Below are 55,629 nucleotides of genomic sequence, written 5' to 3'. Positions count from 1 at the left end.
GTCGATGCACTCGACGCTGCCGCTGCTGGACCAGCTCGGGCTCGAGGACGGGTACGCGGTCTGCTCGAACGGCGCGGTGGTGGTCGACGTGGCCGAGCGGGCGCCGATCGACATCGAGACGTTCGACATCACCGACACCGTCCGCTACTTCACCGAGCAGATCCCCGACGCCGTCCTGGCGGTCGAGGAGTTGGGCCGCGGCCACCGGGTGACGGGCGAGTTCCCGGCCGGCGACCTCGACGGCGACGTCACCGTCGTCCACCACGACGAGCTGGTCGCCCAGCCGGTGACGCGGCTGGTGGTGCGCTGGCCCAACGGCGACCGCGAGCGGCTGCGGGCCATCGCCCGCGACTCCGGCCTGCCCAGCGTCGACTACGCCATCGGCTTCACGGCGTGGCTGGACATCATGCCGGTCGGCGTCTCGAAGGCGTCCGGGCTGGCCAAGGTGGCCGCCCGCCTCGGTGTGACGGCGGACGGCGCCCTCGCCGCCGGCGACGGTCACAACGACCTCGAGATGCTGCGCTGGGCCGCTGTCGGCGTGGCGATGGGCCAGGCCCCTGACGACGTCAAGGCCGTGGCCGACACCATCTGCGGGGACGTCGAGTCCAACGGCCTCGCCGCCCTCCTCACCACCTACTTCCCAGACGTCCCCGAGTAGTAGCGCAGCACACTCCGCCTCCGCTCGCCGCGAAGCGGAGCCAGCGCAGCACCCCGCCGCAGCCCCGCCACTCAGACCACTCTGATCCCACCAGGACACACGCGCATCAAACCGGACAAATACCACTCTTCGCCGCACCGATCTTCGTGTTCTACAGTGGCGGAGCACGTCCGTCACACCTGATCAAATTCGATAATGAGGGGCACTTCCCACATGGCTGACACACTCCGCGAGATCCTTCTCGACCCGGCCCGCCGGCCCGCCGTCGTCAAGGACCTCCACCAGCTCGTCGACGCCGAGGTCTCCGACAAGAGCGGCGTCTCGGGGATGGCCGTCAAGGGCGGCTACGCGGTCCTGAAGAAGATCAACTCCGGGTTCGTACCGGAGACCATCGACAACATGCTCGACTCGTTCGTCGAGCAGGCCGAGCCGTTCTACGCCGACTTCCAGGCCACGGGTGGCGGCTCGCTCGCCGACTACTTCGAGGGCCGCCGCACCGAGGTGGCCGACGCCCTGCTCGGGGTGTCCGACGCACGCGCCGCGGCGTCGCAGCGCGACAGCGTCAAGAAGGTCTACGGCAAGCTGCGCCCGCAGGCACAGAAGCACGTCGAAGAGGCGCTGCCGCGACTCGCCGGCGTCATCGAGAGCCACGCCCGCACCGCCGCCTGACGGGCTGACTCACCCGCGTGGCCGAGCTGGATCGACGTCGTCGAGCCGCTCGGCCAGGCGGGCCGGCCCGAGTCGTCCGGCGGCAGGATCGTCAGAGGTACATCCCGCTGCCGCGCTGATCGCCCTCGTCGGGCGCCGGCGGCTGACCCGGCATCGCCTGACCGGGCGCCAGCTGCACGCCCGGGGGCAGCGCCCGGCGCATCTGCTCGAGCTGCGCCCGCGCCGCCATCTGCTGCGCGAACAGCGTGGTCTGGATGCCGTGGAACAGCCCCTCCAGCCAGCCGACCAGCTGGGCCTGCGCGACCCGCAGCTCGGCGTCGGTGGGCACGTTGTCGTCGTCGAACGGGAGCGCGAGCCGCTCGAGCTCGTCGACCAGTTCCGGCGCCAGGCCGTCCTCGAGCTCGTCGATGGAGGCCCGGTGGATCTCGCCCAGCCGGCGGCGGCTCGCTTCGTCGAGCGGCGCGGCCTTCACCTCGTCGAGCAACTGCTTGATCATGCTGCCGATGCGCATGACCTTGGCCGGCTGTTCGACGAGGTCGGTGAGCGAGCGCTGCTCCTCCTGGCCCCCTGGCGCGGACTCGACGGCCATGCCGCCGGGGCCGACGACGACGACGCGCTGCTCGTCGTCCTCATGGGTGTCGTGGGACTCGGCGTTCTGGTTGGGCTCCGTCATGGAACCATCTTCACCCCTCGGCCCCCGTGTCGGCACCTCCGGGTCGAACTTGACGCATGGGCCGTCGTTCCGCCGGTCGCCGGCTGGCCGCCTCGGCCCTGCGCAGGGCGAGCAGCTCCAACGTCCGGCGGCGCGCGGCCTGACGCGCGCGGCGCACTGTCGTGCTGTTCACTCGACCCTCCTGATCATCGGCAACCGGCTCGGGGTGAAGATCACCGCGACGAGGACGGCCAGGACAGGGACGGCGACACCGGTGAGGACGAGGCTGTCCCAGGCCCAGATGAAGTCCGGCGCTCCGAGCGCCGGCCACACCAGATACGCGAAATAGATACCCAATCCGGACCCGATCAGTACCCCCATTCCGCCGACGACCAACGCCTGGGCGCCGGCCAGCCCGCGCCGGCGCCGGGGCGGTGCCCCGACGGCGGCCAGGGTGGCGAGGTCGGCCCGGCCCTCGGCGGCCGCCAGCGAGACCGCGATGGCCACGCCGACCAGCGTCACGAACGCCGCGCCGGCGGTGAGCGCCAGCACCGCGGGGTCGCGCTCGGTCTCGAACGGGGTCTCGACGGAGACCCAGGCGCCGGTCGACTCGATGGCCTGCAGGGCGGCGTCGAGCTGCTCGGGTGTGGCGTCCTCGAAGGTGACGAGGCTGCCCGTCACCCTCAGTTCGAAGCCGCGCGCGGTCAACGTCTCCGCCGCGGCGAACGCGCCGGGCAGGCTGGAGTAGGCGAGGTCGCGCTCGGCCAGGTGCCCGCGGAAGCGGACCGACGTCGGCGTGTCGTCCGTGGGGAAGGTCTCGATGGCGATGTCGCCGCCGTCGCCGAGGAACGAGCGGTCGTAGACGACCATGGCGCCGCCATCGACGGCGTCGAGCGTGGCCTGGTCGGGCGCGCCGCCCGCGGCGATGGCCATGATCGCCGGGTCCGCGACGGCGGCCGATGCCGATCCGCTGGTCCACCCCGCGCAGCCGGTGCAGTCGGGCGATCCCTGCAGCCACGCGACGTTGTAGGCGTCGTCCGCCGTGTACCGCAGCGTCGCCTCGGTGAGCCGGTGCGGGACGGCGGCGGGCAGGGTTCTGGCGAGTGCCTCCTCCGCGGCGACGAGCTGGGCCGTGGCCTCGTCGTCGGGTAGCCCGTACCAGTCGATGTCGATGCGGATGACGTTGTCGGGCAGCATCGGCGTGTAGCGCAGCTCGTCGGCCTTGGCCGAGCCGCCGGCGCCGAACGCGACCGCCGTCGTCCCCGCCACGACGATCGCGATGGCCGCGACCGCCGGCGCGGTGCGGTGCCGGTGCCGCGCGGCGTCGCGGACGGCCAGCCGGGCCGAGAGGCCCAGCCGGTGCGCGCCGCGGGCCAGCGCGGAGATCAGCCCGGGCAGCAGCACGACGATGCCGGCCGTCGCCACCAGCGCCCCGGCCAGCTGGATGGCGATGTAGGGCGCCGTCGAGGGCTGGTGGACGAAGGCGCCGGTGCCGGAGAGTTGCTCCAGCCGCCGGCCGTAGTCGGCCAGGTTCCCGGACATGATCCGGCTGGCGATGAGCGCACCGCCGGCGCCGACGACGAACAGCACCAGCCCGACCATCGGCAGCCGCGCCGCCAGCCGCGTCGTCCGGAACCGCTCGGCCAGCGCGTCGACCGGCTTCATCCGGGCCGCGCCGATCGCCGGCACCACGGCGGCGGCCACCCCCGACAGCACCCCGACGGCGGCGGCCACGACCAGCTCGACCCAGCCGAACGTCCAGTCGTCGATCAGCTCGCCGAGGAACCACTCCCACAGCGGCGCCACCGCCGGCACCAGCAGTGCACCGGCGACGATCCCCAGCACCGCGCCGATGACGCCCAGCACCAGCCCTTGGGCCAGCACCGTCCGCCGCACCTGCCCGGCGGACGCGCCGCCGGCGACCAGCAGGCCGATGTCGCGAACCTGTCGCCGGGCGCCGACGGCGAACGCGGCGCCGGCCAGCAGCACGACCTCCAGCAGCCCCAGCCCGACGACGAGCGCGACGAGGGCGGCCCGCTGCACCTGGTCGACGGTCGGACCGCCGGTGGTCTCGTAGAACTGCTCCGGATTGGCGACGGCGTCGCGCGGCATCAGGCCGACGCCGTCGGCGGCCAGCCGGCGGCCGAGCTCGTCGACGTCGGTCCCGGCCGGCAGGTCGGCCAGATAGGCCTCGCCGCCGGTGAAGGACAGGTTGCCCCAGGCGGTCTCCAGGGTGGCCGCGAACTCGGCGGTGACCGAGCCCGGTGCGGCGCTCACGACCTCGGCGTCGAGGTGGAACGGGTCGACGACGAGCCCGGTGACGCGCATCCGCGGCCCGTCGTCCAACGTCATCGTGGCGTCGGGCCGAAGGTCACCGTCGTCGAGCAGGTCCAGCCGCTCGGCCAGCCGCGGTGTCACCACGACCTCGTCGCGCGCCTCCGGCCAGCGGCCGCCGTCGAGCCGGAACGCGTGGTCGGTCAGCGGGCCGCCCTGGGTCCCGACGTCGAGCAGGACGTTGCGCAGCACGGTGTCGCCGTGGCGCGGCCGGATGCCCTGGATCCGGCGCTCGGGCTCCAGGACGGTGCCCGCCGGGAGCAGCGCGGGCAGGTCGACGGCGCCGGAGTCGCGGGCCGGCAGGCCCTCCGGCATCGCGTTGTACGAGATGTCGACCAGCGGCAGCCGGCCGTTGGCGGGCATCGGGAGCTCGGCCCACGGCGTGACCTCGAGGATCACGTCGGCGTCACCCATGCGGGCGTAGGCGGTGCGCTCGGGGGAGTCGGCGCTGCGGTACAGGACATCGGCGATGGTCGCGCCCGCCACCGGGAGCCCCACCAGCACCGCGATCAGCAGCGAGCGGCCGAGGTTGCGGCGGACCTGCCGCCGTGCGATCCGCAGCGCTGGCCGCCATCCGCGCCCGGGGCGCCTCACCCGAACCCGTCCGCGCTCAGCAGCACCTCGGGCGGCGGCGCCGCGCCGGTGTCGTCGACCAGCGCGCCGTCGCGCAGGAACACGACGCGATCGGCCCAGGCGGCATGCCGGGCCTCATGCGTCACCAGCAGCCCTGACGCGCCGGCGTCGCAGCGGGCCCGCAGCACCCGCAGCACGTCCTCGCCGGTCTGGGAGTCCAGCGCGCCGGTCGGCTCGTCGGCCAGCACCAGCCGCCGCGGCCCGATCAGCGCGCGGGCGATGGCGACCCGCTGCTGCTGCCCGCCGGACATCTCGTCGGGGAACCGGTCGGCGAGGTCGCCGACGCCGACCTCCGCCAGCGCCTCGAGCGCCTCGCTCCGGGCGGCCCGGACGCGGACGCCGTCCAGCTCACGAGGGAGCGCGACGTTCTCGGCGGCGGTGAGCGCGGGGATGAGGTTGAGGTCCTGGAAGACGTAGCCGAGGCTGCGGCGGCGGACGGCGGCCAGCTCGGCGCGGCTCAGCGTGGCGAGGTCGATACCCTCGACGAGGACGGCGCCCGTGGTCGGGGTGTCGAGGCCGCCGGCCAGATGCAGGAGCGTGCTCTTGCCCGAACCGGACGGCCCCATGACGGCGATCAGCTCGCCGGTCCGCAGCGTCAGGCTGACGTCGCTCAGCGCGTGCACCGCCGTGGCGCCGTCGCCGTGTACGCGGTCGACGGCGCGCAGCTCGAGGACCGGGTCGGTGGTCATCGCCGCACGGCCCGATCGGTCTCGGTCGCGTGGACGGGCGGCGCCGGGGTGCCGGGGGTGGCCGGGGTCGCCGGGCGGGGCGTCGTGGCCAGCCGCGCCAGCCGGGTCTCGGAGTGGTCGAGCCAGCGCACCTCGGCCTCGGCCCGGAAGATCATGGAATCGAGCACCAGCAGCCACGCGGTGTCCTCGGACCCGTCGGCGACCGCCTTGAGCCGGGTCAGCTCCTGCAGGTGCCGCAGCGTGGCCGTGCGCTGCGTCTGCAACACCGACCGCACATCGACGCCGGGCGTCGTCAACGCGAGCGCGACCTTGATCGCCAGCTCGTCGCGGGGCCGGTCGCTGCCGCCGAGCGGCGTGGCGAACCAGCCGGTCAGCTCCGCGTGCCCGGCGTCGGTGAGTCGGTAGACGACCTTGCCGTCCTCATCGGACTCGCCGGTCTGCTCCACCAGGCCGTCGCGTTCCAGCCGCGCCAGCGTGGTGTACACCTGCCCGACGTTCAGCGGCCAGGTGGCGCCGGTGGACCGTTCGAACTCGTGGCGCAACTGGTAGCCGTACATCGGGGACCGCTCCAGCAACGCCAGCAGACCGTGACGAATCGACATGGCTACCAAGTATGCATACCCAGTATGGCCCGTCAAGCCGGCGCTGGTCAGAGCGGCGCCGACGGACGGTCAGCGCGGCGGCGGCAAACGGTGCGGCAAGCGACGCGAGGTTGTCGGTGCCCGCCCGTAGAGGTGGGCCCCCTCCCGGCCGGGCGGGGACCGTACCCGGCGGAAACCGCCACCGCGCACCGCCGAAACCGCGACCGCGCACCGCACCCCGCCGAACCGCGACCGGCGGCGAGCCAGCAACCCCGCGGCGAGGACGGGCAGGGTCAGCGGGCGAAGTGGTTGGTCGGCACCGTCGACTCCTCGGCGGCACTCAGCGCGACCGGCCAGCGGGCCGGAGCAGCCACGGCGCCGGCCAGCCCCGCCAGCCCGACCGGCCAGACCGGCCGCTCGGTGCGGGCCAGCTCGTCGAGGCTCCACCAGCGGTGGCCGATGACGGTGAGCTGCTCCTCTTCGGTGAGCCCGGCCGGCTCGATCTCCTGGCCGGGCGCGTCGGCGACGAAGAAGGTCTCGGACTGGACGACGATCTTGTCGGAGTAGGCGTGCACGACGGTGCGTTCGGCGATGGGGCCGCGGACGGACGACGGCGTGAGGCGGAGGCCGGTCTCCTCCTCGACCTCGCGGACGACGGCGTCGAGCAGGGTCTCGCCGGGGTCGACGCCGCCGCCGGGGGTGATCCAGAAGGTGGGCGCGCCGGGTGCGGACGGATCGCTGTCCTCGAACAGCAGGATGCGGCCGCCGGGCTCGAGGAGCAGCACCCGGGCGGTGCGGCGGTGAGTGACCGGCCGATCGAGTTCGGACTCCAGCGACATGACCACGTTCGCCAGGGTACGCCCCGTTCGGGCACCGTGACCGCCGATGTCGCATCGAGTCATCAGCGGCGAATCATCGCTGCTGGTGATCGCGATCTCAGGTGCTGAGCAGCACCTTGCCGACGTGCTCGCCGTCGGCGACGACGCGGTGTGCCTCGGCCGCGTCGGGCATCGGGAGGACGCGGTCGACGACGGGGCGGACGGCGCCTGACTCGATCAGCGGCCACACGTGCTCGCACACCTCGGCGACGACGGCGGCCTTGCCGGCCACCGTGCGGCGGCGCAGCAACGAGCCGGTGACGCGGGCCCGCTTCTCCATGACGGCGGCGAGGTCCAGCTCGGCGCGCCGGCCGCCCATCGTCCCGATGATGGTGATGCGGCCGTCCATCGCGAGCACGTCGATGTTCCGCGCCAGGTACGGGCCGCCCATGATGTCGAGGACGACGTCGGCGCCGTGGCCGCCCGTCGCGGATCTCACGACCTCCACGAAGTCGTCGGTGCGGTAGTTCACCAGGATCTCCGCGCCCAGGTCGGCGCACCGTTCCAGCTTGGCCGCCGAGCCCGCCGTCACCGCGACCCGGGCGCCCAGCGCGCGCCCGATCTGGATGGCAGCCGTCCCGATGCCGCTCGCGCCGCCGTGCACCAGCAGCACCTCGCCGGCGCGCAGCCCGGCGGTCATGACGAGGTTCGACCAGACCGTGCACATGACCTCGGGCAGTGCGGCCGCCGTGACGAGATCGACGCCACGCGGGACCTGCAGCAGCTGGCCGGCCGGTACCGCGACCCGCTCGGCGTACCCGCCGCCGGTCAGCAGCGCGCACACCTGGTCGCCGGCCTTCCAGCCGGTGACGCTCTCGCCGACCTCGCTGATGGTGCCGCTGCACTCGAGGCCCGGCCAGGCCACGGCGCCTGCGGGGACGGGGTACTTGCCCATGCGCTGCAGCAGGTCGGCCCGGTTGACGGCGGACGCGACGACGTCGACGATCGCCTCGCCCGGCCCGCAGACCGGGTCGGGCACCTCCGTCCAGCGCAGGACCTCCGGCCCGCCGGGCTCGGTGATGACGACCGCGTGCACGTGACCCCTCCGCTCAGACGCCGCCCGGCGGACGGTCCGCCGGGTCCTCGGGCTCCTCCACCGGCGGCGGCTCGTGGGCGTCCTCGCGCCGGGCCCACGGGTACTCCTCGGACGGGCGGATGACGATGAGGCGGTCGCCGCGGACGAGGTGCCCGATGGCCGGCGAGTGGAACGGCAGCTCGTCGCCGTCGCGGACGACCGCCACGACGAGGTCGGTGACCTGCCGCGGCTGCTTGCCCTCTTCGCGCGGCGACACCAGCCGCTCGGCCACCTCGAGGCCGACGCCGGACGTGGTGAGGTCCTCGAGCACGTGGCCGAGGGCGGGGCTGACCGTCGCGAGGCCCAGTATCCGGCCGACCGCGTCCGACGACGTGACGACCTCGTTCGCGCCGCCCTGCCGGACCAGCGCGAGGTTGTCGGCCTCGCGGACCGACACGACGATGTTGGCGGTCTGGTTGAGCTGCCGGCACGTGAGCGTGGCCAGCACGCTGGCGTCGTCGCGGGCCGTGGTGATGACGATGCGGTTGGCTGCCGGGACGCCGGCCCGGCGCAGCACCTCGGTGCGGGTGGCGTCGCCCATGACGGCGACCAGCCCCTGCTCGTTCGCCTCGGCGATCGCGGCCGGGTCGGGGTCGACGACCACCAGCGTGTCCGTCGATATGCCGTTCGCGAGCATGGTGGCCACCGCGCTGCGCCCCTTGACGCCGTAGCCGATCACGACGGTGTGGTCGCGCAACTTTCTCCTCCAGCGGTTGAGCCGCACCTGCTCCCGGCTGCGGGTGGTCAGGGTCTCCAGTGTCGTGCCGATGAGGATGATCAGGAACAGCACCCGCAGCGGCGTGATCAGCACGATGTTGACCAGCCGCGCTGTGTCCGACGTCGGCGTGATGTCACCGTAGCCGGTGGTCGAGAGCGAGACGGTGGTGTAGTAGAACGCGTCCAGCAGGTCGACCGATCCGTCGGAGTTGTCGGTGTACCCGTCGCGGTCGAGGTAGACGAGCAGCGCCGTCAGCACCAGCACCGACAACGCGATGATGACCCGCTGGGTCAGCAGGCGCAGCGGGTCGACCACATCGGCGGGCGCCGGCAGGTGGACGGAGCTCTTGGTCTGCACAGCCGTGACGCTAGCGGACGCGGCTCACTGCAGCGTCGGCGTGGTGACGTCGGGACCGTCGTTCCAGTCGCGGGCCAGCTCGCCGGCGATGTCGAGGGCGGCGTTGACGGCGGCCGCGCCGCCGCCCTTGGTCGCCGCCGCGTAGCCCGCGATGAACGCCGTCACCGGCGCGGCCGGCCGCTCCACCGTGTGCGCGGCGTCGCGGGCGAGGTCGAGGATCCCGCCGACGTCGACGTCGTCGACCGGCACCCCCAGTCGTTCGCACAACGCGCTCACCCAGCTGTCCATGTCACGTACCTTCCTCCCGCCGTCCGGCCCATCCTCCACTGATCATGGCCGCCATCGGGCCAGGTCGCCCGGCGTGTCGATGTCCGCGGCGCCGTCGTCGTCCGGGAGCGTCGCCACGCGCAGGCGGTCCAGCAGCGCGCGGACCGGCCGGTCCCGCGGGTCGCCGACGGCGTCCAGGGCGGCCCGCAGCGGCTCGATCCGGTACGCCGCCACCAGCGGCTGTACCCAGCCGGAGGCATCGACGACGGCGACGGCGTCGACGTTCTGCGCCAGCCCGGCGAGCAGCCGTCCGACCAGCGCCGACGACACCCGCGGCAGGTCCGCGGCGAGGACGACGACGGCGTCCGGCGCGACGTCCAGGGCGGCCAGGCCGGCGGTGAGCCCAGCCAGCGGGCCGCCGCCGGGCGGGTCCTCACGGGTCCAGGTGACCGGCGTGGACGTGTCGCGTCGCGGGCCCGCGACGACCACCTGCGCCGCGCCGGCGCCGTCCGCCGCGGCGACCGCGCGGTCCAGCAGCGTCTGCCCGCCGACGACGAGCCCAGGCTTGTCCGTCCCGCCGAGCCGCCGCCCAGCCCCGCCCGCAAGGATCACTGCCGCCCAATTGTCGGTGCCAGCCGCTAGGGTCGGTCCCACCCGGTCCGGGCGGGGCGTGTCCACGTCGTCAGCCGGCATGGTCACGACGGCGACGGCCAGCTCCGCCGGTGCCGTAGCGCGGGGTTGCGCTCGCGGGCGGCCGCGACGCGGTCCGGGTCGAGCTCGGCGACCAGCCGGCCCTCGTCGTCACCGAGACCGGCGACCACCACGCCGAGCGGGTCGACCAGCTGGCTGAGCCCGCAGTACGCCCGCCCGTTCTGGGCCGCCGCGGCGACGTAGACGGTGTTCTCGATCGCCCGCGCCCGCAGCAGCGTCTGCCAGTGGTCCTCCTTCAGCGGCCCGCGCACCCACGCCGCCGGGACGACGAACGCGTCGGCGCCGGCGTCGACCAGCGCCCGGCCTTGTTCCGGGAAGCGCAGGTCGTAGCAGGTCAGCAGGCCGAGCCGGACGCCGTCGACGGCGAGCACCGCGGGCACGGGGTCACCGGCGCGCAGCCGGTCGGACTCGCGGTAGCCGAAGGAGTCGTAGAGGTGCGCCTTGCGGTACGTCGCCAGCACGGCGCCGTCGCGGCCGACCGCGACCAGCGTGTTGTACGGCCGGTCGGGGTCGCCGGACCGCTCGAACATGCCGGCCACGACGACGGCGCCCGTCGCCCGCGCCACCGACGCCAGCGTCGCGACGAACGGGCCGTCCAGCGGCTGCGCCACCGGGCCGAGCGGCAACCCGGGGGCGCCGAAGTCGTGCATCACCGCCTCCGGCAGCACGACGAGGTCGGCCTCGACGCCCTTCGTGAGCCGCCGGATCGCCGCCGTGTTCGCCTCGGTGTCGGTGCCCGCCGCCAACTGGACCAGTGCTACCCGCATACGGCCATTAAAGCCGCCGTCCCACCCGCCCACAGAAGTTGATCTTGGAGTAACGCGACCATCTATCGGACATTTCGCCCAGCGACGGCGCCTTTACTCCAAGATCAACAGGGGCGGCGGGCTTACAGCGACACCGGCGTGACCAGCGTCCCGTCGGCCAGGAACCGCTCCAGATTCCGCAGCACCAGCTGCGCCATCGCCTCGCGCGTCTCGACCGTCGCGCTGCCGATGTGCGGCAGCAGCACGACGTTGTCCAGCGCGAACAGTTGCTCCGGCACGTGCGGCTCGTCGGTGAACACGTCCAGCGCGGCGCCGCCCAGCGCCCCGGACACCAGCGCCGTCACCAGCGCGTCCTGGTCGACCACACTGCCGCGCGCGACGTTGACGAGGTAGCCGCCGGGCCCGAGCGCCGCGATGACCTCGGCGGAGACCAGCGCCTGGGTGCCGGGGCCGCCGGGGGTCACGACGATCACCGCGTCCACGGACCGGGCCAACTCCACCGGCGAGGCCGCGTAGGCGTACGGGACGTCGTCGACGCGGCGGCGGTTGTGGTAGCTGATCGTGCAGCCGAACGCCTCGAGCCGATGCGCGATGGCGGCGCCGATGCGGCCGAGCCCGAGGATGCCGACCCGGGCGCCGCTGACCCGGCGCCGCAGCGGGGCCTTGTCACCGGCCGCCCACGCGCCGCGGCGGACGAACCGGTCGCCGGCGGACAGCCCGCGGAGCACGTCGATCAGCCCGCCGACGGCGAGGTCGGCGACGCAGTCGGTGAGCACGTCCGGGGTGTTGCTGAGCGCGATGCCGCGCGGCTTCAGCGCCGCGACGTCGACCGCGTCGTAGCCCACGCCGAGGTTCACGACGGCGGCCAGCCGGGGCAGTGCGCCGATCAGCTCGGCGTCCATGCCGGCGCCGGTGACCGCGACGGTGACGTCGGGGCCGTGCTCGGCGAGGAACGCCGCCCGCTGCGGCCCGGACGGCAACCGCAGCGCCCCGTACGTCGCCAGCCCTCGCTCGGCCGTGGAATGAAGGCCGCCCACCTGCAGAATCACGCCGTCAGTCACGGTCGCCAGCGTACAAGCCCGAGTTCCACGCTCTACGATGGCGCCGTGCTGCACCTGCGCGTGACGACGCCGGCGGAGACGACCGACCGCGTCGTCGAGCTGCTGGACGAGTGCCCGGGCGTGGCCAGCATCGCCGTCCTGCGCGGCGCGTCCGTCCGCCCGGAGGGCGACCTCGTGCTGGCCGAATTGGCCCGCGAGTCCGCCGAGGGGATGATCCACGCGCTGCGCGAGCTGGGCGTCGACCAGACCGGCACCATCGCGCTCGAGTCGGTCGAGACGTCAGTCTCGGCGGCTGCCGAGCGGGCCGAGGACGAGGCGCCGGGCGAGGGCGCCGACGCCGTCATCTGGGAGCAGGTCGTGCGCCGCGCCGACGAGGACTCGGTGCTGTCCAACACGTTCGTCTGGTTCCTCAGCCTGGCCGCCGTGCTGGCCGCGATCGCGATCGTGCTCGACTCCGCCATCCTGGTGGTCGGCGCGATGGTCGTCGGGCCGGAGTTCGGCCCGCTCGCGGGAATCGCCGTCGGGCTGGTGCACCGGCGGTTCAGCATCGTGCGGCAGGCGCTGGTGACGCTGGTGGTGGGGTTCATCATCGCGATCACCGTCACGACCGTGCTCGGCCTGCTGGCGTCGTGGGCAGGGTGGATCGACGCATCGGTGCTGACGACCGACCGGCCGCTGACCGGGTTCATCTGGCATCCGGACCGGTGGTCGTTCGTCGTGGCGTTCATCGCCGGGATCGCCGGCATCCTGTCGCTCACGTCCGCGAAGTCGGGCGCGCTGGTGGGCGTGTTCATCTCGGTGACGACGGTGCCCGCCGCCGGGAACCTGGGGCTGGCCCTGGCTCTCGGTGACGGCGCCGAGGTGGGTGGCGCGGCCGCTCAGCTCGGCATCAACCTGGCCGCGATCGTGCTGGCCGGAACCCTGACCCTCATCGCGTTGAAGGCGAGCTCCGGCCGGCTGCCCCGGCTCAGTGCTGGACGGACGCCCGTCGCATGATGTCCTCGATGAACGGCGCCTTGCCCGCACGGTAGGCGGGGCGGTCGTCGTGGTGCACGGCCGCCAGGCTCTGCTTGATGTCGGCGTAGCGCTGCGCGTCGTCGGGGTGGTGGCGCAGGTGGTCGCGGAAGGCCAGGCAGTCGCGGCCGAGCTGCGAGACGTACTCGACGACGTGCAGGTGGTGCGTGCGCCAGGCCGGTTCCGGGTAGCAGAACGACCAGCGCCGCAGCTCTTCGTCGCCGGCCTCGGCCACCTGGGTCCAGCCGATCTCGCGCATCGCGGCGACGGCGCCCTGGGCCTGTTCGTAGGAGGGCACCATGGCCATCATGTCGATGATGGGCTTGGCGGGCAGGCCCGGCACTGCCGTGCTGCCGACGTGCTCGACCGAGCCGATCAGCCACGGACGCAGGACCGGTTCGACCTGCTGACGCTGCTGCTCGAACGACTCGGGCCACGCGGTGTCGTATGGATGGATGTCTATCGGGTCGCGGCGCACAGCATCGTGCGCAGCCTCACTCTCGTGCATGCATCGACCATAGCCCTCCGACCCCCGTGGTGACGCATGAGATTCGCAGGATCGCACCGAGTTCCGGGCGTGTTCATGACCCGGACGGTGACCTGGCGACGGTGCGCAACTCGGGGTCGATCATGCCGGCCCGTTTGACGGTGCGCAGCGCCACCGCGACGTCGGCGTGGATCAGCCCGGGCAGGTGGCCGACGGTCTCGGAGAGGAACTCGTAGAGGGCGCTGTCGCTGGCCACGGCGATCTCGCCGCAGAGGTTCCGGTCGCCGGTGGTGGCCGCGATCATCACGACGCTGCGGTGCCTGGCCAGGATCTCGCCGGCGAGGCCGATCTTCGTCGGGTTGATGGTGAGCCAGACGAACGCGTTGACCGTCAGCCCCAGCACCTCCGGCTCGACGACGGTGCGCATGCGCAGCACGCCCTGGGCCATCAGCGTCTCGGTGCGCCGGCGCGCCGTGCTGGGCGTGACGCCGCACCGGGCGGCGAGGTCCTGCCAGCTGGTCCGGCCGTCGTCGACGAGCACGGCGACGAGCCGCTCGTCCAGTTCGGACAGCGGGGCGGCCTCGTCGGGCTCGGGGTGCTCGTTCCACCGGTCCCGCCGCTCGGCCCGCAGCTCGGCGACGACGGTGTCGGGGAGCAGGCCGGGGTTCCAGCCGTGCGGCGTCGAGAACCGCCTGATCACCTGGTTGCTGAACGTCGCCATGACGCCGTCGAACCGTGGCAGCTCGTGCATCATCAGCCGGTAGAGGTGCTCGTTGGAGGTGTAGGCGATCTCGGCGACGCAGTCGACGCTGCCGGTCAGCACCTTGACCGAGCCGGTCTCCTCCCACTGCGCCAGCGGCAGCGCCAGCTCGTCGGCCGCGCCGGGTGCGCACCGCAGCCGTACGAACACCGACCGCGCCCGGTGGCTGGTCTGCGAGTCGAGCGCGCCGACGACCCGGACGGCGCCGGTGCGCCGCAGCCGGGCCAGCCGCCGCGACACCGTCGCCTCGGAGCTGCGCACCGCCCGCCCGATGACCGCGTGGGTGGCCAGCGGCTGCGCCAGCAGGGCGCCGATGACGAGCCGGTCGAGGTCGTCGATCTTCGCCGATTCCATCAGATCACCGCCTCTCGTTCATGATTCCTTGCACATCTTGTCCATTCGTTGACACCTTGAATCACCGATCCCAAACATGGTGCCCCATATTCGGCAGGCGCTTCACGAGGAGGGACGGCATCATGTGGCGACGACCTCTGACCGCACTCGCGGTGATCGGCCTGGTCGCGGCGGGCTGCTCCGGCGACGACGACGGCGAGAGCGCGGGCTCCGGCGAGGGCGGCGGCAGCATCACCCTGTGGACGGTTTACGACACCGCCGACCGCATGGCGACGATGCAGCAGGTGCTGGCCGACTTCACCGAGCAGTCCGGCATCGACGTCGAGCTGGTCGGCGTCAGCGCACCCGACCTCACGCAGGCCATGGTGTCCGCGGCCGCCGCCGGTGACCTGCCGGACGTTGTCGTGCACGGCGTCGAGGTGGCCGCCGGCTGGGTCGACGAGGGCATCCTCGATCCCGTCGTGGCCAGCGAGCTGATCGACGAGCTGGGCACCGACACGTTCAACGAGAGCGCGCTGGACCTCATCCGGGTCGAGGACGCCGAGGGCGAGTACGCCTCCGTCCCGTCCGACGGCTGGGGCCAGATGATCTTCTACCGGACCGACCTGTTCGAGGCCGCCGGGCTGGAGCCGCCGACCGACTACGAGAACGTGCTGGCCGCGGCCGAGGCGCTGAACGGCCAGGACGGCGGCTCCGGCTTCGCGCTGGGCAGCACCGGTGGCGACGGCTTCACCATGCAGGTCTTCGAGCACGTCGCGCTGGCCAACGACTGCCAGCTGGTCGACGACGACGGCGAGGTGACGCTGGACAGCCCCAAGTGCGAGGAGGCGATCCAGTTCTACGTCGACCTCGCGCAGTACGCGCCCGCCGGCGCCGGCGACGTCGACACCACCCGGGCCAACTACCTGGCCGGGCAGACCGCCATGACGTCGTGGTCGCCGCACCTGCTGGACGAGCTGGCCGGGCTGTTCCCGGACACGCCGCTGACCTGCGCCGACTGCGCCGCCGACCAGCAGTGGCTGGTCGACCGCACTACGATCCTGCCGCTGTTCCAGGGACCGTCCGGCGACCAGCCGACCCAGTTCGGCCTCACCATCAACCTGGGCATCACGTCGTCGGCCGACACCGAGCCGTCCAAGGAGCTGGTCCGCTACCTGCTCGGGGACGGGTACATGGGCTTCCTGTCCATCTCGCCGGAGGGCCGGTTCCCGATGCGCAACGGCCCCGAGGCCGGCGACACGTCCTACGTCGACGGCTGGTCCGGCCTCGCGGTCGGCGCCGGGCAGGAGCAGCTCAGCGTCGGCGAGCTGTACGGCGACGACGCGGTGCAGACCATCACCGACGGCGCCACCGGATTCGAGCGCTGGGGCTTCCCGCAGGGTCAGGGCGCGCTGGTCACCGCGATGTACGGCGACCTCGAGCTGACCAACATCCTGCGCGACGCGCTGGACGGCGCCCTCACGCCGGCCGAGGCGGCCGCGCAGATGGACGAGAGCGCCACCCAGCTCCAGTCCGAACTGAGCTGACGCCCATGGCCTCCGGACCGATCGCCCCGTCCACCGCCGCCGCGGCCGAGACCGGCGCCGGGCCCGGCAGCGGTGGACGGCGCGGGCGTCGCGGGCGGCCGGGTGCCGGCCGGCGTGGGCCGTCGCTGCGGGTTCGCGAGGGCCGCGCCGGGCTGGTGCTGGTCAGCCCGACCGTGCTGATCGTGCTGCTGGTGGTCGTGCTGCCGTTCCTGTGGACGATCATCATGTCGTTCCAGCGGCTGCGGCTGATCGACCTGCAGAACGTCTTCGACATCACGCTGACACTGCGCAACTTCGAGACGGTGCTGGGCAGCGCGGACCTGTGGGTGATGGTCCGCACGACCTTGATCTACAGCATCGGCGGGACCGTGCTGTCGATCGGCGCCGGGCTGGCGACGGCGCTGGCGCTGCGGCAGCGGTTCCCCGGCCGGATGATCATCCGGGCGTTCGTGCTGGTGCCGTACGTCATCCCGGTGGTGTCGGCGGCCCTGGTCTGGCGGACGCTGCTGAACCCGCAGTTCGGGCCGGTCAACGTGTTCGGCGTCGACGTGCTGGGCTGGGACCAGCCGATCGGGTTCCTCAGCGAGCGGTTCCACCGCATCGAGCTGTTCGGCGTCGGGTTCGACGCCCCGATCGCGCTGCTCTCCGTCATCGCGTTCGAGGCGTGGAAGACGTTCCCGCTGGCGTTCCTGTTCATCCTGGCCCGGTTGCAGGGCCTGCCCCGGGACCTGGAGGAGGCGGCCCGCGTCGACGGCGCCAGCCCGCTGCAGCGGTTCCGGTACATCGTCGCGCCGCAGTTGTCCGGCGTCATCGCGCTGCTGGTGCTGCTGCGGTTCATCTGGACGTTCCAGAACTTCAACGACGTGTACCTGCTGACCCGCGGCGCCGCCGGCACCGAGGTCGTCGCGGTGCAGGTCTACCAGTACCTGGTGGCGCGCAACGACGTCGGCGGGGCCGCCGCGCTCGGCCTGCTGATGTCGGTCGTGCTGATCATCGCGTTCGCCGTCTACTACCGGTACGGCGTGCTCAAGCAGGAGTCGGAGCTCTGATGGCGTCGCGGGAACGGGTCGAGACCCGGGTACTCGGCGTCGCGCGGGTGCTCTGGCTGACGGTGGTGCTGATCGCCTGCGTGCTGCCGCTGCTCTACATGCTGCTGCTGTCGGTGCGGCCATTGCAGGCGGTGCTGCAGGACCCGCTCGGCGTGCCGTCGCCGAGCGAGCTGAACCTGGAGGCGTACCGGAAGGTCATCGCCTCACCGGAGGACGGCGGGTACGGCCTGCTGTCGTTCTTCGGCAACTCGCTGATCGTCGCGCTGGGCTCCGTGGTGGCGACCGTGCTGCTGTCGGTGCTCGGGGCGTACGCGGCGACCCGGCTGCGCTTCCCCGGCAAGAACGTCATCAACATCTCGTTCTTCGCCTGCTACATGTTCCCCGGCATCGTCATGGCGATCCCGCTGTTCGTGCTGTTCTCGCGGCTCGGGCTGCGCGGCGAGCTGCCGGCGCTGATCGTCATCTACCTGGCGTCGACGGTGCCGGTGTCGGTGTACATGCTGCGCAACTACTTCCGCTCCATCCCGCGGGCGCTGGAGGACGCGGCGATGGTCGACGGCTGTAACCGGGTCCAGGTGATCGTGCGGATCGTGCTGCCGCTGGCCATGCCGTCGATCGCCGCGACCTCGCTGTACGTGTTCATGATCGCCTGGAACGAATACCTGTTCGCGCTGCTCTTCCTGCTGGAGAGCCGGGACAACTGGACGGTCTCGCTCGGGCTGGCACAGCTGGACGACATCAGCGTGTCGGCGACCGTCCTGATGGCGGGGTCGGTGCTGTTGACGTTGCCGGTCATCGCGCTGTTCTTCGCCGCCGAGCGTCTGTTGGTCGAGGGCCTCACCGCCGGGGCCGAGAAAGGGTGAGCATGACGGACATCGACGCGCCGGTGCGACTGCTGGTGATCGGCGCCGGCAGCCGTGGCGGCCAGGCCTACGCCGGCTGGTGCCTCGAGCATCCCGAGGCCGCCGTGGTCACGGGCATCGCCGACACCGACGAGCGGCGGCTGGCGAGCGTCGGCGACGCGCACGGCGTGCCGGCGACACGCCGGTACACCGATTGGCGGGCCGCGCTGACCCGCCAGGGGCCGTGGGACGCCGTCGTGGTCGCCACGCCGGACCGCATGCACGTCGACCCGACGCTGCGCGCGCTGGAGCACGGCTACGACGTGCTGCTGGAGAAGCCCATCGCGCCGACGCCGAGCGAGCTGGACCGGCTGATCGCGGCCGCCAAGGACCGTCCCGGCGCCATCACCGTCTCGCACGTCATGCGGTACACGGAGTTCTTCAACGCGCTGAAGCGGCTGCTGGACGACGGCACCATCGGCGACCTGCAGGGCATACAGCACGCCGAGCACATCGCGTACTGGCACTTCGCGCACAGTTACGTCCGCGGCAACTGGCACCGCACCGCCGACTCCAGCCCGATGCTGCTGGCCAAGGCGTGCCACGACATCGACATCCTGCGCTGGCTGGTCGGCTCGCCGTGCATCGCGGTGTCATCGTTCGGCGACCGGCGGCACTTCCGCATCGAGAACGCGCCGCCCGGCTCCACCGACCGCTGCGTCGACGGATGCGCCGTCGCGGCCACCTGCCCGTACAACGCGCACCGGTTCTACGTCGAGCAGCTGGCCGGCGTCGAGACCTGGCCGGTCTCCGTCATCACCGATGACCCGTCGCCGGAGGGCCGGCTGAAGGCGCTGCGCGAGACCGACTACGGCCGCTGCGTCTACCGCATGGACAACGACGTCGTCGACCACCAGACGACCTCGCTGCGCTACGCGAACGGCGTGACGGCGTCGCTGGTGGTGTCGGCGTTCACCGAGCAGAACACCCGCGTCATCACGATGATGGGCAGCCACGGCGAGCTCAACGCCGACCTCGAGTCCGGCCGCATCGAGGTGGTCCGGTTCGGCGACTCGGTGCCGGAGGTGGCCGGCCTGCCGCCCGCGGAGCGGCAGGTCGAGCAGGTGTCGAACGACCGCGCCGGGCACTCCGGCGGCGACGCCGGGCTGATGGCCGACTTCGCCGAGCGGACCCGCCGGCGGCGGGCCGGGCGGCCGGTGCAGGCCGCGCCCAGTGCGTTCGAGGAGAGCCTGGAGAGCCACTGGGTGGCGTTCGCGGCCGAGCGGTCCCGCCAGAACGGCACCGTCGAGTACCTATGAACGGGCCGCTGCCGAACCTGCTGCTGGTCACCACCGACCAGCAGCGCCGCGACACCGTCGGCCCGGGCGCGCCGGGATTCCTGCGCACGCCGCACCTGGACCAGCTGGCACACGAGGGCATCCGGTTCGACGCCGCCTACGCGTCGACGCCGGTGTGCGTGCCGTCGCGGGTCACGCTGCTCACCGGACGGTCGGCGCTGCGGCACGGCATGACGCACAACGGCCGGACGTGCGACGTTCTGGCGCCGGACGCGCCGACGCTGCCGGCCCGGCTGGCCGCGCTCGGGTACGCGACCGTCGGCATCGGGAAGATGCACTTCACGCCGCCGCGGGCGCACCACGGCTTCGAGGAGCTGATCCTGCCCGACGACTACTACCGGACCGGTGTGCCGGCGATGCGGCACGGGCTCGGGCAGAACGAGCTGGTGCCGGGCATGGCGACCGTCCCCGAGGCGGAGACGCTGACGTCATGGCTGTCGGAGCGGGCGGTCGAGCACCTCCGGTACCGCCGCGACCCGACCCGGCCGCTGTTCCTGTGGCTCTCGTACAGCAAGCCGCACCCGCCGCTGGACCCGCCCGAGCCGTACTACTCGATGTACCGCGACGCGCCGGTGCCGGAGCCGGTCGTGGGCGACTGGGCCGGCGACGACGCGCCCGCGGCGTTCCGGCGGCAGCGTCACCGTGGCTCGTTCGACCTGCTGGATCCTCTGACGGTCCGAGCGGCGCGAGCTGCGTACTACGGGCTGGTGACGCAGCTGGACTACAACCTCGGCCGGGTCCTGGCGGCGTTGCAGGACGCCGGTGAGCTGACCCGGACGACGATCGTGTTCACGTCCGACCACGGCGAGTTCCTCGGCGACCACCGCACCGGCAACAAGGTGTTCTTCCACGAGGCGTCGGCGGGCGTGCCGATGATCGTGCGGCCGGCGGCGGGCACGTCACCGGTCCCGCCGGGCACGGTGGTCCGGACGCCGGTGACGCTGGCCGACGTGCTGCCGACGTTCGTGGCGGCGGCCGGCGGGCCGGCACCCGACGACGTCGACGGCGTGGACCTCGTCGCCCTGGCCGCTGGTGGCGACCGGCCGCGCGTCGTCGTGGGTCTCGCGAGCGGCGACGCCGGGCCGCCGGGCGTCCCGTACTACCTGGCCATGACGGACGGGCGGCACAAGTACGTCTGGTACCCGGAAGGGCCGGCCGAGCAGCTGTTCGACCTGGGTTCCGATCCGGACGAGCGGCACGACCTCGCCCGCTCCGCGTCCGCTGATGACCTCGCCGGCTGGCGCGACCGCCTCACCGCGGCGATCGTCGACGCCGGCGGCGCCCACCACCTCGACGACGGCGCGCTGCCCGCCGTCGCGCCCCTGACCGACACCGTCGCCGAGCAGCGGGCGAACGGCTGGCCCGGCTATCACACCGAGGCCTTCTCCCTCGACGTCCGCCACTGACCCCGCCCCCACCCACGTTGATCTTGGAGTTTCCGTGGAATCAATCCGGCATTTCGCCCGACGACTGCCCGCGCACTCCAAGATCAACTTCTGAGCGACGCGGGGAGGTCGAAGGCGGGGAAGAGCTCGGGGCCGAACGTGGTGATCTCGGCGATCAGGCCGCCCTCGATCCGGAGCACGTCGATCTTGAAGGCGTCGTACGTCGACCCGCCGGGCGGGCGCAGGTAGCAGGCGGCGGCCGGCAGCCGGTTCGCCGACGACGGCAGCAGCCGCCAGTCGCCGTGCTCGGCCGCCCGCTCGATGAGCGGCGCGAGCGCGGCCCAGCCGTCGTAGCAGACCGGCTGCGGCGGCATGGTGACCCGGATGTCGTCGCGCACGAGAGCCGCCATGCGGCCGGTGTCGGGCCGCTCGCTCAGGGCGACGTAGCGGTCGAGCAGGTCCCGCTCGTCGGCGCTGAGCGCGGTGCGCGACGGGCCGGAGCCGGGCCGCGGCGTCCGGCGCAGCGTCGCCCGGGCCCGTTGCAGGGCGCTGTTGACCGCCGGCACCGACGTCTCCAGGATCGCCGCGGTCTCGGCGGCCGACCAGCCGATCGCGTCGCGCATCACCAGGACGGCGCGCTGCTGCGCGGGCAGTTCCTGCATGGCCGCGACGAACGCCAGCTCGATCGTCTCGCGGCCCACGACGACGGCCTCCGGCTCGTCCGCGCTCGGCGCGACCTGGTCGAGCAGCCGGTCCGGGTACGGCTGCAGCCACGGCACCTCGGCGAACGAGCGCACCTGCTCGGGCCGCCGGGACCGCTGCCGCACCAGGTCGAGGCAGGCGTTCGTGGCGATGCGGTACAGCCAGGCGCGCGCATTGGTGCCCGGCTCGAACGCGTCGCGGTGGGTCCAGGCCCGCAGCAGCGCCTCCTGCAGCACCTCCTCGGCATCGTCGAACGAGCCGAGCAGGCGGTAGCAGTGCACGTGCAGCTCGCGGCGGTGGCCCTCGATGGCGGCGGTGACGTCGTCCATCGGGACATTCTGCAAGTCGTTGGCTCAGGACCGATGAGTTCGCGTCCGGGGTGTCGTTACACGGGCATGAACACACTCGTACTGGACATCAGCATCTCCCTCGACGGCTTCATCACGGCGGGCGGGCAGACCCCCGACCAGCCCCTCGGCCAGGGCGGCGAACGCCTGCACGCCTGGGCGTTCGGCGACGAGCAGAACCGCGAGTACACCGAGCGCTCGGTGAGCGGGCTCGGCGCGCTGATCACCGGCCGGAAGAACTACGACGACTCGCTGCCCTGGTGGGGCGCCGATGGCCCGACGGGCCCGGCCCGCCGGCCGCTGATCGTGCTGACGCACGAGGCGCCGGCGGAGTCGCCGGATAACGGCGTCTACACGTTCGTCACGACCGGCATCGAGGACGCGCTCGCGCAGGCCCGCGCGGCGGCCGGCGACGGCATCGTGGCGGTCATGGGCGGCGCGAACGTCGCGCGGCAGTACCTCGCCGCCGGCTTGCTGGACGAGATCTCGCTGCACATCGTGCCGGTGGTGTTCGGCGACGGCGTCCGGCTGTTCGGCCGCACCGGCGCCGAGCACGTCGAGCTGGAGCACATCGAGACGGTGCCGACCGACGCCGCCACGCACGTCCACTACCGCGTGGTCAGGTGACGCCGGCGGCGCGCAGCGTCAGGTAGCGCCGCTCCGGCACGCTCGCCGTCCGCCGCGCCGCGCGCAGGTACGCCGCACGCGCACGGTCCGGGTCACCCGCCAGTTCGAGCAGGTGGCCGCGGACCGCGTCCAGCCGGTGCGTCTGCGCCATGAGGGCGTCGGCGTCGAGCGTGCCGAGCAGCGCCAGCCCGGCCCGCGGCCCGTGCACCATCGCGACGGCGACCGCCTTGTTCAGTGTGACGACGGGGCCGGGCGCCACCCGCTCCAGCACCTCGTAGAGCGCGACGATCTGCGGCCAGTCGGTCGCGTCGGCCGTCTCCGCCTCGTCGTGGACGGCCGCGATGGCGGCCTGCAGCTGGTACGGGCCGACGGCGCCGCCGCCGAGCACGCCGGTGAGCAGCGCGACGCCCTCGGCGATCTGCCCGGCGTCCCACCGCGACCGGTCCTGCTCGGCGAGCGGGACGGGGATCCCGTCGGCCCGCGAACGCGCGGCCCGGCGGGCGTCGGTGAGCAGCATCAGCGCCAGCAGCCCGGTGACCTCGCCGTCGCCGGGGGTCAGCCGGGCCAGCATCCGGGTCAGCCGGATCGCCTCGGCGGTGAGGTCGGCCCGCTGCGTCGCCGGGCCGGAGCTGGTGGTGTAGCCCTCGTTGAAGATCAGGTAGAGCACGTGCAGGACGGTGCGCAGCCGCTCGGCCCGCTGTTCCGCCGGCGGCGGGTCGAACCGGGCGCCGCCGGCCCGCAGCTTCTGCTTGGCCCGGCTGATCCGCTGCGCCATCGTCGCCTCGGGCACCAGGAACGCGGCCGCGATCTCGGCCGTCGTCAGCCCGCCGACGGCGCGCAGCGTCAGCGCCAGCTGGGCGGGCAGCGGCAGCGCCGGGTGGCAGCACAGGAACAGCAGCGTGAGGGTGTCGTCGGCCTGCTGCACCTCGCCCGGCTCGACGAGGTCCAGCGCGGCGACGGTCTCCTCGCGACGACGACGCGCCTCCGCACTGCGCACCTCGTCGACGAACCGGCGCGACGCGACCGTCACCAGCCACGAGCGCGGGCTGTCCGGCACGCCGTCGGCCGGCCACTGCGTCGCGGCCGCCAGCAGCGCCTCCTGGACGGCGTCCTCGCAGGCGTCGAACTGGCCGTACCGGCGCACGAGCACCCCGAGGACCTGCGGCGCGGCCGCGCGCAGCAGGTCCTCGACGGCGGGCGTGGTCACAGGTCCGGCGGCGCGTCCATCGCCGGGCGGACCTCCAGCCGGCCGGAATACCTCACGATCTGCCCGGCGATCTCGAGCACCCGCTCCTCGCTCTCGACGTCGACCACCCAGAAGCCGATCAGCGACTCCTTCGTCTCGGCGTACGGCCCGTCGGTGGAGACCGGGAGGCCGTCCTGCAGCCGCACCGTCTTCGCCGTGCCGGGGTCGGCGAGACCCTGCTGGAAGACCAGCTCGCCGGACGCCTCGAGGTCCTTGTCCAGCTGGACCATGAAGCCGATCATCTCCTCGACCCACTCCTTCGAGGCCGTGGCCAGCATCGACTCCGCGTCGCCGAACATCATCAGCATGTACTTCATCGGGTTGCTCCCGTCTCGTGCGCGCCGCCCTCGGGCGCTCTCGGCAGTGGGTCGGATCCGTCGCGGCGTTCTCGACAACCGGTGTCAGATGTCGTTGTCGTGGCCGGCGCAGCGGATCGGCTGCATGGCGTCGAGCGCGGCCCGGTGGGCGTCGTCGACCTGGATCGCGGTGGGGATCTCGACGCCGTCGCCGAGGTCGATCCACGCGGTGAAGCCGTACGGCCGCTTCGCGTCGCCGATGGCGTGGCCGCCGCAGCGCAGCACGTCGGCCACCACCCGCAGCTGGCCGGGCGGGAGCGCGGGGTCGGCCTCGGGCGTGATGGTGAACAACACGCTGCCGCGGGAGTCGGTGACGGTGGCCGGTGTCGTGCCGCCGTCGACCCGGGTGACGGTGAGGACGCCGGTCAGCGTGCCGTCGGCGCGTGGCTCCAGCGGGCCCATCGCCAGCGTGACGGCCGCGGCCAGCGCGGCGTCGCGGCAGTCGGTGCGCAGCAGCCGGTCCAGCGTGCCGTTGGGGTGCGGGAGGTCGAGCACCTGCTCGTGCTCGTCGCCGCCATCGGTGCGGGTGGTCAGGCGGACCTGCGACGCGGCGGCCGCGGAGTCGACGCCGTCGGGGCAGCGGGCCGGGCCGTACTCGACCTGGAGATCGAGCGGGATGGTGCCGGGCCGGATGGTGGTGTCGCGCGGCTGCGGACCGGTGGCCTCGAACGAGTCGCTGAGCAGTTCCGCCGACGTGACGGTGACCGGCTCGGCGCCGTGGTTGGTGACGGCGATGACGACCAGGCCGGACCGGTTGAACGAGCGGCGGATCTCGGCGGTGGCGCTGAGGTCGGGCGTCGCGCCGCCGACGCCGTCCGCGACGTCGTCGTCATCGCCCGTGGTCAGCGCCACGACCGTCGCCGCGATGCCGGCCAGCAGCACCGTCACGACGAGGACCAGGACGAACCGCAGCCGGCGCATGGTGCATTATCTCCCGCTCGGCACCGGGAGCGGGCGTCCGTCGAGGGCGGCCAGCGCCAGCAGGACGGTTGCGCCGGTCAGCCCGAGCGGCGCGACGGCGGACGGGCGGGCGTCGCCGGTGACCTTCTCCGCCAGCGCGCCGAGACCGGTGCGGCGCAGGTCGAGCCAGCTGAGCAGCCGGTGCGCCAGCGCGGTGTCGCCGGTCGACGCGGCGGTCAGCGCGTGCAGCGACACCTGCGGCGTCCACGCGGTGACGACGTCGGTCCACTCCTCGCCGGGCCGGACCCCGCCGTTGCCGACGGTGGTGGCGTCGACCGCGGACCGCCAGGCCGCCGCGACGGCGTCGTCGGCCGGGGCGAACGGCGGCAGCAGGAACGCGACGGACGCGTCGCGGCCGCCGGTCCCGCTGATGCGCCGCGCGTAGCCGTGCGCGCCGAACCCGGCGGCGACCACCGCGGCCAGCCGCTCGGCGCCGTCCGCGGCCCGGGCCGCGAGCCGCGCGTCGTCCGGCCCGCCGAGCAACGTCAGCAGCTCACGACCGGCCCGCAGGCCGAGCAGCAGCGGCGCCGCCGAGCCGAGCGTCGCCTCGTCGAGGTCCATCTCCCAGAAGTCCTGCGACGCGCGCGGCAGCCCCGTCGACGGGTCCAGCGCGGCCAGCGCGGCGTCGACGGCGGAGCGGACCATCGGCGCCAGCGGCCCGGCGGCGCCACCCGTCGCGCCGGCCCACAGCCACGTCGCCCACAGCGTCCAGCCGATGCCGTCGAGCTGCAGCCCGCGGTCGTCAGGCACCCCGCGCGAACCGTCGGGCAGGTACCGCGCCTGCCACGTGCCATCGCGCTCCTGCATGGCGGCCACGTACGCCAGCTGCGCGAACGCCGGCTCAGACCGGCCGCACACCGTCAGCGCCGCCGCCATGTAGCCGACGTCGCGGGGCCACACGTAGCGCCAGTACGGGCTGCCGGCGGCGACCGCGGCGCCGTTGGGGAACGTCAGCACGCCGATGTCGATCAGCGCCTCCTCGGCCATCGCCTGGTACGGCGTGCCGCGGCCGGGCAACTCGGTCGCCGCCAGCAGCTCGCGCGCCGCGTCGGCCTCGTCGCCGGTGGGCACCGCCGCGCCGGGCAGTGCGCCGGAGGACGGGTCGAGGTAGCCGGTGCCGGGCAGCCGGCGCAACCCGCTGCCCGGCGGGACGACCAGTGGCGCGCCGTCGGTGCCGATGACCACGCCGTCGGAGTACAGCCGGGTCTCCGGCGACCACGCCGTGCCACGGGTGCCGAGTTCTGCAGTCTGCATCGGCACACCGTAAGCACGGACGTGCCGCGGCCCGGGGCGAGACACCCCGGGCCGCGGCACAACGCGTCAGGCTTACGCCGTGACGACGTCCTCCGACACCTCCTCGGAGCCGATCTCGTAGCCCGACTCGCCGTGGTGCACCCGGTCGACGCCGACCACCTCGTGGTCGTCGTCCACCCGGAATCCGATCGTGCGCTGCAGCACCAGGCCGATCAGGTACGTGACGACGAACGAGTAGGCCAGCACCGCGCCCGCGCCGACGACCTGCCGCCACAGCTGGTCGACGCCGCCGCCGAAGAACAGGCCGTCGACACCGGCCGGCGCGTCCGCGGTGGCCAGGAAGCCGATCGCGATGGTGCCGACGAGGCCGCCGACCAGGTGCACCGCGACGACGTCGAGCGAGTCGTCGTAGCGCAGCCGGAACTTCAGGTCGACCACCAGCGAGCAGATCGCTCCGGCCACGACACCCAGGATCAGCGAACCGACGGGGTTCAGCGCGGAACACGCCGGGGTGATCGCCACCAGGCCGGTCACCACGCCGGACGCCGCGCCCATCGACGTCGCATGGCCGTCGCGGAACTTCTCCACCGCGATCCAGGCCAGCATCGCCGCGCCCGTCGCCGCGACCGTGTTGACCAGCGCGACCGCCGCGACGCCGTTGGCGCCCACGGCCGACCCGGCGTTGAAGCCGAACCAGCCGAACCACAGCAGGCCGGCGCCGAGCATCACCAGCGGCAGGTTGTGCGGGCGGTGCGCGCCCTTGGCGAAGTCGCGGCGCCGTCCGAGCACCAGCGCCAGCGCGAGCCCGGCCGCGCCGGCGTTGATGTGCACCGCGGTGCCGCCGGCGAAGTCGATCGCGAGCAGGCGGTCGGCGATCCAGCCGCCGTCGCCGTCGGCGAACGCGAACACCCAGTGGGCGACCGGGAAGTACACGAGCGTGCCCCAGACCGCCGCGAACAGCAGCCAGGTCCAGAACTTCGCACGGTCGGCGATCGAGCCCGACACCAGCGCGACGGTGATGACCGCGAACATGCCCTGGAACCCGACGAACAGCATCGACGGGATCGTGCCGGACAGCGCGTCGGGGCTCATCAGGCCGGAGAGGCCGAAGAACTCACCGGGATCGCCCAGCAGGCCGCCGCCGACGTCGGTGCCGAAGGCCATCGAGTAGCCGTACAGAACCCACAGCACGCTGATCACACCGAGCGCGCCGAAGCTCATCATCATCATGTTGACAACGCTCTTCGCCCGGACCATGCCGCCGTAGAACAGCGCGAGGCCGGGGGTCATCAGCATCACGAGTGCGGTGGACGCGAGGATCCACGCGGTGTCTCCGGTATCCATGCGGGCAGCGTGGCCACCGGGCGTTTCACGCGGCCGCCGTCCGCGGTTACGAGGTCGTTAATCCCGAAGCGATCAAGGCTTCCGCCGGTGACATTCCTGCGGCAGGGTATGGGCGACAGACACGGCGTCGCCGGGTCCTCGATGGGGAGGTCTCCGTGATCACCAGCACGATGATGGACGTACCGCTACAGGTGCGCCGGCTGCTCGAGCACGGTGCGACGATCCACGGCGGCAGCCGGGTGGTCACGGCCACCGACACCGGGTCCGGCGTCCACGAGACGACGTTCGCCGACGTCGCCCGGGCCGCGGCTCGACTGGCCGGAGCGCTGTCGTCGCTCGGCGTCCGGCCCGGCGACCGAGTGGCGACGTTCATGTGGAACAACCACCGGCACGTCGAGGCGTACTTCGCGATCCCGGCGATGGGCGCGGTGCTGCACCCGCTGAACATCCGGCTGTTCCCGGAGCAGATCGCGTTCACCGCCAACCACGCGGCCGACCGCGTCGTCATCGTCGACGGCTCGCTGCTGTCCGGGTTCGCCAAGCTGCTGCCGTCGCTGAAGTCGGTGCGGCACGTCATCGTGGCGGGCGCGGCCGACCGCGGCCTCCTGGAGGGCACCGGCGTCGGCGTGCACGACTACGAGTCGCTGCTGGCGGCGCAGCCGGTGACGTACGACTGGCCGGACGTGGACGAGCGGGCCGCCGCCGCGATGTGTTACACGTCCGGCACCACCGGCCACCCCAAAGGCGTCGTCTACAGCCACCGGTCGATCTACCTGCACGCACTGACCGAGTCGATGCCCGACCTGTTCGACCTGTCCGCACGCGACCTGCTGCTGACCGTCGTCCCGCAGTTCCACGTGCTGGCGTGGGGGCTCCCGTACGCCGCGTTCGCCGCCGGCACGTCGCTGGCCATGCCTGACCGTTTCCTCGCGCCGGAGCCGCTGGCCGCGTTCATCGCCGCGGCGCGGCCGACCATCGGCGCCGGCGTGCCGACCGTCTGGGTCGGGCTGCTGCAGTACCTCGAGGCGCACCCGGAAGCGGACATCTCGTCGCTGACCAGCCTGGTCGTCGGCGGGTCGGCGATGTCCGAGACGCTGATGCGCGGGCTGGACGCACGCGGCATCACCGGCCTGCACGCGTGGGGCATGACGGAGATGAGCCCGCTCGGGACGTTCTCGCGACCACCGGTCGACGCCGCCGAGGACGCCGTCGACGGCTACCGGCTGGCCCAGGGCCGGTTCGTCGCACCGGTCGAGGCCCGGCTGGTCGGCCCGGACGGAGAGGTGCTCGGCTGGGACGGCGAGTCCGTCGGCGAACTGGAGGTCCGCGGCCCCTGGATCACCGGCTCGTACTACCGGGACAACGACGAGGAGCGCTTCGACGACGGCTGGCTGCGCACCGGCGACGTCGGCACCATCACGTCAGACGGCTACCTGCGCCTCACCGACCGTGCTCGCGACGTCATCAAGTCCGGTGGCGAGTGGATCAGCTCGGTCGAACTGGAGGGCCACCTCGCCGCGCACCCCGCCGTCGCCGAGGCGGCCGTCGTCGGCGTCCCGGACGACAAGTGGGGCGAGCGGCCGCTGGCCACCGTCGTCGTCAAGGAGGGCGAGCAGGTCGACGTCGCCGAGCTGCGTGAGTTCCTGGCCACGAAGGTGGCGAAGTGGCAGCTGCCCGAGCGCTGGGCCGTCGTGCCGGAGATCCCGAAGACGAGCGTCGGCAAGTTCGACAAGAAGATCATTCGCGCGGCCTACGCCCACGACGACCTGAACGTCACTACGCTCGGCTGAATGCCCGTCGAGTTCATCGGAGCCAACCCGAGCGCCACCCTCATGCGAGCGGACTCCCGTGCCGGATTCGTCTCACTCTGGGAGGCGGAGTGGAGCGTGCAGGGCTCCGGGCTCGCGCTGCTCGCCTGGGTCGACGGCGACGACGTCGTCCGGCTGCTCACGCCCGACGCACCGCTCGGCGGCTGGCTGACCGACACGTTCAGCCGCTGGTTCCCGGAGTTGGACGGGCTGCCGGAGATCGGCGAACCGGTCGACTGCGACGTCGTCGAGTGGCACGTCGGCTCCGACCACGCCCGCGCGAAGGTGGTCGGCGCCGACGGCACCCGGGTGGTCACGACCATCAGCCGGCCGGTCGAGACACGTCCCGGCGAGGCGGAGTCCTGGCAGCTGGGCGGCGTGCCGTGGACGCTGACCAACCTGCTGACGTTCTGCACCGACGCGACCCTCGAGGTCGACGGCGCGCGGGTGCTCGGGCGGCCGGAGGTGGGCGGCGCCGACGGCCGGGCCCACTCGTCGGCGGTCATCGCCACCCACGAGACGTGGACCCGGCACGCTCAGGCCTGAGCCACCAGGTGCACGACGCCCGCGGGGTTGGCGATCCAGTGCGCCCGCATGGCGTCGGGCAGTGGCTCCAGCTCGTCCCGGGCCACGACGCCGGCCGCCGTCAGCCGCTCCATCGCGGCCGGCAGGTCGTCGGTGGACAGCTCCAGCCAGACGTCGGAGCGACTGTAGTTCGGCACCTCGTCCAGCCACAGCACGCTAGGCCCGAACTCGACGCGGACGCTGCGGGTCACCCCGGCGGCGATGTCCGTGCCGGTGACGTCCTTCGTGGGCAGGCCCAGCACGTCGCGGTAGAACGCGACCGTCTTCGGGTACTGCGCCGCCGGGATCTTCATGGCGATGTTCACGCTGCCCTCGAACGTCATACTCCCTCTTCCTCTTCGGCCAGGCGCTTGATCGTCGCCAGGCGGGTCTCCCATGCGGTGGCCAGCTCACTCAGGTCGCGGGCCGCCGCCGCCAGCCGCTCGGGCCGGGTCCGATAGCGCACCTCGCGCCCGGCCCTCCTGCTGCTCACCAGGCCCGCGTCGTCGAGCACGGCGAGGTGTTTGACGACCGCCTGCCGGGTCACCGGGAGGGCCTGGGCCAGCGTGCTGGCGCTCGCCTCGCCGCGCTCGGCCAGCAGGTCGAGCAGTTGCCGCCGGGTCGGTTCGGCCAGCGCCACCAGCACGGCGTCGAGCAGCGTCCGGGTCATGCCGGGTTCGACTCGGCGTAGGCGCGCAGCTCGTCCAGCTCCAGCCGCCAGCCCTCGGTGTTCTGCTCGACGTGCGTCGCCTGCCGCTCCGCGCCGCCGGCCAGCTCGTCGAACCCGCTCTCGACCACCCGCAGCCGGGTGCCGTCGCCGTCGGGCGTGAGCGTGAACACGACGCGCGTCGAGTTGCCGTCGCCCGGCGCGCCGTCATCGAGCGCCCAGCGGAACGCGAACGTCGTGTGCGGCTGGACGGTCTCGACGACGCCGCGCGAGACGCCGTACTCCTTCCAGGTCAGCGTCAGCTCGCCGCCGGGGCGCAGGTCGATCGTCGCGCCGGCGTCGGCGAACCAGGCGCCGAGGTGCTCGGCGCGGGTGACGATCGCCCAGACCCGCTCGGGTGCGGCGGCGATGACGATGTCGCGTTCGATGCTGTCAGTGGTCATTCCATCCTCCTGCTGTGTGCAACTACAGAGTTGCACATGGTGTGGCCGTTGTGCAACTCACGGGTTGCGCGCGCCACCTCTCCCGCCAGTTCCGCCAGCTGCACGCGATGAGCCCCACCGGCTACCGCCGCCGCCCACCAAGTTGACCTTGGAGCAGCCACGGCATTGCCGGGCGAAATGCCTGATTGGTGCCGCCACTTCTCCAAGATCAACGTCGGACGTGGGGCGGGATGAGCTGAAGTTGGCCGTGCCCCTGCCGCCCGTTGTCTTGGCAGCTGTCAGGGGCCTCTTGGGCACACCTCGCGGGCCGTTGGCCTGGTCTGGGCGCGTCCTGGGTCTGACGCGTACGAAACGGCCGGATCCGGCCCGAAAACGCGCGCCAGACCCAGGACGCAAGCCCGGGCACGTCGCCACACTTCCCCGCCCCGAACCCGGTCACCGCGGAAATCTCCAGGCGAAGGCCCGGAGCGGCGCCGGGCCCTCGCAAGTCTCGACCCGTCAGTAGCGTGGGCGGCATGAGCGTACTGATCGACACCGACTCGCTCGGCCGGCGGCTGGCCGCGGGAGAGCGCGTCGTCCTGCTCGACGTTCGCTGGAAGCTCGGCGACCCGCACGGCCACGACCACTACCTGGCCGGCCACCTGCCCGGCGCCGCGTACGCCGACCTCGAGACCGAGCTGGCCGGCCCGCCGTCCGCCTCGGCCGGGCGCCATCCGCTGCCGTCGGTGGACGTGCTCCAGGCGGCCGCCCGGCGCTGGGGCGTGCGCGCCGGCGACACCGTCGTCGCCTACGACGACCTCGGCGGCCTGTCGGCGGCGCGAGCGTGGTGGCTGCTGCGCTGGGCCGGGCTTCCGGAGGTGTGGCTGCTCGACGGCGGACTGGCCGCGTGGACGGCGGCCGGCGGCGCGCTGGAGACCGGGCCCGTGACGCCGCCCGCCGGTGACGTGGTCCTGCGGGCGGGTGCGCTGCCGACCCTGTCCGCGTCGTCCGCGGCTGCCCTGGCCGCCTCGGGCGTGCTGCTCGACGCCCGTGCGGGGGAGCGGTTCCGCGGCGAGACGGAGCCGGTCGATCCGCGGGCCGGGCACATCCCCGGCGCCGTCAGCGCCCCGACCGCCGACAACCTCGACGCGACCGGCCGCTTCCTGCCCGCTTCCGAGCTGCGGGCTCGCTTCGCCGCCCTCGGCGCCGACGGCTCGGGTCCGGTCGGCGCCTACTGCGGCTCCGGCGTCACCGCGGCGCACGAGCTCGCCGCCCTCGCCGTCGCGGGGATCGACGCCACCCTCTACCCCGGCTCCTGGTCCCAGTGGTCGGCCGACCCCGACCGCCCCGCCGCCACCGGCCCCTGACCCGCAACCTCGATGCCGCGCGTCCACCGTCAGAAAGGGTGCGTCACACCGAGGTACGCCAGGTGAGACCCACAATCGGCCGACGTTGTCAGCGCCCGCCCGTAGGGTGGGCCCCCTCCCAGCCGGGCGGGCTGGATCTCCGGTCAACCAGCACGCAGCGCGGCGACGATCGCGGGCTCGCGCGCCGCAAGCCCGGCCAGCGCCGCCCGGGTGCGACCCGGCTCACCGATCGCCGCGAGGTTCAGCAGCCCCGGGTCGCCCCGACGCTGACCGGCCTCGATGCGGTCCGCTGCCATGCTCATCCGGACGTGCACGTGCGCGAGCACCGCCGACGGCGTCACGTCGCCGTAGGCCGAAGCCAGCAGGACCAGCCGCCGCGCGACGACGTCCACCGGCACGTCCACACGACGCAGCGGCACCGACATCCACGCGACGAACGCCAGGTCGTCCAGCGCGACGCCTGGGCCGGCCATGTCCCAGTCGACCACGCCGACGACGCGGTCGCCGTTGGCGATCCAGTTGTAGGCGGCCGGGTCGTTGTGGCAGACGATCTCCCCGGCAGCCAGCGCCCGCCGGCCGTGCCGCCACGTCACCTCGCCGTCCGGCCGGTACCCGGCGACCGCATCGTGGAAGCGACGCAGCCAGCGAGCACCGTCAGCCAGCAGCGCGTCGCTGACGATCTCGTCGCGGGCAACACCCCGGCCGGCGACCCACCCGAGCACCTCGCGCCCCTGCTCGTCGACCCCGCGCACCGACGGGACGCCGTCCAGACCGGCCGCGCGCAACCCGTCCAGCAGCGCATGGACGGCCGGCGTCCACGCTCCGGCAGGCCGCCGCACGGTGCCGCCGACCCGCACGGCGCCACCCACCCGGCCACCCGGCAACGGCGTCTCGGCCTCGCTCACCGGCCCGATGCTGCCACAGACCGGACGTGGCACACTTGCACCTGCCTGGAGGGCTGCCGGAGTGGCCGAACGGGGAACTCTTGAAAAGTTCTAGGGCGGGGCCCTCTCCGTCCTCATGGGTTCGAATCCCATGCCCTCCGCTTGGACCCGCTGAACGCCGACGCCATCGACCGTGTCGCCGACCTGGTGTCGGGGCTCGGCGTCGGCGCGCGCCCATTGCGTGAGGTGCTGGCCGCGCTCGTCGCCGGCGCCGCCCCGCTCGACGACCTCGTCCGCCGCACCGCGGTGCCACGCCGCCAGGTGGAACGGCTGCTCGACGCGCTGGGCGGCGACCTCGAGACGCACGGCGGACGGTTCACGGTGCGGGACGACGTGCGGGCGGCCTACCGCGACCGGTTCGGGCTGGACCGCCTGACGCCGCCCGTCCTGCCCGAGCCCGCCGGTCCGCTGCCCACGAACGACGTCGCCCGCCGGGTCGCCGAGGTGATCGCCGCCGCGCCGGCCGCCGTCCAGGCGCTCGATCACGTGCCCGCGACGCCCGTCACCGCGCTGCGCCGCGCGCTCTGGCTCGACGCCACGTACGACCTCGACGGCGCGACCCTGGTCTGCATCGGCGACCACGACCTCACATCCGTCGCGTTGTGCCTGGTCAATCCCCGGGTGAAGGTCGTGGTCGCGGACCTCGACGAGGACCTGCTGGCCTACGTCGACGAGCAGGCCGCCGCGCTCGGCCTGCCGATCCGCACCGTCTGGGCCGACTTCCGCGCCGGGCTGCCGTCCGTCGCGCGGGAGGTGGGCGACCTCGTCGTCACCGATCCGCCCTACACCCCCGAGGGCGTCCGGCTGTTCCTCACCCGCGGCCTCGAGAGCCTGCGCGACCACCCGAACGGCCGGTTGGTCCTGGCCTACGGCCACGGCCGACACCAGCCGGCGCTGGGCCTGAAGGTGCAGCGCGAACTGGTCGGCCTGTCGCTGGCCACCGAGGCGATGCTGCCGCACTTCAACCGCTACGACGGCGCCCAGGCCATCGGCAGCGCCAGCGACCTCTACGTCCTCCAGCCGACGGCGGCGACGTGGAAGGCGCTGCCGCGCACGACCCAGGAGGCGATCTACACGCACGGGCCGCAGTCGCTGGAGAGCGGCCGGCCCGACGCGCCGGACGTCATGACGGCGCTGCTCGACGCCGCCGCCGGACCCGAGTCGCTGGACGTCGGCGCCGTCGTCGCGCTGCGGCGACCGCCCGGCGGCATCGCGCTCGGCGACGTGTTCGCCGGACGGGCCGCGGCGGCCATCCCGCACGCCCGGACGGCCGCGGTCGCCGTCCACCTCGTCGGCGACCCGAACACCTGGCTGCTGCGCACCCTGCTGGCGCTGGACGTGCGGCGCCTCGCGCTCGCCGTCCAGAACACCCACCCGGCGGTCACGTCGCAGTCCGGGCAGCAGGAGCTGCAACGACTGGTCGGCGCGAAGTGGCGGCTGCGGTTCCGGCGCAGCACCCCCGACCCGAAGCACGCGATCGTCGAGGCCGTCGCCGTCGACGCCGCGGACCTCCCGCCCGCCGACGTCGCCCGGCGGTTCCTGCTCGACACCGCGCACCGGCGCCTCAGCACCGCCTGGCGCGACGCCCTGGTCAAGGCCGGCCGGCGCACCGGCGGCGAGCCGCTCACCAAGGACGAGGCGCGGCGCCTCGTCGACGTGTCCGGGCTGCCGCCGCACGTGCTCGAGTCGCCGCTGGTCGAGCTGCCGGCGCACCGCATCGCGGCGATCCTCGCCGGCGTCACCGCCAATTGATCGTTTCCGCCCACCGCGACGCTGTCCGTCGGGCATCCTGGGGAAGGGTGGGAACGCGCCGGGGGCGGCGCACGACGGACAGGCAGGAGACCATGAGCACACGGGTGGCCATCGTCTGCGACCAATGCGGCGACCTGGGGAATCTCGGATCGACGCCGCACCACGCGCGCGCGACGCTCTCGGGCTGGAGCCGGCTGCACGGGCTCGACCTCTGCCCGCTGTGCCGGATCATCGCCGAGAACCGCGCCCGCATGGCCTCCACGGCCTGACTCGACATCGGGGACCGACGTCAGACCTCGCGGTCGGCCGCCACCCCTCCACGCGGGCTGACCTGCGCACGCGTGACACACTGGGTCCCGTGACACGCACGGTCTACGGCCCACCGACCCAGCTCGCGGTCCGCGGCGTCGGAGTCGGCGCCGCCGGTCTCGGTCTCGTCACCATCGCGCTGACCGTCGTGCTGGCGCTCGACCTGCCCGGCTGGCTGGAAGCGGCCCTGGTGGTGTTGCTGGCGCTGGCCGCGGCGGTGTCGCTGGTCATCCTGCTGGTCGGCGTGCTGCGCGTGCTCGGCCGCGGCACCCGGCTGGTGCTCGACGACGACGGCTTCGTCAACGCGACGGGGTTCGGCGCCGGGCGGCGGGTGCCGTGGCGCGACGTCCGCAAAGTGCAGACCGACGGCGCCATCGTCTCCGTCGACCTCTCCGGCGGCCGGCAGAGCCTCATCCGCACCGCGTCCATCGACGTCGAGCCGCGGGTGCTGGCCCGCGAGCTGCGCGGCCGGCTCAACCGCGACCGCGGCTATCGCCCGCTCTCCGGCCAGGACGACCTCGCCTGATCCGGTGCACACTAGGCAGGAGTGCGTAGACCTGTTCTCCTGCTGACGATCGCCGTGCTGGCGACGGCCGGCTGCGCCGACGACGGTGCCGGCGAGCCCGGCGGACAGCGCACGACGACGCCGCCGTCCATGTCGGAGCCCGCGTCGCCCCCGCCGGACGAGGCGCCCACGCCGTCGTCGTTGCCCGGCGGCGGGACGACGATCCTGCCCGAGCACCGCCTCGTCGGCCTCGCCGGCGGCCGGTCACCGGCGTTCGGACGGCTCACCCCGGACGGCCTCGACGCCGCCGCCGAGCAGATCGACGCCATCGCCGCCGAGTACGACGACGACCGCACCGTCCTGCCCGTGTTCGAGCTGATCACCGTCATCGCGCACGATTCGCCCGCGGCCGACGGGCTGTACCGCACACACGAGCCCGACGACGTCATCGCGGCATACCTCGAGGCGGCCCGACGGCACGGTGCGCTGCTGCTGCTCAACGTCCAACCCGGCCGGGCCGGCTTCCTCGACGAGGTGACTCGGCTGGAGCCGTGGCTGACCGAGCCGGACGTCGGGCTGGCGCTGGACCCGGAGTGGGCGGTCGGGCCGGACGAGGTCCCAGGCGACGTCTACGGCAGCACCACCGGCGCCGAGCTGGACTCCGTCGCCGCCTACCTGTCGGCGCTGGTCGCCGAGCGCGACCTGCCGGAGAAGGTCATGGTGTTCCACCAGGTGCACGCCTCGGTCGTCGAGGACGAGGCGGCGCTGCGGCCGCACCCGGGCGTCGTCGCCGTCAAGAGCGTCGACGGCATCGGCAGCCGCGCCGACAAGGAGCGCACCTGGACGACGCTCATGAGCACCAAGCCGCCGCACGTCGCCGCCGGCTTCAAGCTGTTCTTCGAGGAGGACGCCGCGCGCGGGCCGTTGATGACGCCCGCCGAGGTGCTGGCGCTGGCGCCGACGCCGGACTACGTGCTGTACGAGTGAGTCAGCAGACCGCGCCGGCGTCGACCGGCTCGTCGGCCGCGGGCTCGTCCGTCGTGCCTTCGGTGGGCTCGTCGGCCGGCTCCTCGGCCTCGCCGGAGGCCTGCTGGACGGCGGCGCCGGAACGCTCGCTGCTGGCGTTCTGGCCGGTCGCCTCGGTGGTGTCCTCGTCGGGCGGCGTCGTCTCACCGGCGTCGGGCGTGGCCGGGGTGCCGGCCAGGATCTCCTGGATGCGCGCGTGCAGCTGGTCGTAGTCGGGGTCGCTGGACGTGGTGCCCATACTGCCGAAGAACTCGTTGTCGAGCGTCAGGCTCTCCAGCGGCTGCGTGCGGACCTTCACCATCAGCTCGATCAGCGCCGGGAACAGGTCGGCCGGCACGTCGGAGGTGATGATGTCGCCAGCCGCCGACGCGAGGCTCTGGTACTGGCTGAGCAGCGTGGCCGGGTCGGCCTTGTCGACGATGGCGTTCATGACGCAGCGCTGCCGCTCCATGCGCTCGTAGTCGTCGCTGCCGCAGCGCGAGCGGGCGAACCAGAGCGCGTGGAAGCCGTCGAGCAGCCGGTTGTCGCCCTGCTCGATGTAGCCGTTGGCCTGGGTGCAGGTGCCGTCGGGGAGGCTCTTGTTGCCCCACGGGATGTCGCGCGGCACGTTGACGGTGATGCCGCCGAGCGCGTCGACCACGGCCTCGAAGCCGGCGAGGTCGACCATGATGAAGTAGTCGATGTCGAGGCCCAGCGCGCCCTCGACCGCCCACTTCGTGGCATCGGCGCCGGGGTCACCGACGCCCTCGAACACGTCGGGGTGGTCACGCGGCACGTTGGCGTAGACGGCGTTCAGCATCCACTCGAGCGGGTCGCCGCTGCCGGTGAAGCCGTTCGGGTACGCCTCGGCCAGCGGCGTGCCGTCGGGGAACGGGATCTGCGACAGGTTGCGCGGCAGCGAGATCATCGTCGTGGCGCCGGTCTCGGTGTCGATGCTGGCGACGATCTGGGTGTCCGGACGAAGACCGGTGCGGCCCTCACCGGCGTCACCGCCGAGGAAGAGCACGTTCAGCCGCGGCTTGTCGGCCCACGGGTCGGAGACGTCGACGTCGGGCGTGGTGTTGCTGCCGCCGCTGGACGAGATGTTGCCGACGAGGTCGCGCTGCGTGAACGCGTACCGCGAACCGACCGCCAGCGGCGCGACCACCACCGACGCGCTGAGGATGACGACGAGCGCGCCGGCCAGCCGCTTGCCGGGAGGCAGGCCGTCCGGCTCCAGCGACCGGTGGCTGCCGACGGCGATGAGCAGCCAGGCCGCCGCGCCGGCCGCGAGCGCCGTCCCGACGATCAGCATCATCTGCCGGTCGCCGCCGTACGACGCCAGCTCCGTCGGCGGGATCAGCACCACGACGGCGAGCGCGAGGATGGCGAGTGCGGCGAGGATGACCAGGACGGTCGTGCCGAGCCGGCGCCTGCCGGCGGCGATTAACCCGGTGCCGGGAATCAGCGACCCGAGAGCGGTGAACCCGATGAAGCGGCCGTAGCGCTGGTTGCGCTCGTCCCGGCGCGTCTGCAGCCGAGCGCGTCGAGCACCTGGAGCTCGTCGGGCGCGTTGCACCGGCCGGTCACCCCTCCTCGCTCTCACGTCGTCAGCTCTCATGATCCGCTCTATCCGCCGAAGCCAGGATAATCACACCTCGGCCCGGCCCAGCCGGACGTCCGCGTAACCACCTCTGTTACAAGACGCCCGAACCCGCCCATAAGTTGCCGAAGTGATCACCGTCACGGTTTCAGCAGCGCCCTGACGTCGTCGTCCTGGACCTGAGTGAAATCGCCGTACCACTCACCGACCGCCTGGAACGTCGCCGGCCGCTCCAACACCACCACCACGTCGGCCACCCGCTCCAGTTCCTCCACCGTCTCTCTCGGCCCCACCGGCACCGCGACGACCACCTGGCGTGGCCGCGGGTCCGCCGTCACCAGCAGCTCGGCCGCCGCCCGCACCGTCGCGCCCGTCGCGATGCCGTCGTCCACCAGCACAACCGTCCGCCCCTCCAGCCGCGGCGGCGGGCGGTCACCGCGCAACAGGCGTTCCTTGCCCTCTGCCTCCTCCTGCGCCCGGCGGAGCACCCACTCGAGCTCGGTCGGCCGCAGCCGGACACCCCTCACCACCGCGTCGTTCACCACCCGATGCCCTGACGCCGTCACCGCCCCCAACGCCAGCTCCGGCTGCCACGGCACGCCCGCCTTGCGCACCACGAGCACGTCCAGCTCGCCGCCCAGCGCCGCGGCCACCGGCGCCGCGACGGCTACGCCCCCGCGCGGCAACCCCAGCACCAGCACGTCCCCAGCGTCGCCGAGCCGCTCCAGGACCGCCGCCCCCAGCCGTTCACCAGCCTCACGACGATCCCGCCAGCCCCGCCCGCGCGATCTCACACCACCCGACTTTGCCGTCTCCCGCGCCGGAACGGTAGCCTTGCGTCGCCCGGTTGTTGCACCTGGTGCTCCAACGGGCATGGAGGCGTCGCCTAGCCCGGTTTATGGCGCCCGCCTGCTAAGCGGGTTGAGGGCTCAAACCCTCTCGCGGGTTCAAATCCCGCCGCCTCCGCACCACCAGCACGAACACGTCGGGCCGGTCCGAGACAGGACCGGCCCGACGTGTGTTCGGACCCTTGTAGCGTGAGTGCCATGGCGTGTCGCATGTCCGAACTCATCCTCAAGTGCCGCGACCCGCAGCGGCTGGCGGCGTTCTGGTGCGAGGTGCTCGACTACGTCGTGCTCGACACCGAGGACGACGGGATCGAGATCGGGCCGCGCGAGGGGTTCGGCGGGTTGCAGCCGACCATCATCCTCAGTCAGACGGACGATCCCGAGCTGGGCCCGCTGCGGCTGCACTTCGACGTCAACGCCACCGACCGCGACCAGGACGCCGAGCTGGAACGGCTGCTGGCCATCGGGGCGCGCCCGGCCGACGTCGGGCAGACGGGCGAGGAGTCGTGGCAGGTGCTGGCCGACCCGGAGGGCAACGAGTTCTGCCTCCTCCGCGCCCGGCTGAGTTGAGGCCCCGGGTGCAGGATCGCCGCCCCCGGAAGGGACCTCTTTTGAACAAGCCCGGAGATCAGCGGGCGTAGTAGAAGTAGCCGTCGTAGCAGTAGTAATACGTGCAGGAGGGCGAATGGTATCCCCATACCCGCACCCCATTGGCCTTGAACCGGTTGTACACGGCCTTGCATTCGCTTGGAGTCATGGTGGCGGCCGGACAGGTGTATTTAGCCGTCCCAGCCATCGCATCGGGCGTTCCGGTGAAGGTCAGCGCCACGGCACCGAGCGTAGTGGCCAGCACCAGGAGCATCCAATTACGGGCTCTACGAATCATCGTCAATCCTTTCTCTTTGCTTTCGGCGCGAGCAAGGTAGCGCCGCCCGCACCAGTGATGGCGGAGTTCTCAGTTTCCTTCGTAGCCGAATCTACGGCCGCGGTGTTTCATTTCTGCTTCACTGTGACTTCACACCTGACCGTCATGAAAGCGGGAGGCTGGAGACCCTTGTAGCGTGAGTGCCATGGCGTATCGCAGGTCCGAACTCGTCCGCACCCGGCTGAGCTGAGGCCCGCGTGCAGGAGACCGATCCGCGGCTGCGGCACTGGCGCACCCGGCTGGCGGCCCGAGCGGAAGAGGCCGCGACGGCGGTGGGCGCGATCCCGGGCGTGGCCGGGGTGGTGCTCGGCGGCAGCTTCGGGCGCGGCGAGCATTGGCCGCTCAGCGACCTCGACCTCATCGTCGTCAGCGCCGGGCGGCCGGTCGCGGACGTGGCCGCCGAGGTCGATCAGTGCGCCTACCAGCTGAGCGAGATGTGGGGGACCAGCGGCATCTACACGGCCGTCGACGCCGGGCGGCTGACGTTCGACGCGGGCGAGGTGGGCGAGGTGGACGGCGACCCGGCCGGGCACATGGACGACCACCGCTGGCTGCATGGCCTCGACAAGGTCTACGGCGGCCGCCCGGCCCGCGACGACGGCGGCGTCGCGTCGGCCCTGCTGGAGCTGTCCGCCCGCTGGCGCTTCGACGAGGCCGTCGTCGGCCGGCGGGTGACGACGTGGCTGGCCGCCGCGGACCGGTCGCTCGCCGAGGCCGAACGGCGGGCGGACGGGGACGCCACCGGCGCCTGGATCGTCGTCCGGCAGGCCGCAACCGCGATCGCCGAGGTCGCGACCGAACGCTGGGGGGAGCGGGCCGGCTCGCTCGGGCGCTACTGGACCCTCTTCAAGGCCCGCGCCCGCCGGCACCGCGACCCCGCGTTCGCCGACCGGCTGCTCACCGCGGCGCACGCGCACCCCGCGCCCCGTGCGGACGTCCCGGAATGGCTCGCCGACCGGATCGCCCTCTCCTACGAGGCGCGGCTGCTCGTCGGCGAGGACGTCACGCCCGAGCAGAACGCGCGCGACAGCCAGCTCGCCTACGCCGGCCTCTACCGTCACCGCTTCCCGCGCTCGGCGTACGCCTGGATGCGCCCGCCACCGGACGCGGACGCCCGCGCAGCCGTCGGCGCCCTGCGCGAGCTGGCGCGCTGAGTCGTTCCTCGACCGTTACCAAATCGGACATCGGCCCCCATCTGGGGTGTTGCTAGGGTCGGACCGCTTCGATGTGCTCACGAGAGGTTCCGCAGGTGATCACTTCGTCCAAGCGGTCCGCGGTAGCGGCTGCCGTGATTCTGTCCGCTGCCAGCCTGGCCGGGTGTGGTGGCGGTGACGACGCCGCGAGCGGTGCGGCGACGCCGACGCCGGCGTGGGAGTCGACGCCCGGCGAGGGGCCGACGAACGCGGACGCCCCGGACGAGACGCCGGCAGCGGAGGATCCGCAGGCCGCGCCCGACGAGCCGGTCCAGGACGGCGGCGAGGAACCGGGCGGCCAACCGGCCGATGGCGGCGACGCCGCGGGCGCACCGGCCGACGGCGGGACGAGCAGCGACGGCGGCCAGCAGCCCGACCCAGGAGGCGGCGACGACGGTGAGGGCGACGCGCCGCCGCCGGTCGCCCAGCCGATCGATGCGTGCACGTTGGGCGCCGACGCCATCGCCACGCTGATCGGAGCCGCCCCGACGCCCGAGGACATGTCCGATCCGGCGGAGTTCGGCCCGTCCTGCGGCTGGATCGGCGCGGGCGGCGAACTGGTGGTCAGCGTGTCGACGTTCGACGACTGGGTCAGCGCGGACGGCGCGCTCGGCAGCGCCGAGAACGTCGACGGCCTCGGGGCGGAGGCGTGGGCGTCGCTGAGCGCGCCGTCGAACCTGCAGGTCGCCTGGCGCCGCGACGACGTCTCGGTGTCGGTGTCGGCCAGCCTCGCCAGCGGCGGCGCCGAACTGGTCGATGTCGCGCGGGCGATCGACGCGGCGCTGCTGGCCGCGGGGTACTAACTGATCACGTAGTCGTCGCCGACGGCCCGCTGCAACTCGTCCTTCCCGATCGGCGGCTCCGGCGTGGAGAGATGCCAGCGATGCCCGAACGGGTCGTACAGCCAGCCGCCGCGGCCGTGTGGCGAGTCGGTGACCGGACGGTCGACGGTGGCGCCGGCCGCGACCGCCCGCTCGAACAGCCCGTCGACGTCGTCGACCTCGAGCACGAGCGAAACGGACGAACGCCCCGGCGAGGGCGCGTAGACGCCGCCGTCGGGCCACTCGTCGGCGATCATGACGCGGGCGCCCTGCACGGTGAACTCGGCGTGCCCGACGGTGCCCGTGGCGGGGTCGGTCCAGCGGCTGGTCTCGACCGCGCCGAACGCCGCCGCGTAGAACTTGAGCGCGGCCGCGGTGTCCTTGGCGCAGAGATACGGAGTGACAGTGGCCATGGGTTCCACGCTAGACCCGGGGCGGCGGACCCGGCTTGGACGAATGTGACCTTGGGAGGCACGCCCTAGTACAGCCCGAGGTCGACGGCGCGCAGCGCGAGCAGCAGGTCGGCCCGGATCAGCTGGTCCGGCCCGGCCAGCCCCAGCAGCGAGGACACCCGGCGCAGCCGGTACGAGACGGTGTTCTCGTGCACCGCCAGCCGCTCGGCCGTCCGCCGCACCGACAGCCCGGTCGCCAGATACGCCCGCACGGTGTCGACCAGTTGTCCGTGCCCCGCCAGTGGCTCCAGCGCCCGCGCCGCCAGCCGACGGGCGTCCAGCGGGTTGTCGATCAGCATGACGTCCGCGATGACCTGGTCGAACGGGACGACGACGCGGTCCAGCCCGGCGCGCCGGCCGGCTTCGAGCGCCGCGACGGCCTCCCGGCAGGACGCGGCCGCCTCGCCCAGCCGGTCACGCGGCTCGCCCAGCCCGATCACCGTCCCCGCCGCCACTCCCGGGCGCCGCGCCGCCCGCGACAGCATGTCGCCGAGCCCCGGCAGGTCCGGCAGGACGAGCAGGACCGTCGCGTCCTTCGAGCCGACCAGGATCCGCGACCGCAGCCGCGGCCGCAGCACGTCGACGATCTCCCGCTGCGCCCGCGCGACCTGCAGCGGATCGTCACCGGGCCCGCCGACGGCGACGGCGCGATGCGGCACCTGGGCGGCGACGCCGATCAGCCGGGCCCGCTCCTCGACGTGCGCCGGGTCCAGCGGCTCGCCGCCGGCCAGCCGCGACACCAGGTCGGTGGCGATCTGGTCCAGGTGCGCCGCCGCCTCGCTGCGGGTGCGCCGATACGCCTCCGTCGACACCGCGACCATGACGTCGACCGCGCCGGCCAGCAGCCGGGCGAGCCGCGTGTACTCGTCCGGCGGCATCGGCGGGCCCGCGGCGACCAGCTGGTCGAGCAGCCGCCGCTCCGCCGAGTGCCACGACGCGACGACACCCTCGATCGGCACGCCCTGGACGGCTCGCCGCTCGCCCAGCTGCGCCGCCGGCGTCACCTCGTCCGGCCGCAGCCCGCGGTTCCCGGCGACGGCGACCAGCAGCGCGCGCAGGTTCGGCGTGACGACGCCGACGAGGTCGTCGAGGTCCATGCGGGCGTCGTCGTAGCCGGGCAGCCGTTCCCAGACATCGCCGACGAGGGACTGTGCGACCTCGGGGACGCGGTTGAGGAGAAGCTCCGCCCGTTGTGTCAGATCCACAAAACGTAGTGTGACAACTTCCGGGGATACCCCATAGAGCGACGGGCGGATTGTGGACAACATGGCACCCCAACAGACGTCGGCGACCGGGGAGGCATTCGTGAGCACCGAGCGTGACACCACAGCCGTCCAGAGCACCGTGGCCGCGGACATGGAGGACCATGCCCTCGAGCCGGTCCCCGCCGACCGGCGCAAACCGCTGATCCAGCTGATCGTCGTCCAGATGGGCTGGAACATCAGCGTCAGCAGCTTCCTCGTCGGCGGCGTCGTCGGCGGCGGCACCTCCTTCACCGAGGGCCTGCTGGCCATCCTGCTCGGCAACGTGCTGCTCGCGGTGGTCGCCAGCCTGGTCGGCATGGTGGGCTTCCGCACCGGCCTGACCAGCTACCTCACCTCGCGTGCGGTGTTCGGGACGCACGGCGCGGTGGTCGTGTCGCTGTTCCTCGGCGTCGTCGCGATGGGCTTCATCGGCGTGCTGATGGACACTTGGGGGCTGGCGGTGAACCAGCTGATCCCGGAGATCCCGAAGTGGGCGTTCATCGTGGCGTTCAGCGGGGCGATCCTCACCACGGCGATCTTCGGCTTCAAGGGCCTGCAGCGGTACTCGGCGATCGCGGTGCCCGTGCAGGTGGCCATCGCGCTGTTCGCGCTGGTCCGCATCGGCGACCTCGACGGCGGGTTCTCCGACGTCGTCAACTACGCGCCGGCCGCGCCGATCGGCTTCTCGGTGGCGATCGGCGCCGTCATCGCGACGTGGGTCACCGGCGCCGCCCTGGTCGGCGACGTGCAGCGGTACGCCGTCCGCGCCCGTGACGTCGTCATCTCCACCTTCTGCGGCTTCGCGGTCGGCGCCGCGGTCTTCGAGCTCATCGCGACGGTCTCGGCGATGAAGGTCGGCAACAGCAACTTCGTCGTCGTCATGCAGGGCCTCGGGCTGCTCGCGCCGGCCGCGGTCATGCTCTTCCTCGCGCTGTGGAACACCGCCGACAACAACATCTACTCGGCGTCGCTGGCGTTCACGAACGCGTCGAACACGCTCGGCCTGAAGGTCGCGAAGCCGGTGTGGACCGTGTTCGCGGTGCTGATCGCGCTGCTCATCGCGTTCGTCGGACTGGCGGCGGAGTTCCAGCGCTTCCTCGGCGTCATCTCGGTGGTGGTACCGCCGTTCGCCGGCGTGCTGATCGCGTACTTCTGGGTCGTGGTTCGGCGCTGGGACGCGACCGAGCTGCTGCGCACCGCCCCGTCGGTCCGGTGGGAGGCGCTGGGCTGCTGGGTCGCCGGCGCGCTGATCGCCCGGTACGCCGACCTGCTCATCGCCGACGCGATCGAGGGCCTGGTCGCCGGATTCGTCCTGTACGCCGTCGTCGGCACCGCGGTCAGCCGATGGCGCTCCTCATCCCCGGCCGCGGAGGTGCGCTCGTGAGGTTCGGACTCGGCGTCCCGACCGGGACCGAGGGGCTCATGTACCCGGTCCCGTACGCGGACATCGACCAGGCGGTCGAGCTGGCCGTGACGGCGGAACGGCTCGGCTTCGAGTCGATCTGGGGCAACGACCATCTGACGACGCAGCGCTACGTCCGCGCCGAGTTCGACCAGGCGCCGCGCTACTACGACCCGTTCGGCTACCTGAGCTACGTCGCCGCCGTCACGGAACGGATCCGGCTGGCGACCGCGGTGATGGTGCTGCCGTTCCGGCACCCCGTCGTCGCCGCGAAGCAAGCCGCGACGCTGGACCAGCTGTCGCGTGGACGGGCCGTGCTCGGCGTCGGCATCGGCGCGTACCGCGAGGAGCTGGAAGCGGTCGAGCCGGGCCGCCGGGTGCATCGCGGTGAGCACGCCGAGGAGGCGATCCCGGCGCTGCGCGCACTACTGACCGAGCGATCGGCGTCGTTCCACGGCACGTGGGTGGAGTTCACCGACGTCGAGAGCTTCCCGAAGCCGTACCGGGATCGGCGGCTGCCGATCCTGTCCGGCGGCAACTCGCCCGGCTCGCGGTCACGGGCCGCCCGGCACGGCGACGGCTGGCTGCCGGCCTGCCTCACGCCGGACGAGGTCCGGGTCGCCCTGGGCGGCATCGCGGCCGAGGCGGCCGAGCACGGCCGCGAACTGCCGGCCGACTTCGAGGTCGCGCTGCAGGTCGGCGTGAGCGTCGCGCCGACCCGCGAGGAGGCCTGGCGGCGGTTCGAGTCGTCGCAGGTGTTCAAGCACCTCGCGTCGCTGTCCAAGACCACCTTGAAGGACCAGGGCGTCGGCGACCTCGCCGCCCGCAACCTCATCGGCACCCCTGACGACGTCGCCGCGCAGGTCCGTGCCTACCGCGACGCCGGGGTGACGACCCTGGCCGGCCTGCTGTTCGCCGTCGACACCGTCGAGGAGACGACCGACGCGATGGCCGGGTTCAGCGAGACGATCATCGCCGTCGAGACGAAGGGCAGCCGATGACGGCCGATACCACCGTCCTCACGAAACCCGCGGTCGACCTGGCCGCGCTCGCGCGCGACCGCCTGGCCCGGCTGCGCGCACGGCTCGCGGAACAGCCCTACGACGCGGTCGTGCTGACCGAGCCGGAGAGCGTCCTGTACGCGACCGGCTACCGCAGCATGCCGGGTCAGGTGTTCCGCACCCATCGGATGGCGGCGCTGGTCACCGCCACCGACCTCTGGCTGGTGGCGCCGGCGGCCGACGTGCCGGCCGCCGGTGCCACCGCTGTTCCCGTCGACCGGATCTCGCCGTTCGGCCGGTTCTACGTCGAGTCCGGGACGCCCGACCCGGTCACCGAGGTCGCCGACCGGCACGACGGGCTGGCCCAGGCGCTGGCCGCCGCCGTCGCCACGCTGCCGCCGTCGGCGCGGCTGGCGGTGGAGACCCGCGACCTGCCCGCCGACGTGCTCGCGGCCTGCGGCGATGTGGTCGAGGACGGCGCCGGCCTGCTGTTCGCCGTCCGGTCGCGGAAGCTGCCCGCCGAGGTCGAGCTGCTGGCCTACGCCGCCCAGCTGGCCGAGGCCGGCATCGACGCCGCGCTGGCCGCCGCCGGGCCGGGCACGACGGAGGCCGAGCTGGCCGCCGTCGTCGCCGGGACCATGGTGGCCGGCGGCGGCGACCCGCGCTTCGTCGTCGCGCTCACCGGCGAGCGGTCCGCGCTGGCCGACGCCGTCCCGTCCGGACGCGCCTGGCAGCCCGGCGAGATCGCCCGGTTCGACGTCGGCTGCGTCGTCGACGGCTACTGGTCCGACATCGGCCGCACCGCCGTGCTCGGCGAGCCGTCGGCCCGGCAGCGCGACGTGTACGCCGCGGTCAAGGCCGGCGAGGACGAGCAGCTGGCCGCCGCGCGGCCGGGACTACCCGCGTCGGAGCTGTTCGGGATCGGGCTCGACGCGGTCGCGCGCGGCGTCCCCCGGTACCGTCGGCAGCACTGCGGGCACGGCATCGGGCTGTCGATCTACGAGCCGCCGATCGTCGCGCCCGGCGTCGGCGCCGAGCTGGCGGAGGGCATGACGTTCTGCTTCGAGACGCCGTACTACGAGCTGGGATGGGGCGGGATGATGGTCGAGGACGCGGTCGTCGTGACCTCTGGCGGCGTGGACCTGCTCACCAGGTCCGGCCGCGACCTGCGGGTGGTGGCGGCATGACCTACACACGGACGCTCGCGTGCCTGCGCTGCGCGGCGAGCTACCCGGACCCGTCGCTGGAACTGGTCGGCCGCGGCTGCCCGGCCTGCGAGGCGGACGGGGTGCCTTCCAACGTCCTGCCTGTCTACGATCTCGCCGGCCTGGGCGCCGTGCCGGTGTCCGACGGGGAACCCGGCCTGTTCCGGTACCGGTCGCTGCTGCCGCTGGCCGCCGGGACGCCGGCCGTGAGCCTCGCCGAGGGCGCGACCCCGGTGGTCGGCCTGCCGGCCGTCGCGGAGCGCCTGGGCGTCGCGTCCGTCGTCGTCAAGGACGAGACCCGCAACCCGACGTGGTCGTACAAGGACCGGCTGGCGTCGGTCGCCGTCACGAAGGCGGTCGAGCTGGGCATCGACACCGTCGTCGTCGCGAGCACCGGCAACCACGGCGCGGCCATCGCGGCGTACGCGGCCCGGGCCGGGCTGCGCTGCGTCGTACTGACGGTGGCCAGCGTGCCGTCGACGATGAAGACGCTGATGCAGGCGTACGGCGCGTCCGTGGTCGCGCTGCCGGAGCCGCGGCAGCGGTGGACGCTGATGCGCGAACTGGTCGAGAAGTTCGGCTGGCTGGCGATGTCCGGCCACGCCGACCCGCCCGTCGGCTCCAACCCGTACGGCGTCGACGGCTACAAGACCATCGCCTACGAGCTGGTGGACCAGCTGGACGCGCCGCCCGACGTCGTCGTGGTCCCGTCGGCGTACGCCGACGGCCTGGTGGGCGTCGCGCGCGGGTTCGCCGACCTCGTCGAGCTGGGCGTACTGGAGCGGTCGCCGCGCATGGTGGCGGCCGAGCCGTTCGGACCGCTCGCCGCGGCGCTGGCCAGCGGGTCCGAGGTCGCCGGGCCGGTGCCGTACCAGCCGTCGGTCGCGTTCTCGACGGCGTCGCCGGTCGGGACGTTCCAAGGGCTCAGCGCGCTGCGGTCGACCGGCGGCGCCGCGGTCGCCGTCCCGTCCGACGAGGTCATCCTGGCCGCCCAGCGCGAGCTGGCCGCGTCCGCCGGCCTGTACCAGGAGGCGGCGTCGGCGACCGCGTGGCCGGCTCTCGCGACGCTGGCGGCGCAGGGCTCGCTCGGCCGGGCCGAGTCGGTCGTCGTCATCGGCACGTCGACGGGGCTCAAGGACGTGGGCGCGACGGCGGCCACGCTGCCTGAGGTGCCGGTCATCGAGCCGGCGGCGGATGCGCTGCTGGACGCGATCGGGCCCTGATGCGGCTGGCTTTCTCCCTCTCGGGGCACCGGCCGAGCCGGTCCGCGGTCGCCGCCGCCGTCGCCGCCGAAGAGGCCGGGTTCGACGAGGTGTGGGTCACCGAGGACTACGTCGAGCGCGGGGCGTTCGCGCTGGCCGGGGCGATTGCGCAGGCGACGTCGTCGGTGCAGGTCGGGATCGGCGTGGTGAACCCGTGGACCCGGCATCCGGTCGTGCTGGCGATGGAGTTCGCGACGCTGGACGAGCTGAGCGGCGGCCGGGCGCTGGCCGGGCTCGGCGCCAGCAACGAGCGGTGGATGACCGGCCAGCTGGGCATCCCGTTCGACCGGCCGCTGAGCCGGCTGGCCGAGTCCGTCTCCGTCGTCCGCCGCCTGCTCGCGGGCGAGCACGTCCAGCACGCGGGTGCCGCGTACACCGTCGACACCGCTCTGTCGTTCCGGCCGCTGCGGCCGGACCTGCCGATCGTGCTCGGCGTCAAGGGGCCGCGGGCGCTGGAGCTCGCGGCGGAGTCCGCGGACGGCGTGCTGCTGTCGATCCTGGCCGGGCCCGACTATGTGCGGCTGGTGCGTTCCCGCGTCGGTCCGTCGCTGCGGCTGGCCGGGTACGTCGGGCTGTCGGTCGCCGATTCCGGCGCCGAGGCGCGGGACCGGATCCGGCCGCTGGTCGCGCGGTTCCTCGGCATCCACGGCGACCACCTGATCACCCGGTCCGCCGGTCTGTCGCCGGCGCAGTGCGCGGAATTCCGGGCCGGGCTGGTCGCGGGTGCGCCGCGGGTCGACCTCGTCACGGATGACCTGCTGGACCGGCTGGTCGCCGCCGGAACGCCGGACGAGGTCGCGGCCGCGTTCGCCCGCTTCGCGGCGGCCGGGCTGGACGTCGCCGTCGTCCGCGACGACCCCGACGTCGAGCCGGAGGAGACGCTGCGGCAGGCCCGCGCCGCCGTCGGTGCGTGACGGCGGCCGGTGCGTGACGGCGATTCGTTCGTCACAGCGGTTCGGGACCACGTTCGCCGAGGTGTGGTCCCCGCCCGGCTGGGAGGGCACCCACCCTACGGGCGGGCACCGACAGCCGACTGCGAACTCCAGCCCGGCGACCCGACCCGATGCTGGGCCGCCCGGCGACCCGACCCGATGCTGGGCTGCCCGGCGACCGACGCCGACGTTGCGCCGCCCGGCCCCCATGCTCGAGGGAGCCGGGCGGCGCAGCGGGCGTCACATGCCCAGGCGCGCCTTGAGGCCGTCGAGTTCGGCCCAGAGCAGGGTCGGCAGGTGGTCGCCGAACTTGTCGAACCACTCGGCGATGCCCGGCACCTCGGCCCGCCACTCCTCCGGGTCGACCTCGAGGCACGCGGCCAGCTGCTCCGCCGTCAGGTCCAGGCCCGAGGTGTCCAGCGACTCCGGCGTCGGCACGTGGCCGATCGGCGTCTCCGTCGCCGCCGCCAGGCCCTCCATCCGCTCGATGACCCACTTGAGGACGCGGCCGTTCTCGCCGAAGCCAGGCCACAGGAACCCGCCGTCGTCGTCGCGGCGGAACCAGTTCACGTAGAAGATCTTCGGCAGCTTGACGGCGTCGGCGTCCTTGCCCATCGCGATCCAGTGCGCGAAGTAGTCGCCGCTGTTGTAGCCGATGAACGGCAGCATCGCCATCGGGTCGCGCCGGACGACGCCCACCTTGCCGGCCGCCGCCGCCGTCGTCTCCGAGGACAGCGTCGCGCCCATGAAGACGCCGTGCGTCCAGTCACGCGCCTCGGTGACCAGCGGGATCGTCGTCCGCCGGCGGCCGCCGAAGAGGATGGCCGAGATCGGGACGCCGCGCGGGTCGTCGTACTCCGGGGCGATGATCGGGCACTGCTCGATCGGCGTGCAGAACCGCGAGTTCGGGTGCGAGCTCAGCTCACCGTTGCCGGGCGTCCAGTCGCGGCCCTTCCAGTCGGTGAGGTGGGCCGGCTCCTCGTCCGTCATGCCCTCCCACCAGATGTCGCCGTCATCGGTGAGCGCGACGTTGGTGAAGACGCTGTTGCCCTTGGCGATGGTGCGCATCGCGTTCGGGTTCGTCTTCCAGCCGGTGCCGGGCGCGACGCCGAACAGGCCGAACTCGGGGTTGACGGCGTACAGCCGGCCGTCATCGCCGAAGCGCATCCACGCGATGTCGTCGCCGAGCGTCTCGACCTTCCAGCCCGGGATCGTCGGCTCCAGCATCGCGAGGTTCGTCTTGCCACACGCAGACGGGAATGCGGCGGCGATGTAGTGGACGGCGCCGTGCGGCGCGGTGAGCTTGAGGATCAGCATGTGCTCGGCCAGCCAGCCCTCGTCGCGGGCCATGGCGCTGGCAATGCGCAGCGAGTAGCACTTCTTGCCCAGCAGCGAGTTGCCGCCGTAGCCGGAGCCGTACGACCAGATCATCCGCTCCTCGGGGAACTGGGTGATGAACTTGGTGTCGTTGCACGGCCACGCGACGTCCTGCTGGCCCGGCTCCAGCGGCGCGCCGACGCTGTGCAGACAGGGCACGAAGTCGGCGTCGTCACCCATGGCCTCGAGGACGCGCGCGCCCATGCGCGCCATGATGCGCATCGAGACCGTCACGTACGGCGAGTCCGTCAGCTCGACCCCGAACATCGGCTTCGCCGCCGTCAGCGGGCCCATGCAGAACGGGATGACGTACATCGTGCGGCCGCGCATCGAGCCCTTGTACAGCTCGGTCATCTCGGCCTTCATCTCGTTCGGGTCGCGCCAGTTGTTCGTCGGCCCCGCGTCCGCCTCGTTCACCCAGCAGATGAACGTCCGCTCCTCCACCCGCGCGACGTCCGTCGGGTCGGTCCGCGCCCAGAACGAGTTCGGCTTCTTCTCCGGGTTCAGCCTGACGATCGTGCCCGCGTCGACCAGCTCGTCGGTGAGGGCCGTCCACTCCTCGTCGGAACCGTCGCACCAGTGGATACGGTCCGGCTGGGTCAGCTCCGCGACCTCGCGGACCCAGGCGAGCAAGCGTGCGTGGGACGTGGGCGCGTCGTCGAGATCGTGTGCAGCTCCGGGTTCGGCGAACGTCGTCATGTAGCGGTCACCCTTTTCGTGATCGGGGCGCGCAGTCGGCCCTGCGGCGCGTTCCGGGTATGCGGAAGCGACCCGGTCTCAGGCCATTCGGAGACGGGTGGTGTTCCGCGGGGATACTCAGCACGCTAGGGCCGTCATCTCAGGGACTGGAACTGACGATAGGGTGATCAGGACCACACAGGTGCCCTAAATTCCGTACAAAACGGACACTGGTACGTACCTCACCGCACCAGTCGATGACGGTGGTACGTACCAGATGGGTCGTGAGTAGGGTCTCTGACTAGCGGCCGCTCGGGGATGCGCGGGGGTGCTGGACCGGTGGCCGGACTGCGACGCACCGAGCACTTCGCCCTCGCGGCGGTGCTCGAGGTCGACCTGCCGCGGTCCGTGCGTGCCGGTGCGGTTGCCGACTCGCGGCCGTCGTGCGGGACGATCGGGCGCCGTCGTGCGTGCGAATCGGGCGCCGCCGGACGGGACGATCAGGCGCCCGCAGCGCCCGTACGCACGGCCATCCCACCGAGCCGCCGTACGGCACACCGAAGCCACGGCCGAAGGTCCGGCCCCGGCATGGGCGGGAGACCTGCAGACCTGCAGACCCAACGCCACACCCCGGGGCCGTCCGGCGACTCGACCAGTCCGCCCTCGGCCAGCGCGAGCCGGCCGCCGGGCGCGAGCAGCGCCGCCAGCGCACTCACCGAGCCCCGAGCGGGCCAGACCCGCCTAGGTCCTCCGGGCCCAGGTCCGGCCCCGGGATCAGACGACCGCGCCCGCCCGGATGACCGTCCGCCCCTGTTCGTTCCACAGCAGCGACGCATCCGCGAACGGGTCGCCGTCGAACAGGAGGACGTCGCCGGCCGCACCGGCGCCGATCCGGCCCAGGTCGTCGCGGCCGAGGAGCTGGGCGTTGACCGAGGTGGCCGAGCGGAGCGCGTCCAGGACGCCGAGCACCTCGACCTGCAGCCGCAGCCCGACCAGCTGGTCGTCCTCGAGGTCGCCCATGAGGTCGGTGCCGAAGCCGACCCGGACGCCGGCGCCGCGCGCCAGTTCGATGGCGTGCTTGCCGGAGTCGAGCACCTCCCGGTTCTTGGCCTTGGAGATCGGGTTCAGCCCGAGCGCGTCGCCGCGGCGGTCCATGGCGTCGTACGCGGCCAGCGTCGGCACGAGGAACGCGTCGTGGCCGGCCATCAGCCGGGCGGTCGGCTCGTCGAGCAGGTTGCCGTGCTCGATCGAGCGGACGCCGTTGACGACGGAGTGCTCGATCGCCTCCGGCGAGTACGCGTGCGCCGCGACGTACGAGCCGCGACGGGCCGCCTCGTCGGTGATCGCGCGGATCTCGTCGACGCTGTACTGCGGCCGGCGGATCGGATCGGTCAGCGACACCACCCCGCCCGACGTCATGATCTTGATGGCGTGGGCGCCGCGGCGGAACCGGTCGCGGACGGCCGTGCGCACCGCGTCCACCCCGTCGACGACCTCGGTCATGTGGGCGTGGCCGACGCACAGGTCGCGGTCGCCGGGACGGGAGTCGCCGTGGCCGCCCGTCTGGGACAGCGCCGGCCCGGTGTAGAAGTAGCGCGGCGCCGCCACCAGGCCCTCGTCCAGCGCGCTGGCGAGTCCGGGATCGCCGCCGGCGACGTCACGGACGGTCGTGAAGCCGCGGCGCAGCGCGTTGTTCAGGCGCCGCGCCGCCTTGAGCGCGACGTAGCTCAGCGGGCTCGAGTCGATGCCGACCATGTCCAGCCCGATGCCGTACGCATGGCAGTGCGCGTCGATCAGCCCCGGCACGACCGTCCCGCCCCGCGCGTCGATCGTCGTCGCGCCGCGGTCGTCGACGGTGCCGGGGTCCACGATCACGCCGTCGACGATGTGGACGTCGCCCTCGGTCAGCTCGGCCGAGGAACCGTCGAAGATGCGGGCGTTCGTGATGGTCAGGCTGGCCGGCTGCTGGCCCATGGGCGGTCACCTTCTCGTCGTCGTTGTGTCATGTCACACGCTATAGGTGCTGTCCGCGCTGGTCGCGAGCGGTCCGCCGGCGGCGGCAGAATCCGATTTCGGCCTCGCCCTTCGGACCGGTACACTCGTCACCGGTCCGCTTCCGCGCGGATCAAGCGCCCGTAGCTCAACGGATAGAGCATCTGACTACGGATCAGAAGGTTAGGGGTTCGAATCCCTTCGGGCGCGCCACCGACGCATCGTCACCCTCATCCCCAGCCGGGCCAGTTGGCTGGGGATTTTCGTTGTAAATGCCCAGCGTCCAGGACGCTGGCACTCCGGTAATCAGCTCGACTCGACGAGCCAAGGCCACGACATCGCGCGGCCTGCTGTTTCCGGACTCCCACCCGCCGTAACTGCCGGCAGTCACTTGCAGCAGCTCCGCGAACTCGCGTTGCTGCAGGCCAGTCGTTAGCCGAACCTTCCGGAGCCGGTCGGCGAGCGTCCACTCTGGGATGCGCACTCTGGCTTGCTCGGTCATGTTCTGCATGACCGCATCATGGCACCCCATGCAAATCAGCGCAAGATGCGCGCGACACGCTGGCGTCGAATCACATCGTTGACATTGTCTTGCCACGCATGCTTGAGTCTGCGCCATGCAACTCAAGCATGCGTGGAACGGAGACGAGGAACTGATCCCTGTCGGCGAGGCGGCCTCGATGCTGGGCGTGCACCCGGACACGCTGAAGCGCTGGGAACGCGCTGGCAAGATCACCTCGGATCGCACACCGACCGGGCATCGCCGATTCCGCCGCGGTGACGTCCGGACCCTCCTCACGCCGGCGGCGAGCAACCCGTGACGGCCCAGCGCGAGCCGCTGCGGCTGTACCCGACCCGCCGGCACCCCACGCCGGCGAACCCGTCGCCCGAGTGGACCGCGGCCAAGGCCGCCGAGCGCGAGCGCGGCGACCTGATCGGCCGGACCCGCGCCGCGTTGATGCGGCTGGTGAAGGTCATCGACGAGGTGGCCGACCTCGACCGCGACGGCTACCTGGAGGTCGCGGCCGAGCGGGTCGACCAGCAGCACGAGCGAGCGGCGGAGCTGCTGTTCGAGCTGGGCACCGAGCTGGCCGGCGTGCTGAACAGGTCGGGCTCCCGGGCGACCGACACCGGCAAGGCCAGCGAGTGGTTCGCCTGGCTCGAACGGCAGCCGTTCTACCGCGATGGAGACGGCGAGTGGGACGCATCCGACGTCTCCGCCGCTCTCGCGTTCGCCGGGGCGGTGATCCCGTGAGCAAGGACCGCGAAGTCGCGCGGCAGGCCCGCGAGCGCGAGGAAGCCGCGAACCGGCGGGTCGCGCGTACCGAACGATCGCGGCGCCGCGGTGAGGCGACACGCGACGACGGCGGCCAGGCCGTCGACCGCGCCAACATGGCCGCCCGCGCCCGCGCTGCACTCGAGCGGCACGGCTACACGGAGGACTGACTGAGCGCCCGGGTGGCGCCGGTGACTCCCTGCCCCGGCGCCACCCGGGAACCACCAGACGTGGATCGGCGGGCGCCGACCGGACCATCCCCGGAATGGCCGGCACCCGCCTTGACCAAGAGATCGGAGTATCCCATGACCGACACCATGGCACCGGACGCCCCGCTGAGCGGCGGCCAGTACGTGTACGAGCTGCTGCGCAAGACGCGGCGGGAGGAGCTGCTGCGCGAGCGGGCCGAGGTCG

The 55,629-nt window shown here is 73.0% G+C and carries 57 protein-coding genes, 3 tRNA genes and 1 pseudogene (2 of these 61 cut by a window edge); 31 read left to right on the top strand and 30 right to left on the bottom strand.

All coding sequences use genetic code 11. The features are described from left to right. A protein-coding gene (locus ACW62_RS09540; RefSeq protein ID WP_053203858.1) for an HAD family hydrolase crosses the window boundary here: on the top strand, positions 1–658 show its 3' portion. Its footprint begins 161 nt before the window's first position; only the last 658 of its 819 coding nucleotides appear in the window; its start codon lies beyond the left edge, outside the window; it ends in the stop codon at positions 656–658. A 213-nt stretch (positions 659–871) separates the two neighbouring features. Next, a complete protein-coding gene (locus tag ACW62_RS09535) occupies positions 872–1,327 on the top strand; it encodes a DUF6918 family protein (RefSeq protein WP_053203857.1) in 456 nt (151 codons plus the stop codon). A gap of 91 nt (positions 1,328–1,418) precedes the next feature. Here the strand turns inward: ACW62_RS09535 and ACW62_RS09530 are convergent, their stop codons facing one another. The 11 genes from ACW62_RS09530 to ACW62_RS09480 form a co-directional block, all read right to left on the bottom strand. Next, the gene (locus ACW62_RS09530) at positions 1,419–2,000 is read right to left on the bottom strand and encodes a bacterial proteasome activator family protein (RefSeq protein WP_053203856.1); all 582 of its coding nucleotides are present in this window, start codon (positions 1,998–2,000) and stop codon (positions 1,419–1,421) included. 168 nt (positions 2,001–2,168) lie between these two features. Then, a complete protein-coding gene (locus ACW62_RS09525; protein ID WP_053203855.1) occupies positions 2,169–4,907 on the bottom strand; it encodes an ABC transporter permease in 2,739 nt (912 codons plus the stop codon). Further along, positions 4,904–5,635: an ABC transporter ATP-binding protein gene (locus ACW62_RS09520; protein WP_053203854.1), complete on the bottom strand. Its 732-nt coding sequence runs from the start codon at positions 5,633–5,635 to the stop codon at positions 4,904–4,906. The genes ACW62_RS09525 and ACW62_RS09520 overlap by 4 nt, the downstream gene beginning before the upstream one ends. Further along, on the bottom strand, positions 5,632–6,237 hold the full coding sequence (locus ACW62_RS09515; RefSeq protein ID WP_053203853.1) for a PadR family transcriptional regulator: 606 nt from the start codon (positions 6,235–6,237) through the stop codon (positions 5,632–5,634). The genes ACW62_RS09520 and ACW62_RS09515 overlap by 4 nt, the downstream gene beginning before the upstream one ends. Before the next feature lie 272 nt (positions 6,238–6,509). Further along, positions 6,510–7,055, bottom strand: coding sequence for an NUDIX hydrolase (locus ACW62_RS09510; RefSeq protein ID WP_053203852.1), 546 nt, complete (start codon positions 7,053–7,055; stop codon positions 6,510–6,512). A gap of 97 nt (positions 7,056–7,152) precedes the next feature. After that, the gene (locus tag ACW62_RS09505) at positions 7,153–8,130 is read right to left on the bottom strand and encodes an NAD(P)H-quinone oxidoreductase (RefSeq protein WP_053203851.1); all 978 of its coding nucleotides are present in this window, start codon (positions 8,128–8,130) and stop codon (positions 7,153–7,155) included. 13 nt (positions 8,131–8,143) lie between these two features. Beyond that, the gene (locus ACW62_RS09500; protein ID WP_083459549.1) at positions 8,144–9,244 is read right to left on the bottom strand and encodes a potassium channel family protein; all 1,101 of its coding nucleotides are present in this window, start codon (positions 9,242–9,244) and stop codon (positions 8,144–8,146) included. A 24-nt stretch (positions 9,245–9,268) separates the two neighbouring features. Beyond that, the gene (locus ACW62_RS09495; RefSeq protein WP_092624534.1) at positions 9,269–9,532 is read right to left on the bottom strand and encodes a DUF6457 domain-containing protein; all 264 of its coding nucleotides are present in this window, start codon (positions 9,530–9,532) and stop codon (positions 9,269–9,271) included. Between the two features lie 42 nt (positions 9,533–9,574). Further along, the gene (gene mobA / locus ACW62_RS09490; protein ID WP_205629242.1) at positions 9,575–10,123 is read right to left on the bottom strand and encodes a molybdenum cofactor guanylyltransferase; all 549 of its coding nucleotides are present in this window, start codon (positions 10,121–10,123) and stop codon (positions 9,575–9,577) included. A gap of 83 nt (positions 10,124–10,206) precedes the next feature. Next, complete coding sequence (locus ACW62_RS09485) at positions 10,207–10,989, bottom strand: carbon-nitrogen hydrolase family protein (protein WP_053203849.1); 783 nt, start codon at positions 10,987–10,989, stop codon at positions 10,207–10,209. Between the two features lie 122 nt (positions 10,990–11,111). Continuing rightward, entirely contained in the window at positions 11,112–12,059 is a 948-nt protein-coding gene (locus ACW62_RS09480; RefSeq protein ID WP_053204035.1) for a 2-hydroxyacid dehydrogenase, read from the bottom strand. Between the two features lie 36 nt (positions 12,060–12,095). Between ACW62_RS09480 and ACW62_RS09475 the strand changes: the two genes are divergently transcribed. Beyond that, a complete protein-coding gene (locus ACW62_RS09475) occupies positions 12,096–13,046 on the top strand; it encodes a DUF389 domain-containing protein (RefSeq protein WP_053204034.1) in 951 nt (316 codons plus the stop codon). On the opposite strand, the gene ACW62_RS09470 is transcribed toward ACW62_RS09475, so the two are convergent. Together ACW62_RS09470 and ACW62_RS09465 are read right to left on the bottom strand one after the other, a co-directional pair. After that, positions 13,018–13,572, bottom strand: coding sequence for a GrpB family protein (locus ACW62_RS09470; protein WP_205629241.1), 555 nt, complete (start codon positions 13,570–13,572; stop codon positions 13,018–13,020). The two genes, ACW62_RS09475 and ACW62_RS09470, sit on opposite strands and share 29 nt — an antisense overlap. A gap of 73 nt (positions 13,573–13,645) precedes the next feature. After that, positions 13,646–14,665, bottom strand: coding sequence for an Lrp/AsnC family transcriptional regulator (locus ACW62_RS09465; RefSeq protein WP_053203847.1), 1,020 nt, complete (start codon positions 14,663–14,665; stop codon positions 13,646–13,648). A gap of 122 nt (positions 14,666–14,787) precedes the next feature. Here ACW62_RS09465 and ACW62_RS09460 point away from each other — a divergent pair, with 122 nt between their 5' ends. The 5 genes from ACW62_RS09460 to ACW62_RS09440 are packed head-to-tail and all read left to right on the top strand — an operon-like array spanning position 14,788 to position 20,846. Next, positions 14,788–16,191: an ABC transporter substrate-binding protein gene (locus ACW62_RS09460; RefSeq protein WP_169792020.1), complete on the top strand. Its 1,404-nt coding sequence runs from the start codon at positions 14,788–14,790 to the stop codon at positions 16,189–16,191. 5 nt (positions 16,192–16,196) lie between these two features. Further along, positions 16,197–17,240, top strand: a complete 1,044-nt coding sequence (locus ACW62_RS09455) for a carbohydrate ABC transporter permease (protein ID WP_083459546.1) — start codon at positions 16,197–16,199, stop codon at positions 17,238–17,240. Continuing rightward, positions 17,240–18,103, top strand: coding sequence for a carbohydrate ABC transporter permease (locus ACW62_RS09450; RefSeq protein ID WP_053203845.1), 864 nt, complete (start codon positions 17,240–17,242; stop codon positions 18,101–18,103). The genes ACW62_RS09455 and ACW62_RS09450 overlap by 1 nt, the downstream gene beginning before the upstream one ends. 2 nt (positions 18,104–18,105) lie before the next feature. Continuing rightward, the gene (locus ACW62_RS09445) at positions 18,106–19,401 is read left to right on the top strand and encodes a Gfo/Idh/MocA family protein (RefSeq protein WP_053203844.1); all 1,296 of its coding nucleotides are present in this window, start codon (positions 18,106–18,108) and stop codon (positions 19,399–19,401) included. Then, positions 19,398–20,846 carry a sulfatase-like hydrolase/transferase gene (locus ACW62_RS09440; RefSeq protein WP_053203843.1) on the top strand — a complete coding sequence of 483 codons (1,449 nt, stop codon included), beginning with the start codon at positions 19,398–19,400 and terminating at the stop codon, positions 20,844–20,846. The genes ACW62_RS09445 and ACW62_RS09440 overlap by 4 nt, the downstream gene beginning before the upstream one ends. Positions 20,847–20,929: 83 nt before the next feature. Here ACW62_RS09440 and ACW62_RS09435 read toward each other — a convergent pair whose 3' ends face one another. Continuing rightward, the gene (locus ACW62_RS09435; RefSeq protein ID WP_053203842.1) at positions 20,930–21,856 is read right to left on the bottom strand and encodes an RNA polymerase subunit sigma-70; all 927 of its coding nucleotides are present in this window, start codon (positions 21,854–21,856) and stop codon (positions 20,930–20,932) included. Between the two features lie 66 nt (positions 21,857–21,922). Here ACW62_RS09435 and ACW62_RS09430 point away from each other — a divergent pair, with 66 nt between their 5' ends. Then, positions 21,923–22,501, top strand: coding sequence for a dihydrofolate reductase family protein (locus ACW62_RS09430; protein ID WP_053203841.1), 579 nt, complete (start codon positions 21,923–21,925; stop codon positions 22,499–22,501). On the opposite strand, the gene ACW62_RS09425 is transcribed toward ACW62_RS09430, so the two are convergent. The 5 genes from ACW62_RS09425 to ACW62_RS09405 all read right to left on the bottom strand — a co-directional run bounded on the left by ACW62_RS09425 (position 22,494) and on the right by ACW62_RS09405 (position 27,661). Next, positions 22,494–23,708: an RNA polymerase sigma factor gene (locus ACW62_RS09425; RefSeq protein WP_053203840.1), complete on the bottom strand. Its 1,215-nt coding sequence runs from the start codon at positions 23,706–23,708 to the stop codon at positions 22,494–22,496. The genes ACW62_RS09430 and ACW62_RS09425 overlap by 8 nt on opposite strands. Further along, complete coding sequence (locus ACW62_RS09420) at positions 23,705–24,064, bottom strand: YciI family protein (RefSeq protein WP_053203839.1); 360 nt, start codon at positions 24,062–24,064, stop codon at positions 23,705–23,707. Before ACW62_RS09420 ends, ACW62_RS09425 begins: the two co-directional genes overlap by 4 nt. An 84-nt stretch (positions 24,065–24,148) precedes the next feature. Continuing rightward, entirely contained in the window at positions 24,149–25,024 is an 876-nt protein-coding gene (locus ACW62_RS09415) for a hypothetical protein (RefSeq protein ID WP_053203838.1), read from the bottom strand. Between the two features lie 6 nt (positions 25,025–25,030). Further along, positions 25,031–26,317: a glycoside hydrolase family 15 protein gene (locus ACW62_RS09410; protein WP_053203837.1), complete on the bottom strand. Its 1,287-nt coding sequence runs from the start codon at positions 26,315–26,317 to the stop codon at positions 25,031–25,033. Between the two features lie 72 nt (positions 26,318–26,389). After that, on the bottom strand, positions 26,390–27,661 hold the full coding sequence (locus ACW62_RS09405; RefSeq protein ID WP_053203836.1) for an ammonium transporter: 1,272 nt from the start codon (positions 27,659–27,661) through the stop codon (positions 26,390–26,392). A gap of 158 nt (positions 27,662–27,819) precedes the next feature. Here ACW62_RS09405 and ACW62_RS09400 point away from each other — a divergent pair, with 158 nt between their 5' ends. Then, positions 27,820–29,451 carry a long-chain fatty acid--CoA ligase gene (locus ACW62_RS09400; protein WP_053204032.1) on the top strand — a complete coding sequence of 544 codons (1,632 nt, stop codon included), beginning with the start codon at positions 27,820–27,822 and terminating at the stop codon, positions 29,449–29,451. Beyond that, on the top strand, positions 29,452–30,015 hold the full coding sequence (locus ACW62_RS09395; protein ID WP_053203835.1) for a hypothetical protein: 564 nt from the start codon (positions 29,452–29,454) through the stop codon (positions 30,013–30,015). Here the strand turns inward: ACW62_RS09395 and ACW62_RS09390 are convergent. Genes ACW62_RS09390 through ACW62_RS09380 form a run of 3 tightly spaced genes read right to left on the bottom strand, consistent with a single transcriptional unit; the run spans position 30,006 to position 31,143 of the window. Further along, positions 30,006–30,377 (bottom strand): VOC family protein, encoded by a 372-nt coding sequence (locus tag ACW62_RS09390; RefSeq protein ID WP_053203834.1) that lies wholly within the window; start codon positions 30,375–30,377, stop codon positions 30,006–30,008. The two genes, ACW62_RS09395 and ACW62_RS09390, sit on opposite strands and share 10 nt — an antisense overlap. Continuing rightward, complete coding sequence (locus ACW62_RS09385) at positions 30,374–30,703, bottom strand: ArsR/SmtB family transcription factor (protein ID WP_053203833.1); 330 nt, start codon at positions 30,701–30,703, stop codon at positions 30,374–30,376. The genes ACW62_RS09390 and ACW62_RS09385 overlap by 4 nt, the downstream gene beginning before the upstream one ends. Continuing rightward, on the bottom strand, positions 30,700–31,143 hold the full coding sequence (locus ACW62_RS09380; protein WP_053203832.1) for an SRPBCC family protein: 444 nt from the start codon (positions 31,141–31,143) through the stop codon (positions 30,700–30,702). The genes ACW62_RS09385 and ACW62_RS09380 overlap by 4 nt, the downstream gene beginning before the upstream one ends. 425 nt (positions 31,144–31,568) lie before the next feature. On the opposite strand from ACW62_RS09380, the pseudogene ACW62_RS09375 reads away from it, so the two are divergent. Continuing rightward, a pseudogene (locus ACW62_RS09375) lies at positions 31,569–32,489 on the top strand (sulfurtransferase); the annotation flags it as partial. Between the two features lie 143 nt (positions 32,490–32,632). On the opposite strand, the gene ACW62_RS09370 reads toward ACW62_RS09375, so the two are convergent. Beyond that, positions 32,633–33,394 carry a phosphotransferase gene (locus tag ACW62_RS09370; RefSeq protein ID WP_169792019.1) on the bottom strand — a complete coding sequence of 254 codons (762 nt, stop codon included), beginning with the start codon at positions 33,392–33,394 and terminating at the stop codon, positions 32,633–32,635. Positions 33,395–33,441: 47 nt separating this feature from the next. On the opposite strand from ACW62_RS09370, the gene ACW62_RS33925 reads away from it, so the two are divergent. From ACW62_RS33925 to ACW62_RS09355, 5 genes are all read left to right on the top strand, one after another. After that, positions 33,442–33,534 (top strand) — tRNA-Ser (locus tag ACW62_RS33925). 1 nt (position 33,535) lies between these two features. Then, positions 33,536–35,185: a bis-aminopropyl spermidine synthase family protein gene (locus tag ACW62_RS09365; protein WP_053203831.1), complete on the top strand. Its 1,650-nt coding sequence runs from the start codon at positions 33,536–33,538 to the stop codon at positions 35,183–35,185. Positions 35,186–35,277: 92 nt separating this feature from the next. Further along, positions 35,278–35,454 carry a hypothetical protein gene (locus ACW62_RS33920; protein ID WP_157574569.1) on the top strand — a complete coding sequence of 59 codons (177 nt, stop codon included), beginning with the start codon at positions 35,278–35,280 and terminating at the stop codon, positions 35,452–35,454. Positions 35,455–35,543: 89 nt separating this feature from the next. Then, complete coding sequence (locus ACW62_RS09360) at positions 35,544–36,020, top strand: hypothetical protein (protein WP_053203830.1); 477 nt, start codon at positions 35,544–35,546, stop codon at positions 36,018–36,020. Between the two features lie 21 nt (positions 36,021–36,041). Further along, a complete protein-coding gene (locus ACW62_RS09355; RefSeq protein ID WP_053203829.1) occupies positions 36,042–36,986 on the top strand; it encodes a hypothetical protein in 945 nt (314 codons plus the stop codon). Position 36,987: 1 nt separating this feature from the next. Here the strand turns inward: ACW62_RS09355 and ACW62_RS09350 are convergent, their stop codons facing one another. Both ACW62_RS09350 and ACW62_RS09345 read right to left on the bottom strand, forming a co-directional pair. After that, positions 36,988–38,583: an LCP family protein gene (locus tag ACW62_RS09350; protein ID WP_053203828.1), complete on the bottom strand. Its 1,596-nt coding sequence runs from the start codon at positions 38,581–38,583 to the stop codon at positions 36,988–36,990. A 164-nt stretch (positions 38,584–38,747) separates the two neighbouring features. Next, positions 38,748–39,308 (bottom strand): phosphoribosyltransferase family protein, encoded by a 561-nt coding sequence (locus ACW62_RS09345; protein WP_205629240.1) that lies wholly within the window; start codon positions 39,306–39,308, stop codon positions 38,748–38,750. Between the two features lie 174 nt (positions 39,309–39,482). On the opposite strand from ACW62_RS09345, the gene ACW62_RS09340 reads away from it, so the two are divergent. Next, positions 39,483–39,573: transfer RNA gene (locus ACW62_RS09340), tRNA-Ser, on the top strand. A gap of 80 nt (positions 39,574–39,653) precedes the next feature. Further along, entirely contained in the window at positions 39,654–40,025 is a 372-nt protein-coding gene (locus ACW62_RS09335; RefSeq protein ID WP_053203826.1) for a VOC family protein, read from the top strand. 58 nt (positions 40,026–40,083) lie between these two features. On the opposite strand, the gene ACW62_RS09330 is transcribed toward ACW62_RS09335, so the two are convergent. Continuing rightward, a complete protein-coding gene (locus ACW62_RS09330; RefSeq protein WP_053203825.1) occupies positions 40,084–40,317 on the bottom strand; it encodes a hypothetical protein in 234 nt (77 codons plus the stop codon). Between the two features lie 260 nt (positions 40,318–40,577). Here ACW62_RS09330 and ACW62_RS09325 point away from each other — a divergent pair, with 260 nt between their 5' ends. Both ACW62_RS09325 and ACW62_RS09320 read left to right on the top strand, forming a co-directional pair. Then, a complete protein-coding gene (locus tag ACW62_RS09325; protein WP_053203824.1) occupies positions 40,578–41,534 on the top strand; it encodes a nucleotidyltransferase domain-containing protein in 957 nt (318 codons plus the stop codon). A gap of 95 nt (positions 41,535–41,629) precedes the next feature. After that, on the top strand, positions 41,630–42,376 hold the full coding sequence (locus ACW62_RS09320; RefSeq protein WP_157574567.1) for a hypothetical protein: 747 nt from the start codon (positions 41,630–41,632) through the stop codon (positions 42,374–42,376). Here ACW62_RS09320 and ACW62_RS09315 read toward each other — a convergent pair. Both ACW62_RS09315 and ACW62_RS09310 read right to left on the bottom strand, forming a co-directional pair. Further along, positions 42,373–42,807, bottom strand: coding sequence for a VOC family protein (locus tag ACW62_RS09315; protein WP_053203822.1), 435 nt, complete (start codon positions 42,805–42,807; stop codon positions 42,373–42,375). The two genes, ACW62_RS09320 and ACW62_RS09315, sit on opposite strands and share 4 nt — an antisense overlap. Positions 42,808–42,872: 65 nt before the next feature. Continuing rightward, on the bottom strand, positions 42,873–44,051 hold the full coding sequence (locus tag ACW62_RS09310; RefSeq protein ID WP_053203821.1) for a PucR family transcriptional regulator: 1,179 nt from the start codon (positions 44,049–44,051) through the stop codon (positions 42,873–42,875). A 100-nt stretch (positions 44,052–44,151) separates the two neighbouring features. Between ACW62_RS09310 and ACW62_RS09305 the strand changes: the two genes are divergently transcribed. Genes ACW62_RS09305 through ACW62_RS09285 form a run of 5 tightly spaced genes read left to right on the top strand, consistent with a single transcriptional unit; the run spans position 44,152 to position 49,874 of the window. Continuing rightward, complete coding sequence (locus ACW62_RS09305; protein WP_053203820.1) at positions 44,152–45,474, top strand: purine-cytosine permease family protein; 1,323 nt, start codon at positions 44,152–44,154, stop codon at positions 45,472–45,474. Further along, entirely contained in the window at positions 45,471–46,493 is a 1,023-nt protein-coding gene (locus ACW62_RS09300; protein ID WP_169792018.1) for an LLM class flavin-dependent oxidoreductase, read from the top strand. Before ACW62_RS09305 ends, ACW62_RS09300 begins: the two co-directional genes overlap by 4 nt. Further along, on the top strand, positions 46,490–47,680 hold the full coding sequence (locus tag ACW62_RS09295) for a M24 family metallopeptidase (protein WP_053203818.1): 1,191 nt from the start codon (positions 46,490–46,492) through the stop codon (positions 47,678–47,680). Before ACW62_RS09300 ends, ACW62_RS09295 begins: the two co-directional genes overlap by 4 nt. Then, positions 47,677–48,921: a threonine synthase gene (locus tag ACW62_RS09290; RefSeq protein WP_083459541.1), complete on the top strand. Its 1,245-nt coding sequence runs from the start codon at positions 47,677–47,679 to the stop codon at positions 48,919–48,921. Before ACW62_RS09295 ends, ACW62_RS09290 begins: the two co-directional genes overlap by 4 nt. Further along, the gene (locus tag ACW62_RS09285; protein ID WP_053203817.1) at positions 48,921–49,874 is read left to right on the top strand and encodes an LLM class flavin-dependent oxidoreductase; all 954 of its coding nucleotides are present in this window, start codon (positions 48,921–48,923) and stop codon (positions 49,872–49,874) included. Before ACW62_RS09290 ends, ACW62_RS09285 begins: the two co-directional genes overlap by 1 nt. Before the next feature lie 258 nt (positions 49,875–50,132). Here the strand turns inward: ACW62_RS09285 and ACW62_RS09280 are convergent, their stop codons facing one another. Further along, entirely contained in the window at positions 50,133–51,968 is a 1,836-nt protein-coding gene (locus tag ACW62_RS09280; RefSeq protein ID WP_053203816.1) for a phosphoenolpyruvate carboxykinase (GTP), read from the bottom strand. A 753-nt stretch (positions 51,969–52,721) separates the two neighbouring features. Continuing rightward, a complete protein-coding gene (locus ACW62_RS09275) occupies positions 52,722–53,921 on the bottom strand; it encodes a metal-dependent hydrolase family protein (RefSeq protein WP_053203815.1) in 1,200 nt (399 codons plus the stop codon). 155 nt (positions 53,922–54,076) lie between these two features. Between ACW62_RS09275 and ACW62_RS09270 the strand changes: the two genes are divergently transcribed. The 5 genes from ACW62_RS09270 to ACW62_RS09250 all read left to right on the top strand — a co-directional run. Beyond that, positions 54,077–54,152: transfer RNA gene (locus ACW62_RS09270), tRNA-Arg, on the top strand. 404 nt (positions 54,153–54,556) lie between these two features. Next, complete coding sequence (locus tag ACW62_RS09265) at positions 54,557–54,760, top strand: MerR family DNA-binding transcriptional regulator (protein WP_053203814.1); 204 nt, start codon at positions 54,557–54,559, stop codon at positions 54,758–54,760. After that, on the top strand, positions 54,757–55,194 hold the full coding sequence (locus tag ACW62_RS09260) for a hypothetical protein (protein WP_053203813.1): 438 nt from the start codon (positions 54,757–54,759) through the stop codon (positions 55,192–55,194). The genes ACW62_RS09265 and ACW62_RS09260 overlap by 4 nt, the downstream gene beginning before the upstream one ends. Further along, complete coding sequence (locus ACW62_RS09255) at positions 55,191–55,385, top strand: hypothetical protein (RefSeq protein WP_053203812.1); 195 nt, start codon at positions 55,191–55,193, stop codon at positions 55,383–55,385. The genes ACW62_RS09260 and ACW62_RS09255 overlap by 4 nt, the downstream gene beginning before the upstream one ends. 135 nt (positions 55,386–55,520) lie before the next feature. Beyond that, a protein-coding gene (locus tag ACW62_RS09250) for a hypothetical protein (protein WP_053203811.1) crosses the window boundary here: on the top strand, positions 55,521–55,629 show its 5' portion. It continues 281 nt past the right edge of the window; 109 of the gene's 390 nt are visible here — the first part of the coding sequence; it begins with the start codon at positions 55,521–55,523; its stop codon lies off the right edge, out of view.

It is taken from the genome of Jiangella muralis (assembly GCF_001270745.1).
In the GTDB taxonomy this organism is placed as follows: Bacteria; Actinomycetota; Actinomycetes; order Jiangellales; family Jiangellaceae; genus Jiangella; species Jiangella muralis.
The sequence above is the reverse complement of the archived record's forward strand: the minus strand, read 5'-3'. Positions and strand labels throughout refer to the sequence as shown.

Coding starts and splice junctions, on each gene's coding strand:
- ACW62_RS09535 (WP_053203857.1), top strand. CDS start 872: ATGGCTGACACACTCCGCGAGATCCTTCTCGACCCGGCCCGCCGGCCC.
- ACW62_RS09530 (WP_053203856.1), bottom strand. CDS start 2,000: ATGACGGAGCCCAACCAGAACGCCGAGTCCCACGACACCCATGAGGAC.
- ACW62_RS09520 (WP_053203854.1), bottom strand. CDS start 5,635: ATGACCACCGACCCGGTCCTCGAGCTGCGCGCCGTCGACCGCGTACAC.
- ACW62_RS09515 (WP_053203853.1), bottom strand. CDS start 6,237: ATGTCGATTCGTCACGGTCTGCTGGCGTTGCTGGAGCGGTCCCCGATG.
- ACW62_RS09510 (WP_053203852.1), bottom strand. CDS start 7,055: ATGTCGCTGGAGTCCGAACTCGATCGGCCGGTCACTCACCGCCGCACC.
- ACW62_RS09495 (WP_092624534.1), bottom strand. CDS start 9,532: ATGGACAGCTGGGTGAGCGCGTTGTGCGAACGACTGGGGGTGCCGGTC.
- ACW62_RS09485 (WP_053203849.1), bottom strand. CDS start 10,989: ATGCGGGTAGCACTGGTCCAGTTGGCGGCGGGCACCGACACCGAGGCG.
- ACW62_RS09470 (WP_205629241.1), bottom strand. CDS start 13,572: ATGCACGAGAGTGAGGCTGCGCACGATGCTGTGCGCCGCGACCCGATA.
- ACW62_RS09465 (WP_053203847.1), bottom strand. CDS start 14,665: ATGGAATCGGCGAAGATCGACGACCTCGACCGGCTCGTCATCGGCGCC.
- ACW62_RS09460 (WP_169792020.1), top strand. CDS start 14,788: ATGTGGCGACGACCTCTGACCGCACTCGCGGTGATCGGCCTGGTCGCG.
- ACW62_RS09455 (WP_083459546.1), top strand. CDS start 16,197: ATGGCCTCCGGACCGATCGCCCCGTCCACCGCCGCCGCGGCCGAGACC.
- ACW62_RS09450 (WP_053203845.1), top strand. CDS start 17,240: ATGGCGTCGCGGGAACGGGTCGAGACCCGGGTACTCGGCGTCGCGCGG.
- ACW62_RS09445 (WP_053203844.1), top strand. CDS start 18,106: ATGACGGACATCGACGCGCCGGTGCGACTGCTGGTGATCGGCGCCGGC.
- ACW62_RS09440 (WP_053203843.1), top strand. CDS start 19,398: ATGAACGGGCCGCTGCCGAACCTGCTGCTGGTCACCACCGACCAGCAG.
- ACW62_RS09435 (WP_053203842.1), bottom strand. CDS start 21,856: ATGGACGACGTCACCGCCGCCATCGAGGGCCACCGCCGCGAGCTGCAC.
- ACW62_RS09430 (WP_053203841.1), top strand. CDS start 21,923: ATGAACACACTCGTACTGGACATCAGCATCTCCCTCGACGGCTTCATC.
- ACW62_RS09420 (WP_053203839.1), bottom strand. CDS start 24,064: ATGAAGTACATGCTGATGATGTTCGGCGACGCGGAGTCGATGCTGGCC.
- ACW62_RS09415 (WP_053203838.1), bottom strand. CDS start 25,024: ATGCGCCGGCTGCGGTTCGTCCTGGTCCTCGTCGTGACGGTGCTGCTG.
- ACW62_RS09410 (WP_053203837.1), bottom strand. CDS start 26,317: ATGCAGACTGCAGAACTCGGCACCCGTGGCACGGCGTGGTCGCCGGAG.
- ACW62_RS09405 (WP_053203836.1), bottom strand. CDS start 27,661: ATGGATACCGGAGACACCGCGTGGATCCTCGCGTCCACCGCACTCGTG.
- ACW62_RS09395 (WP_053203835.1), top strand. CDS start 29,452: ATGCCCGTCGAGTTCATCGGAGCCAACCCGAGCGCCACCCTCATGCGA.
- ACW62_RS09390 (WP_053203834.1), bottom strand. CDS start 30,377: ATGACGTTCGAGGGCAGCGTGAACATCGCCATGAAGATCCCGGCGGCG.
- ACW62_RS09385 (WP_053203833.1), bottom strand. CDS start 30,703: ATGACCCGGACGCTGCTCGACGCCGTGCTGGTGGCGCTGGCCGAACCG.
- ACW62_RS09380 (WP_053203832.1), bottom strand. CDS start 31,143: ATGACCACTGACAGCATCGAACGCGACATCGTCATCGCCGCCGCACCC.
- ACW62_RS33920 (WP_157574569.1), top strand. CDS start 35,278: ATGAGCACACGGGTGGCCATCGTCTGCGACCAATGCGGCGACCTGGGG.
- ACW62_RS09335 (WP_053203826.1), top strand. CDS start 39,654: ATGGCGTGTCGCATGTCCGAACTCATCCTCAAGTGCCGCGACCCGCAG.
- ACW62_RS09330 (WP_053203825.1), bottom strand. CDS start 40,317: ATGCTCCTGGTGCTGGCCACTACGCTCGGTGCCGTGGCGCTGACCTTC.
- ACW62_RS09315 (WP_053203822.1), bottom strand. CDS start 42,807: ATGGCCACTGTCACTCCGTATCTCTGCGCCAAGGACACCGCGGCCGCG.
- ACW62_RS09295 (WP_053203818.1), top strand. CDS start 46,490: ATGACGGCCGATACCACCGTCCTCACGAAACCCGCGGTCGACCTGGCC.
- ACW62_RS09290 (WP_083459541.1), top strand. CDS start 47,677: ATGACCTACACACGGACGCTCGCGTGCCTGCGCTGCGCGGCGAGCTAC.
- ACW62_RS09285 (WP_053203817.1), top strand. CDS start 48,921: ATGCGGCTGGCTTTCTCCCTCTCGGGGCACCGGCCGAGCCGGTCCGCG.
- ACW62_RS09280 (WP_053203816.1), bottom strand. CDS start 51,968: ATGACGACGTTCGCCGAACCCGGAGCTGCACACGATCTCGACGACGCG.
- ACW62_RS09275 (WP_053203815.1), bottom strand. CDS start 53,921: ATGGGCCAGCAGCCGGCCAGCCTGACCATCACGAACGCCCGCATCTTC.
- ACW62_RS09265 (WP_053203814.1), top strand. CDS start 54,557: ATGCAACTCAAGCATGCGTGGAACGGAGACGAGGAACTGATCCCTGTC.